The following is a 55153-nucleotide window of genomic DNA, read 5'->3' as shown; positions in this document are numbered from 1 at the left end:
TAGTTAAGCCCTTCTGCGCCGATGGTACTGCACTGGTTACGGTGTGGGAGAGTAGGTCGCCGCCGAACTTAATTTGGCCCTGCGGGTCGAGTTGCCACAAGCGACTCCCCGCAGGGCCTTTTCACGTTCTGCCGAAGTCACCCGGCGCTGCGGCGCCACTCCCTGGGGAGCACGCCGAACGCGGCCCGGAACCGGCGCGTGAAGTGCGTCGGATCCTTGAAGCCCCAGCGCCGCGCGACCCTGTTGATGGACAGGTGCTGGGAACTGGGGTGGGCCAGCTCCGCCTTCGCGTGGTCGAGCCTGCGAGCGATGATCCACTGCTCCAGGCGCAGGCCGGCGTTCGCGCAGACGCGGTGCAGGTGGCGAGGTGAGATGGCGAGTGCCGCGGCGATCGTGCCGGGCGAGAGGTCGGGATCGCGCAGGTGCTGCCGCACGTAGGCGCGGATCTGGACGATCAGGGTCTGCTCGACGATGTCACGGGTGCCGGCCACGTCGTCGACGGCCGTTGCGATGAGCGCACGGGCCAGTTCGATGCTCGCGGCACCCAGCATGCCGGCCGCCGGGCTGCCGCTGAGCAGGTCGGCGTTCCGGGTTATGTCCACGATGTGGCGGCTGAACAACCCGTACAGCGGGCTGGATCTCAGCAGCGGTCCTGCTTTCCTGATGAGATCGCCGGGCAGCGCCAGGTCGTCGGCCGTCGTGTTGAGCGACAGCGCGGCGCCATGGCCGCGCCATCCGAAGCCGAACGGCCGGCTGACGTCCACCACCAGAACTTCCCCAGGCTGCACCGTCTGGGAGAGCGCTCCCACCTGGTAATGGGCGACGCCGAGCTCGTGCACGCCGATCGCGATGTGCTCGCCCGACGCCGCACGAGCGGACTTCGTGGTGCCGATGTTGGCGAAGCCGTTCGAGTCCGCCCGCAGGATCGACGCGGTGCCGAGGGACCAGAGGTCCACCCGTGCCCGCACGGGCTCGTCGTCCACCAGCTCCACCCGTGACGTGCCGGACGCCTCGCGCATCGTGGTGATCAGCGCGTCTCGCCTGTCCCGCAACGGAAGCGTCGTCGTGTCGAGCAGAAGTGCCATGCCGTGTCCCCCTGGTGTGGCGGTGTGAGCCGACGGCACGGCGCTGTGAACCGATTCGGCACGCGTGCTGGATCTTAGATTCCACTCATGAGTTTCGTCACCGCCGCCGATGGGGCGCAGATCTTCTACAAGGACTGGGGCAGCGGGAAACCCGTGGTGTTCAGCCACGGCTGGCCGCTCAACTCCGACAGCTGGGAAGCGCAGATGCTCTTCCTGGCGAGCAACGGCTGCCGCGCGGTCGCACACGACCGGCGCGGCCACGGCAGGTCCACGCAGACCTGGCACGGCAACGAGATGGACACCTACGCCGACGACCTCGCGGCGTTGCTCGACGCGCTCGACCTGCGCGAGGTCACCCTGGTCGGGTTCTCCACCGGCGGCGGCGAGGTCGTCCGCTACGTCGGAAGGTACGGCACCGCAAGGGTTGCGAAGGTCGCGCTCGTCGCCGCGGTGCCGCCGTTCATGCTGCAGACCCCGGACAACCCAGGTGGTGTGCCGATCGAGGTGTTCGACGGTCTGCGCGCGGCTTCGCTCGCCGACCGGTCACAGCTCTACCGCGACCTCGCCGACGGGCCGTTCTTCGGCAACAACCGTCCTGGCGCGGCGGTCTCCCAGGGCACGCGGGACGCGTTCTGGCGGCAGAGCCTGCAAGCAGGGCACCGCAACGCCCTGGAGTCCATCGCCGCGTTCTCCGCCACCGACTTCCGCAAGGACCTCGAGGCGATCGACGTGCCGACGCTGATCATCCACGGCGACGACGACCAGGTCGTGCCGATCGACGTGGGCGGAAAGGCTTCCGCCGCACGGATTCCCGGCGCCGCGCTCACGGTCTATCCGGGCGCCCCGCACGGCATCACCGACACCCACAAGGAGCAGCTCGGCGTGGACCTGCTCGCCTTCGTCAACTCGGAAGAGGCGGCATCATGAAGACCATCGTCCTGGTCCACGGTTTCTGGGTGACGCCGCGCAGCTGGGAGCACTGGGTCGACCGCTACCAACGCGCCGGTTACCACGTCGTCGCGCCCGCCTACCCCGGCTTCGAGGTGGAGGTCGAGGCGCTCAACGCCGACCCGTCACCCATCGAGGACGTCACCGCGCCCGCGATCATCGAGCACCTCGAGTCCGTCATCAGACAGCTCGACGAACCGCCGATCATCATCGGCCACTCCGCGGGCGGTGCGTTCACCCAGGTGCTGCTGGACCACGGTTTCGGCGCGGCCGGCGTGGCGCTCAACTCGGCGCCGACCGAAGGCGTGCTCGTCACCCCGCTGTCCCAGATCCGCTCGACGTTGCCGGTGCTGAAGAACCCGGCCAACCGGCACAAGGCGGTCGGCCTGACCCCGGAGCAGTGGCGCTACGCGTTCACCAACACCTTCACCGAGGAGGAGTCGCTGGAGCTGTACCAGCGCTACCACGTCCCGGCGTCCGGCCGGATCCTGTGGGGCGGGGTGCTCGCCAACTTCATCCCCGGCCCGCAGGACATCCACGTCGACTACCACAACGACAAGCGCGCCCCGCTGCTGTTCGTGTCCGGCAGCGAGGACCACATCATGCCGCCGTCGGTGCAACGTTCGAACGCCAAGCACTACAAATCGAACACCGTCACCGAAATCCGGGAGTACGAGGGCATGGCCCACCTGCTGCCCGCGCAGGAGGGCTGGGAGCAGATCGCCGACGACGTCCTGGCCTGGGCCGTCGAACACGCCGGCTGGCAGGCCTCGACCAGCGCATGAAGGACGTCCGCCTCACCCACATCGGTGGACCCACGACGCTGATCGAGGTCCACGGATGGCGCTTGCTCACCGATCCGACGTTCGACGCCCCCGGCCGGAGGTACAACTTCGGCTGGGGCACGTCGTCGCGGAAGCTGACCGGCCCCGCGATCGCCGCCGCCGACCTGGGCCCGATCGACGCCGTGCTGCTCACCCACGACCACCATGCCGACAACCTCGACGACGCCGGCCGAGCCCTGCTCACCACGGTCGGCACCGTCGTCACCACTGTTCCCGGCGCCCGACGGCTTGGTGGACGTGGCCTCACCCCCTGGGCCACCACGCTTTTGAGCGCACCGGACCGGCCGTCGATCGAGATCACCGCGACGCCGTGCCGCCACGGTCCACCCCTGTCCCGCCCCATCACCGGCGACGTCATCGGCTTCGCCCTGCACTGGGACGGCCAGGACCACGGCGCGCTGTGGATCTCCGGCGACACCGTGCTGTACGACGGCGTCCGCGAGGTCGCTCAACGCCTCGAGGTCGACCTGGCCCTGCTGCACCTCGGCGGCGTCCGCTTCCCGATCACCGGCCCACTGCACTACACGATGACCGCCGCCGACGCCGTCGAGCTTTGTCGTTTGGTACGTCCGCGCACGGTCGTTCCCGTGCACTACGAAGGCTGGCAACACTTCCGCGAGGGCCGCGCCTTTGCCGAGTCGGCCTTCGCCGCCTCTGATGTCCGCGTTCGCTGGCTACCGCTCGGCATCGGAACAGATCTGGCCGACTGAGCGGGGATCTCGCTAGCGTCGATTCATGAGGATCTTCGCGTTGTTGTGCCTCTTCCTGTCCACCGCGGTGGTACCGGCTCACGCTTCTGGGATCCGCTGCACACCGCCGACCGTCACCACGTTCTTGTCCGCTCCTACCTGGTACGAAAACCTGGAGTTCGACCGCGGCACCATCTGGCTCTCCAACCTCACCGGCAACCGCATCGAGCAGTACAGCCTCACCGGCAAACTGCTGCAGACACATGAGCTCCGCGCTCCCGGCGCCATCCGCAAGTCCCGCGACGGCGTCCTGCACGTCAACTTCGGCAACGACGGCCCGGACACCCGCCCGTTGCCCTCCGGCGTGGTCCGCCTGACCCCGAAGCCTTCCGAGTGGATCGGCGGCGACACCCTGAGCTCCGCCAACGGCGCCGAGTTCGACGCCCGCGGCCATCTCTACGTCTCCGACCCCTTCACGGGCCTGTACGAGTTCGACCGCCGCGGCTCGCTCGTCCGCCACCTCGACATCGCCTACCCCAACGGCATCGTCACCATCGGCAACACCGTCTTCACCAACATCGTCATCGACCCGAAGTCCGCCATCGTCCGCATCACCGGCAACCGCCAGACCCGCATCGAACTGGGCGCCCCGGACAAGGGCCTCGACGACCTCGCCGTCGGGCCCGACGGCAAGCTCTACGTCACCACCTACACCAGCGGCGAGATCATCAAGGTCGACCCGTGGACCGGCGCCAACTGCGTCCTGATGTCCGGCCTCAAGAACCCGACGGCCGCCCGCTTCCTGCCTGGGACGCGCACGATGTTCGTCACCCAGGCGTCGGGTTCGGTCTTGAAGGTCCGCCTCTAGAACAACCTGTTCGCCAGGCCCGCAACCGCTTGCGCATCGCAGTCGCGCAGCAGTTCGCGCAGGTTCGCCGCGGCTTTCCGGTCGGAGTAGGCGAACCCGAGCTTGGCGATCGCCGCGCCCCACTGGACGTCGTCGTCGACCGCGTCGGCCAGGTCCTGCCACGCCCCGCGCAGCCGGTGCAGGTAGGCAGGCCACCGCGTGGCGATCTCGGCGACGGCGACCAGGCGCCCCGCCTGCACGACATCGTTCGTGGAGAGCACGCGCAGGTAGAGCTGCCAGACGTTCAGCAGTCGCTTCTCCTCGCGCACGGACTGCTCCGGCTGTGCCCTGAGCCGCCGCCTGAGATGTTCGCGCACCTCGGGATGCTGCTCGATCATGACCAAGGTGCTGTCGTCCGCCAGCAACCCGTCGAGCTCGCCGGGCTCGAAGATCGGGCGGTCGTCAGGAACTGGAGCGGGTTCGGGATCGTCCCGGTGCACGGGCCCGAGCTGGGCGAGCAGGATCTGGTCGACGTTGTCCTCGGTCGTGCGCGGCAGCCGGACCGGCAGCTGCACCAGTTTGCGCAGGAACGTCCATCCCGGACTCGGGTCGTCCGGGTGCGTCACGATCTTCGCGTCGGCGAGCTCCTTGTAGGCGTTGTCGACGTGCGCCGCGACGACGGCGGTGTCGAGGCCCAGCACGAACCTCGTGGCGGGGAAGTCGTCGGACAGGAACACGTTGATCGCCTCGAACACCTGAGCCGTGGTGCGCGGTGTGCACCGGTCGAGGTCGTCGATCAGCAGGATGACGCGATACCTGTGCGCCTCCAGGTCTTTCAGCAACGCCCTGATGTCGTGCTGCACCAGGTAGAGGTAGCCAGACCGGGCGTTGTAGTACGGGTCCCGGATCAACGGATCTGTTGTGGCGCCGGAGAAAGCGTTGCTCGTGACCGGCCCGGCGAACAGCTCGCCCGGCAGGAATGCCGACGCCTTGCCGAAGAGGTACCGCAGTCCGGTGTGCAGCACGCCGGCCACGGCCAGCCCGGCAGTGGCCCACCACGCCCAACCGACGTTGAGCTTGGTCAGCCCGGCGAGCAGCGAGAGCCCGAAACCGAGACCGGCGAACGACAACAGCGGCGAGAAGATCCGCTTCCACAGCTGGCGCTGGAGGTGTCGGCGATCGACCCGACCGGCGTTGCGGGCGAACCAGTAGCGATCACGGTTGTTCTGGTGCGGCATGATCGCCGCCTCGGCGGCCTCGGTCACGGCCTTCGCGAGCCCCGCCCACACCTGCTCGCTCGACTGGTGCCGCCACGGGTTGAACGACACCACCAGCGGCTTGATCATCGGATTGAACTTCGTCGGCTTCTGCTTCGGCGGTGGCATCCCCGCCAGGGGCCGATACAGCATCCAGTCCGCTTGTGACACGGTGAACCTGCGCCGCCGCCGGATCGTGGCGGGCGGGGTGTGCAACCGGTTCTTCACCAGTTCCAGCAGTGTGCTCTTGCCCGAACCCCAGGCACCTTCGACCGTGATCACGGTGGGCCCGTCGTCGTCATCCGGCCGCAGCACGTCCCTGAGCGCCTCCACCAGCGTGCCCCGGTCGAGCAGGTCTTCCTGCGCGACGCGGTCGTTGAACCCGCGGGTGGATACAGGACCGACCTGGGGAACGCGCGGCAGCGACGGATCCCAGACGTACAGCCTGCCCTCATCCCCTCCGGACGCGATGCGTGGCCGTCCGTCTGGTCCTCGGTAGCTGAGCAGGGCGGTGATGGGACTCTGCTGTCCGGCGACCCGCACTTGCAGGCCGCTGCGCACGTCCCACAGTTTGATGTTGCCGGCCTCGCTCGCTGTCATCAGCAGTGATTCGCAGAGACCCATCGCGGTGATATCGGTCTCGTGCGCGCGCAACACATTGCCGGTGGACAGGGCGATATCGCCGCCGACCACCTCGGCGGTGATGCCCCTCAGCGTCACTGGGGAAGTTCCGGCGAACCCAGGTCGGTACACCGTGTCTCCACGGACGCCGCCGCGCTCACCCGTGTAGGAGTGCACGACCACCGAGACGTCGCCACCGATGATCATCGTCCACGGGCCGTCCGGTGGATCCGGGTTCACTCTGAGTCCGGTGATGGGCCGGCCGAACTCGACGACGCGTTCGAGCCTCATGCGCATGGGCGTCGGATCCAGCGGTTCAGCGGAGCTCACGCCTGGGAAGGTACCGATTTTCGTTTCCGGGAGGTTTCTGTCTGGACTGGGTAGTGCGTAATTGGCGTAACAGGGGTGAAGATGTGGACCATGGAACGCCGCCGAGCCCGCACCTCAGGACTGCGCCGCAGCCGCACGGTCACCACGCCGAGGCTCGGCGAGCTGTTCAACGGCTATCTGGACCCCGCGCGGCCGCACGCGGGGGCGTACGACGAGATGTTCTCCACCGACAACGGTGTGCGATCGGCCTATCGCGCGTTGTACGAGTCGGTGGCTCCGTCGCAGGTCAACGAGCTGAACGCGCGGAGTGAAGCGCTCGGCAGGGCGTTTGTCGACCAAGGCATCACGTTCAGTCTCAGTGGGCAGGAGCGGCCGTTCCCGCTCGACCTCATCCCGCGCATCATCACGGCCAGTGAGTGGGCGAAGCTCGAACGCGGCATCGTGCAGCGGGTGCGGGCGATGGAGATGTTCCTGGCGGACATCTACGGGGATGCGCAGATCGTCCGGGATGGAGTGTTGCCGCGGCGTCTCATTACGAGCTGCGAGCACTTCCACCGGGAGGCGGCCGGCATCAACCCGCCGAACGGGGTGCGCATCCACGTCGCGGGCGTCGACCTCGTCCGGGACGAGCAGGGCACGTTCCGGGTGCTCGAGGACAATCTGCGGTGTCCGTCCGGGGTCAGTTACGTCATGGAGAACCGCCGGACGATGGCGCGGGTGTTCCCGGACCTGTTCGCGCGGCATCGTGTGCGCGCGGTGGGCGATTACGCGGTTCACCTACTACGAGCGCTCAGGAACGCCGCCGCGCCCAACGCGGCCGATCCGAACGTCGTGGTCCTCACCCCAGGCCTCGCGAACTCCGCGTACTTCGAGCACTCGCTGCTGGCGCGGCAGATGGGTGTGGAGCTGGTTGAGGGTCGGGACCTGTTCTGTCGTGACAACTTCGTGTACCTCAGGACGACTGAGGGGGAGCGGCAGGTCGACGTCATCTATCGGCGGATCGACGACGACTTCCTGGATCCGGTGCATTTCCGGCCGGACTCGGTGCTCGGCATCGCGGGGCTGCTGAACGCGGCGCGGGCGGGCAATGTCGTTGTGGCCAACGCGGTGGGGAACGGGGTGGCGGACGACAAGCTCGTCTACACGTACATGCCCGAGATCGTGCAGTACTACCTCGGCGAGAAGGCGTTGTTGCCCAACGTCGACACGTTCCGGTGCTGGTTGCAGGACGAGCGGGCGCACGTGCTGGACAAGCTCGACGAGTTGGTCGTGAAGCCCGTCGAGGGGTCTGGTGGGTACGGGATCGTGTTCGGGCCGGACGCGTCGGCCAAAGAGCTGAACTCGCTGCGGAAGCGGATCAAGAGCAACCCGCGCGGGTGGATCGCGCAGCCGGTCGTGCAGTTGAGCACCGTGCCCACGAAGGTCGGGGACAAGCTGGCGCCGCGGCACGTCGACCTGCGGCCGTTCGCGGTGAACGACGGGAACTTCATCTTCGTGCTGCCGGGTGGGCTGACGCGGGTGGCGTTGCCGGAGGGCAGTTTGATCGTCAACTCGTCGCAGGGCGGCGGGTCGAAGGACACGTGGGTGCTGGCGCCCAAGTCGTCCACTGTGGAGCGCGAACTGGCGGAGCCGGGGCTGGCCGGAACGTCCAAAATGGAGTCGGCGGCCGCGGAGCAGGGGCCGGAGCTGACCACGTCCCAGCAACAGCAGCAACAGCAGTAAGGAGGCGCGCGAAATGCTGGCACGCAACGCGGAGTCGCTGTACTGGATCGGCCGTTACGTCGAACGGGCGGACGACACGGCGCGCATCCTGGACGTTTCGGTCCATCAGCTGTTGGAGGACGCGACGGTTGATCCGGACGCCACGTCACGGCAGCTGTTGACCGTTCTGGGGATCAAGCCGCCGGTCGGGGCGGACCAGTTCGACGTGTGGTCGTTGACGGAACTGGTGGCGTACAACAAGGACAACCCCAGTTCGATCGTCAGCTCAGTCAACAGCGCACGCGAGAACACGCGTGGTGCGCGCGAGGTCGTGTCGACCGAAATGTGGGAGTGCCTCAACGCGATGTGGAATGCCGTCGCGGAACGGCAGACCTACGCGCGCGCGATGGGGCCGCACGCGTTCTTCAGCTTTGTTGAGGAACGCGCGGCGATGTTCGCTGGGCTGGCGGACTCCACGATGTCGCGGGACGACGGGTGGCGGTTCCTGGTGCTGGGGCGGTCGGTTGAGCGTGTCGACATGATCGTTCGGCTGCTGCTGGCGCGTGTGGGGGACCGGGCGTCGTCGCCTGGGTGGGTCACGGTGCTGCGGTCGGCCGGCGCGCACGACACGTATCTGCGGACCTATCGAGGTGCGCTGGATGCGTCGCGTGTGGTGCAGTTCTTGTTGCTGGACAGGCTGTTCCCGCGTTCGGTGTTCCATGCTTTGAGGCAAGCCGAGTCGTGTCTGGAGCAGCTGGAGAACCAGCCGTCGGTGCGGGTTGGAGCGCGGGCGGAGGCGCTGCGGTTGCTCGGCAAGGCGCGGAGTGAGCTGGAGTTTCTCCGGCCGCACGACTTGCTCGACGACCTGCCGAAACGTCTTGCGGCACTGCAGAAGACGGTTCGTGATGTTGGTGAGGCCGTGTCACAGCAGTACTTCCACGTGGCGCCGTGGGTCGCCTGGACGAACACCGAGGTGGGCTGACCTATGAGCTGGCGTGTACGTGTGGTGCACACGACGGGTTATGTGTATGAGGCGCCGGTTGTGCAGTCGTACAACGAGGCGCGGCTGACTCCGCGTGGTGACCGGCGGCAGAACGTCGTCGTCTCGCGCGTTGAGACCAATCCGGCTACGCGTGCCTATCGGTACACGGACTACTGGGGGACTGAGGTCACGTCGTTCGACCTGCATGCGCCGCACACGGAGCTGAAGGTGGTCGCGTCGTCGGTCGTCGAGACGAGCTCGGAGATCGAACCCATCACCACCGGTACGTGGGCGGACATGCGCGAGGAGAACCTCGTGGACCGCTACACGGAGTTCTTGGAGCCCACGCGCTACACGCCGCGCAACCGTGAGCTGCTGGCCAAGGCGCGTGAGCTGAAGAAGGGCCTCTCGCCGTCGGACGCCGTGCTGGCCGCCTCGCAGTGGGTGTGGGAGCAGCTCAAGTACCAGGCGGGCTCGACGGGCGTGCACAGTTCGGCCGTGGACGCCTGGCAGGAGAAGAAGGGCGTCTGCCAGGACTTCGCGCATCTGTCGTTGGTGTTGTTGCGCGGTATGGGGATTCCGGCGCGCTATGTGTCCGGTTACCTGCACACGAAGAAGGACGGTGCGCCGCGAGAGACGGTGCGCGGCGAGTCGCACGCGTGGATCGAGGCGTGGACCGGCGGGTGGTGGGGGTACGACCCGACCAACGCGATGCCGGTCGGGCCACGACACGTGTGGGTGGCACTGGGGCGTGACTACGCGGATGTGGCGCCGTTGAAGGGGATTTACTCGGGCGGGGCGGCGACTGCGCTGGAGGTGACGGTCGACATCACGCGCCTCGCCTGACGTTTTTCACCCGAACGAGCCGCTTCTTTGGAGCAGGGGCAAGGCCTAGCGTCGGGTCTATGACTGTGATCACAGCGACGGTGTGCAGCAGGGCTCTGGGCGACGAGCTGCGCCGCGTTCGGGAGGCCTGCACCGACCTCGGCGGTGCCCAGATGGCGATGAAACTCGGCTGGCACCCGAGCAAGGTGACCAACATCGAGAAAGGCAAGGCGCGCGCCAGCGAGATCGACCTGGTGCAGTACCTGACGATGTGTGACAAGGACATCGACTTCTTCGAGAACTTCCGGATGCGGTACAAGAACGCCTTCGAGGAGTACGTGGTGCAGGTCCCGGACAACCTGCGCACAGTCGCGATGGCCGAGTCGACGGCAAAGACGATCACCAGCTACACCACGCAGTCGGTGCCGGGCCTGGTGCAGACGCCGGAGTACGCCGACGCGTTCTTCCGGCTCGGCGGATTGATGACCGAAGAGCGAATCGCGGCGAACTTGCGATTCCGCATGGACCGCCAGGCGGTTTTGCGGCGACACGATCGGCCGACTTGCTTGTTCTACGTCCATGAGGTAGCGCTGACGCAGCGAGTCGGTGACGACCGGATCATGGAGGACCAGTACGCCCGGCTGTTGTTCGAAACGCACGACATTCGGATAGTGCCTCTGGACGTGGTGGTTCCCTCCTACGGCTGCGTGCTGTGGGAGTTCGAGAAGTCGATGCCGGTGGCCTACAGCGAAACCGATCTCGCGCAGGTGTTCGTGCAAGATCCGGGTGCCATCGCGCGGACCAGGCTCCTCTTCAACCACTTGGACGAGGTCGCGTTGGATGCGGAACAATCGCGGAGCAAGCTGGCGGAGTACGTCAGCCCACCGCGAGAGGAATTCGATGGCCGAGGACCGCGTCTGGCGTAAGAGCAGCCACAGCGGAGCTGCCGATGGCGCCGAATGCATCGAGGTTTCGTTCGCCCACGACGTGCTGGTTCGTGACTCCAAGAACGCCGACGCGGGCACGCTGGGCTTCAGCGCACCCGCGTGGCGTGCGTTCGTTCAGCGGTCGCCCAGGGCGTAGTCGAGCGGCGCAGCGGGCTGGGTGGCGGTGTCGGGCCACTCGGCGACCACCGTCTCGGCCCACTCCGCCCAGCGGATCACGGTTTCGGCCTGGTCCCACATGAACCTGAGCACCAGGGCGTTGACGTGCAGGCGGTCCGGGAACGGGCCGCCCGTCACGGCGAGGTCGGCCGCCAGTTCGGCGTGGTGCTCGCGCGTGGCCTCGGCGTCCGCGCGGATCGTCGCCAGCGTCTGCAGCAGGTCGTCCTTGGTGCCTTGTTCGGCGAAGAGGACCTTGACCAGTCCCTCGAACTCGACCAGCGGCAGGCTGCCGGGGGTCGCCAGCCACTCGCGCAGTGCGGTGCGGCCGGCGTCGGTGATCTCGTAGACGGTGCGCGGGCGGCGGCCGACGTCCTCGCGCGTGGCCGTGGCGAGGCCCAGTGAGACGAGCTTCTTGGGCTCCTCGTAGAGGTGGCTTTCGGCGCGCGGCCAGTAGTACCGGATGCTGCGCTTCATCTGTTTGGCCAGCTCGTACGTCGACCAGCGGCGCAGCGCGAGCAGGCCCAGGATCACGTAGGTAGTCGTCGTCATCTTCACTTGACGAATACTCCCAACTGGAGGAAATTTACTCCCGTTGGGAGTATAGGGGCCGCCGCCATGGATCCTGCAACTCGACATCTCGTGCGTGACGCACGGCCGGAAGAGACCGCCGCCGTCGCCGCGTTGCTGGCTGAGGCCTATGAGGCGTTCCGCCCGCGTTTTCCCGACTACGCCTGGCAGGCCTACGTCGGGGAGATCGCCGACGTGCAGAGCCGGTTGGCCGACTCGCAGCTGCTCGTGGCCGAGTGCGCGGGCCGGGTGGCCGGGACTGTTGCTCTTTACCCGGAGGCGACGAGGTCGTCCCTCGAACACTGGCCGCCGGGGTGGGCATCCATCCGAGCGCTCGCCGTGCGCGCCGAGGCCCGCGGGTCGGGTGTCGGCAGCGCCCTCGGGGCCGAGTGCGTGCGGCGGGCGCGGGAGCTCGGGGCGACGGCGATAGGGCTGCACACGGCGTCGTTCATGACGGCGGCGACCCGGATCTACCTGCGGCTAGGTTTTGAACGAAGGCCCGCCGACGACATCGAGGCCGGCGAGATGTTCACCGGCACCGCGCTGCCCGCCGAGTTCTCGTGGCAGGCGCAGGCGTACTGGCTCGACCTGACGAAGGAGTGATCAACGATGGACAAGTGCGTGCTCATCCGTTCCGGCGCAGGGGAGACCGGTACGACCGGGGTGACCTACGCGTCCGGGGTCTCGGCGGCCAGCGCCGGTGCCCGCGGGCTGTGCCTGGAGCTCGCGTCGTTGCCGCCGGGCGCGTTCGCCAAAGCCCACGTGCACACCGGGCACGAGTCGGCCGCCTACGTGCTCAGCGGCGAACTGACGTTGTTCTTCGGCGAACGGCTGGAGGAGCGGATTGTCGCGCGGGCGGGCGACTTCCTTTACATCCCAAGCGGTGTGCCGCACCTGCCCGCAAACGAAGGCACCGAGCCGGCCGTGGCGGTGCTTGCGCGCACGGACCCGCACGAGCAGGAGAGCACCGTCGCATTGCCTGAACTGGACGCACTCGTGGAGGTGACGAGATGAAGATCGAAGCGAAACTCGAGGAGATGGGCCTGCGTCTGCCCGAACCGCTGCAGCCACCTCCTGGCGTCGTGCTGCCGTTCGAATGGGTGCGGGTGCGCGGCAACCGGGCCTACATCTCCGGCCACGTCCCGCTCAACGACGACGGCACCCTGGCCGAGCCGCTGGGCAAGGTGGACACCGACGTGACGGCGGACCAGGGCTACGAGGCAGCCCGCCGCGTCGCCCTCGCCCACCTGGCCAGTCTCAAACGCGCGCTCGGTGACCTCGACCGCGTGACATCGTGGCTGCGCGTCTTCGCGATGGTCAACGTGGCGCCCGGTTTCAACCAGACGCCACGGGTCACCAACGGCTACTCCGACCTGATCCTGGAGCTGTACGGGCCGGAGATCGGCGCGCACGCCCGTTCGTCGATCGGCATGGCGATCCCGCTCAACGCGCCGGTCAACTGCGAGGCGGAGGTGGAGATCGATCAGCGCCAGCCGTGACGTTCGCGCAGGGCGTCCACGACCAGGCCGAAAGCTGCGGGTCCTAGCACGGCACCCTCACGCCGGATGTCGTCGTCCGAATCGAGGGCGAAGACCCGGTCGAGCCGCAAGAACGACGGCCGGCCGTCGCGGTCCCAGGCGCCCGCGCCCAGTTCGATGTAGTCGTCGCGCGGCTCCTTCGAGGAGAGCATCAACGCGATGAGCTCGCCGTTCGCGCGCCCGACGACCAGCAACGGCCGGTCCTTGCCGCGCGAGGCGTCCTCTTCGAAGGGCACCCACGCCCAGATGACCTCGCCGGGGTCCGCGTCGCCGTCCATCGAGGGCTCGTACTCGAGCTTCGCGGCGTCGGCGGCGTCGAAGATCTCGCGGACCGCACCGCGCGCGGGGCGGGGGTCCTCACCGTTCATCAGCACGAACGCACCCTAGTGGTGCAGGGCACACCGGACGCTATGGGACCATAAGGGGACACCCGTCCGATTTCCTGCTGAGGACCACCTTGACCACGTTCGCCGACACGACCTTCACGCCGCCGGAGCTCATCCGGAACTTCTGCATCATCGCGCACATCGACCACGGAAAGTCCACGCTGGCCGACCGGATGCTGCAGATCACGGGCGTGGTCGAGGCGCGAGCGATGCGCGCTCAGTACCTCGATCGCATGGATATCGAGCGCGAGCGCGGTATCACCATCAAGGCGCAGAACGTGCGTCTGCCGTGGCAGGTCGACGGGCAGGACCACGTCCTGCACATGATCGACACGCCCGGCCACGTGGACTTCACCTACGAGGTGTCCCGCGCGCTGGAGGCCTGTGAGGGCGCCGTGCTGCTGGTCGACGCCGCGCAGGGCATCGAGGCGCAGACGCTCGCGAACCTGTACCTGGCGATGGAGAACGACCTCACCATCATCCCGGTGCTGAACAAGATCGACCTGCCGGCCGCCGACCCGGACAAGTACGCCAAGGAGATCGCGCACATCACCGGCTGCGAGCCGGAGGAGGTGCTGCGCGTCTCGGCGAAGACCGGCTTCGGCGTCGGTGAACTGCTGGACGAGGTCGTGAAGAAGGTCCCCGCGCCCGTTGGTGAGGCGGACTCGCCCGCCCGCGCGATGATCTTCGACTCGGTCTACGACACCTACCGCGGTGTCGTCACGTACATCAGGGTCGTCGACGGCAAGATCACGCCGCGCGAGCGCATCAAGATGATGTCGACGGGCGCCACCCACGAGATCCTCGAGGTCGGCATCGTCTCGCCCGAGCCGAAGCCGTCGCGCGGCCTCGGCGTCGGCGAGGTGGGCTACCTGATCACCGGCGTGAAGGACGTGCGCCAGTCGAAGGTCGGCGACACCGTCACGTCCGAGAAGAAGGGCGCCGCCGAGCCGCTGGCCGGCTACCGCGAGCCGCGCCCGATGGTCTACTCGGGCCTGTACCCGGTCGACGGCTCCGACTACCCGGAGCTGCGCGAGGCGCTGGAGAAGCTGCAGCTCAACGACGCGGCGCTGACGTTCGAACCGGAGACGTCGGCCGCGCTGGGCTTCGGTTTCCGCTGCGGCTTCCTCGGCCTGCTGCACCTGGAGATCACCCGCGACCGCCTGGAGCGCGAGTACGGCCTCGACCTGATCTCCACGGCCCCCAACGTCGTCTACCGCGTGATCATGGAAGACGGCACCGAGCACGTCGTGACGAACCCGTCCGACTGGCCGGAGGGCAAGCGCGCCGAGGTGTACGAGCCCGTCACCAAGTGCACGATCATCGCGCCGTCCGACTACATCGGCGCGATCATGGAACTCTGCCAGGCCAAGCGCGGCCAGCTCGGCGGCATGGACTACCTGTCCGAGGACCGCGTCGAGCTGCGCTACACGATGCCGCTGGGCGAGATCATCTTCGACTTCTTCGACTCGCTGAAGTCGCGCACCCGCGGCTACGCGTCGCTCGACTACGAAGAGTCCGGCGAGGCCGAGGCGGAGCTGGTCAAGGTCGACATCCTGCTGCAGGGCGAGGCCGTCGACGCGTTCTCCGCGATCGTGCACAAGGACCACGCGTACGGGTACGGCACGCGCATGGCCACGAAGCTGCGCGAGCTGATCCCGCGGCAGCAGTTCGAGGTGCCGATCCAGGCGGCGATCGGGTCCCGCGTGATCGCGCGCGAGACGATCCGGGCGATCCGCAAGGACGTTCTTGCCAAGTGCTACGGCGGTGACATCACCCGCAAGCGCAAGCTGCTCGAGAAGCAGAAGGAAGGCAAGAAGCGGATGAAGATGGTGGGGCGCGTGGAGGTGCCGCAGGAGGCCTTCGTCGCCGCACTGTCCACTGAGGAGCCGAAGGGCAAGAAGTAGGCGCAGTGGCACGTCTTCACGTCGGCTGCGCCATGTGGAACCACAAGGCGTGGCTCGGGCGGTTCCTGCCGCAGTCGCTCCCTGCCGGGGAGCGACTGCGGGCTTACGCGGGCTGGTGCAACGCCGTCGAGGGCAACACCACGTTCTACGCGACACCCGCCCGGAAGACCGTCGAGACGTGGGCGCGGCAGACCGATCCCGGCTTCCGGTTCGTGGTCAAGCTGCCCAAGGTCGTCACGCACGAGCGTCGGCTGGCCGGCGTCGAGGTCGAGATGCGGGCGTTCCTGGACGCGATCGAACCCCTCGGTGAACGCGCGGTCCTGTGGACCCAGATGCCCGGCTCGTTCGGCCCGGCGGAGGTCGACGCCCTGGGTCGCTTCCTGCGCAGGCTGCCGGCCGGCCTCCGGCGTGCCGTGGAGGTGCGTCACCCGACGTTCTTCACCGACGCCGGCGCGACGTCGCTGCTGGAGAGGGCACTCGCCGACGCGGACGCCGAGTGGGTGCCGTTCGACACCGAGGTCTTCTTCCAGGGCCCGCCGACCAGCGAGGCCGAGCGGGAGGCCTGGGACCGCAAACCGCGGCTGCCACGGCGGACACGGGCGCTGACCGACCAGCCGATCGTCCGCTACCTGGGCCGGGACTCGGTCGAGGACACGGTCGAGGGGTGGCAGCCGTGGACCGAGGTGGTCGCCGACTGGCTGCGGGAGGGACGGTCGCCCACGGTGTTCGTGCACACCCCCGACAACGACGACGCGCCCGCGCTCGCCCGCCGGTTCCACGAGGACGTGCGAGCGCTCGTGCCCGGCCTCGACGCACTGCCCGAGCCCGAGCCGGTCGAGCCCGCGACGCTGTTCTGAGCGATCAGCGCTGTACCTCTCTCAGCGCAGGGCGTTCTCGACCAGCGCTACGGTCTCGCGCGGGTCGTCGACCTGGAGGACCAGGCGGGCGTAGCGCTCGTCGGCCAGTTCGATCACGACGGCCTTCGACTCGTCCTTGACGTCCCAGAAGATCTTCTCGCCGTCGAGGTGGAACGTGCCGGCCGTGATCACGCCGGGCAGGTGGGCACCCGGCGCGCGGATTCCCTTGGGGTCGGCGGCGATGCCGGGGTCCGCGGTCGCGCCGCGGACGTTGGCCAGCGGGATGGTCAGGCTGCTCTTGAAGGCCCAGAGCTTGTCGAGACCCTCGATCACGACGACGAGGTCGTTGCCGTCGATGTGGACCAGTGCCATGTCGGGTTTCCTTGTCAGTGAAGGGAATCGAGCCGTTGGGTCAGTGCGCTGCCGACGCCGTCGGGGTTGCCGCGCAGGACGATGCCCAGTGCGGCGGCCGTGAGGGCGGCGGCGAGGGCGGTGGACATGCCGAGCGCGTCGGCGATCGCCTGGTCGACCGCGGCCAACGCCGTTGCCACCTCGGCGGCCACCTCCTCGTCGGCCGGTGCCCGTTCGACCGCCGCGAGCAGCAGCAGGCCGAGGTCGGCCGACGTGATGAGCCGCAGCGCGGTCGCGGCATCCGGTGCCGTGGCGAGCGCTTCGGTCAGGGGGCGGACGTCGTCGGCGAGGTGGCGGCGCAAGGCGATCAGGTAGAGGCCGCGCTTGCTGCCGAACGTCTTGTACAGGCTGTTGCGGTGCACGCCGAGATGGGTGACGAGGTCGTCGACGGACACCCCGTCGTACGCGCGGCCACCGAACAGTCCCACGGCGGCGCGCACCACCTCGTCCTCGTCGAACGCCCGTTTTCTGCCCATGCCACGACGGTAGACGTTTGAGGAACGATCAGTCAAGAACGATCGTTCCTCAAACGAGACGCGCTATCGGCGGCGGCGCAAGAGCGCTAACATCGAGTCTCCGCCGCATTGTTAGCGCTAACATTGAATCCGTCCTCCGCTGGAGGGGCGCAATGAAGCTACGCAGGCGACGTGTGACGGCACTGCTGACCGTGATGGCGCTGGCCGTTGCGACAGCGGTCGCGATCGGCGCACCGAGAGCGGCCGTCGCGTGGGACAACGGAACGGCGAACACCCCACCGATGGGGTGGAACAGCTACGACGCGTTCAACTGGAGCGTCACCGAGGCGGACGTCAAAGCGAACGCCGACTACCTGAGGGTCAACCTCCGGCAGCACGGCTGGCAGTACGTCGTCATCGACTGGGCGTGGTACTACCCGGGCAGGCACAACAGCAGTCCCAACCAGGACGGGAACCTCAACCCCCGGCTGCGCATGGACGCCAACGGCCGGCTGCTGCCCGACACGACGCGGTTCCCGTCGGCGGTGGGGAACAACGGGTTCAAGCCGCTCGCCGACTACGTGCACGCGCAGGGCCTGAAGTTCGGCGTGCACCTGATGCGCGGCATCCCGCGGCAGGCCGTCGCCGACAACGTGCCGATCCTGGGCACGAGCTGCCGCGCCAACCAGATCAACAACAACACCACCGCGGCCTGGCTGAACCTCATGTGGGGCCTGAACATGAGCAACGCCTGCGCGCAGGCGTACCTCGACTCGATGTTCCAGCTGCTGGCGAGTTGGGGCGTGGACTACGTGAAGGTCGACGACATCGCCGCGCCCACGTACCGGCAGGCCGAGGTCGAGGGTTATCGGCTGGCCATCCAGCGCAGCGGACGGCCGATGGTGCTCAGCCTCTCGCCCGGCCCGACCCCGCTGTCCGCCGGCCCGCACGTGCAGGCCAACGCCCACATGTGGCGCATCGTCAACGACCTGTGGGACGACTGGCCCGGCGTCAACAACCTGTTCGACCAGTTGCGGAACTGGGCGACGTACCGCGCGCAGGGCGCCTACCCCGATCCCGACATGATCCCGATCGGCAGGCTGTCCAAGTTCGGCCCGAACGGCTCGCCCCGGTACTCGAACCTCACCCCGGACGAGCAACGCACCCTCATGACACTGTGGACGATCAACCGCTCGCCGTTGATGTGGGGCGGAAATCCGGTCGAGAACCGCGCTTCCGAGCTGGCGCTGATGACCAACGCCGCGGTGCTGGCCGTCGATCAGAACAGCGTGAACAACCGTCAGGTCGTCGGCGGTGCACGTCAGGTGTGGGCGGCCGACGTGCCCGGCAGCGGCGACAGGTACGTCGCATTGTTCAACCGCGACAACACGTCCGGGAACGTGTCGCTCACCCTCTCCGCGCTCGGCATGGGCTCGGCCACCGTCACCGACCTGTGGTCCGGCGCCGATCTCGGGACGGTCAGCGGAACGTTCACCCGCTCACTGCCCGCTCACGGCGCCGGGTTGTACCGGCTCTCGCCGCGGACCACCGCCACCGCGTACACGCTCACCGCCCAGCACAGCGGCAAACTGCTGGACGTCCTCAACCTGTCCACAGAGGACGGAGCCGACGTGGGGCAGTGGACGGCCAACGGGCAGAACAACCAGCGCTGGGTGTTCAACGACTCCGGCACCGTGGTCAACGTCAACAGCGGCAAGTGCCTGGACGTCCACGGAGGTGCCGTGGACGACGGTGTCCGGATCACCCAGTGGACCTGCCACACCGGCACCAACCAGCAGTGGCGGCTTCAGGACACCGGCGGCCGTCTGCAGCTGATCGCCCGGCACAGCAACAAATGTCTCACCATCCAGGGCGCGGGAACCGCGGACGGGGCACGGGCCGTGCAGATGACGTGCGGTACTGGCGCTGATCAACAGTGGCTGCGCCAGGCAGTCTGAGAGCTAGATCGCGGCCGCGAGTGCGGCGACCCGCGCGGTACGGGCACCGGTGCGCCAGCACAGCACCCAGCGCACCGGTGGTGAGCCTGGAGCGAAGGGCACCATCGCGAGGGTGGGGCGGGCGAAGTAGTCGGCGGCGTGCGCGGCCAACGGGCACACGCCCTCCCCAGCGGCGACCCGCGCCATGAGGTCCAACAGGGTTGCGGGGGTCGGCGGTTCGGGGTCGCGGCGATAGGGCGCGGCACGACGGCCGGCCCGGAACACCACCTCGCCGTCGAGGTCGTCGAGGGTCACCGCCGTGCGGGTGGCCAGCCGGTGCCCGCGTGCCACGGCCAGCACGACAGGTTCGGTGTGCAGGACCGGGCCTTCCTCGAACCCGGCTTCGTCGACGGGTGCGTTGGTGACGGCGACGTCGACGTCTCCGGAGCGCAGCAGGTCGAGCGGGTCGGTGAAGCCGGTCTCGCGGAAGACGATCTCGACGCCGGGGTTGTTCTGCCGGAACCGGGTGAACACCGGGGCGGCGAGCTCGGCGACCGCGGGTGCTTCCAGACCGACGGTGAGCACGCCGGTGATCCCGCGGCCGGCCGCGATGGCGGCGGCGACCCCGCGTTCGATGCGGTCGTGTCCCGCGCGGACGTCGGCGTAGAGGGCGGCGCCGACCGGAGTGAGCGCGACCCGTCGGCTGGTGCGCTCGAACAGGGCCACTCCGAACTGGCGCTCCAGCCGGGCGATCGTCTGGCTCACGCGCGCCTGCGACACCAGCAGCCGCTGTGCCGTGCGACCGAAATGCAGCTCCTCCGCGAGCGTCAGGAAGATCTCGATCTCGCGCCGTTCCATAACCTCCAGGTTATCAGTCGATGCTCGATGTGAGATTGTTTCCGCAGCTCAGCGTCGACAGGATCGAGTCATGACCGATTACCTCACCAAGACCGATCCCGGCTACGACACCGAGCGCCTCGGCTACAACCTCTCCGTCGAGCACCGGCCCGAGGTCGTCGTTCCGGCAGCCTCCGTCGACGACGTGATCGCCGCCGTCCGTCACGCCGCCGCCCACGGTCTGGGCGTTGCCGTTCAGGCCACCGGGCACGGCCCGTCCCGCAGCGCCGACGGTCAGGTCCTGATCACCACGTCGCGGCTCGACGGGATCACCGTCGACCCGGACGCTCGCACCGCCCGGATCGAGGCCGGGGTGCGCGGCGGAGCGCTGGTGCGGGCCGCCGCGGAACACGGGCTGGCGCCGCTCAGCGGGTCCTCACCCGAGGTCGGCGCGGTCTCCTACCACCTCGGCGGCGGGCTGGGGATCCTCGGCCGCGGCCTCGGCTGGGCCGTCGACCACGTGCGCGCCATCGAGATCGTCACCGCCGACGCGGCCGGCCACGTCGAGCTGCGCCGCGTCACCGCGACCCAGGACCCGGACCTGTTCTGGGCGTTGCGCGGCGGCGGCAAGGGCACGTTCGGCGTCGTCACCGCCATCGAGATCGACCTGCACCCGATCGCCCGGCTCTACGGCGGCGGCATGCACTTCGCCGCCGACACCGCCGAACGCGCCCTCGCCACCTGGGCGGAGTGGACCCGCACCGTCCCCGAGGCGATGAGCTCGTCGGTGCTGCTCATCCGGATGCCCGACATTCCCGCTCTGCCCGACAACCTGCGCGGCCAGTACGTGCTGCACCTGCGGTTCGCCCACACCGGCTCCGCGGACGAGGGGAAGCAGCTCGTCCACCCGTTCCGCGAGCTCGGACCGATCACCGACACCGTCGCCGAGATGCCCTACAGCGCCGTCGGCACGATCCACGCCGAGCCCACCACCCCGGTGAAGTTCCACGCCCGCAACACCATGCTCGAATCGCTGGACCCCGCCGCCGTCACGGAACTGCTGCGCCACGCCGGTCCCGCTGCCGACGCCCCGTACCTCGTCGAACTGCGTCACACCGGCGGCGCGCTGAACCGGCCCGGCGTGATCCCCAGCGCGCTCGCCCGCCGCGACGGCCAGTACGTCCTCTACGCCGGAGCCGCCGCGGAGCCCGCACAACTACCGGCGCTGCACACAGCGTTCGCCCGGCTGTTCACCGCGATGAACCCGTGGAGCACCGGCGGCGTCTGCGTGAACTTCCTGTCCGGGCCCGACATCACCGCCGCCGAGCTCGCCACCGGTTACCTGCCCGGCGACCTCGACCGGCTCACCGCCATCAAGCAGACCGTCGACCCGCGTGACATGTTCCGCACGCACCACGGCCGAGCTCAGCGCGTGACGCGGTAGGTGACGTGCGTGAAACCGTTGCCCTGCCGTGAATCCACCTGTTCCAGGTCGAGTGCCGGAACGCCGTCGAACAACCGCGTGCCGGCGCCGAGCGTCAGCGGCACGATGCGCAGCCGCAGCTCGTCGATCAGACCGGCCTTGAGGTACTGGTTGATGGTGGTCGCGCCGCCGTGGATGGAGATGTTGCCGTCGCCGGCCGCTTCACGGGCCAGCTTGAACGCGGCTTCGATGCCGTCGGTGATGAAGTGGAACGTCGTGCCGCCCTCCATCGGCTGCGGCTCGCGCGCGTGATGCGTGAGCACGAAAACCGGTGCGTGGTACGGCGGGTTGTCGCCCCACCAGCCGTTCCACTCGCGGTCCCACTCGCCGCGGATCGGGCCGAACATGTTGCGGCCCATGATGTACGCCTTGGTCTGCGCCAGCTTCTCCTGCTGGTACTGCTGTTCCGCCGGGTCCGAGTACCAGGCGTGCAGCTTGCTGCCCCAGCCGTCGCCGCCGTCGTCGCCGAACGGGCGGTCCTCGCTCTGGTTGAGCCCGGCGGAGTAGCCGTCGAGTGAGATCGTCAGGTCGCACGTCACCTTGGTCATGGGCTTCAGCGTGGACCGGTACAGGTATGACGTCCAATGCCAAAACCATGCGGGTTTCATCGATACTCTTGATGGGTGCTCAGTCTGGTGCACCTCAAGGTCCTGGCGGCGGTCGCGCGGCACGGTTCCGTGACCGAAGCGGCCAGGCAGCTGCACTACTCGCAGCCGTCGGTGAGTCATCACCTGTCGCGGCTGGAGGCGGCGACGGGCGTGCGGCTCGTGCAACGGGTCGGGCGCGGCATCCGGTTGACGCCGGAGGGCATGTTGCTCGCCGGACGTGCCGCGGAGATCGTGGGACGGGTCGACGCGGCGGCCAACGAGCTCGCCGCGCAGGTCGGGTTGCAGGCGGGACGCGTGCGGTTGGCCGCCAACGCTTCCGCGCTCGCGACGATCGTGCCCAGGGCGGCTGCGGCGTTGGCCTCGCAGCATCCGGGGCTGGAGTTGTCGCTGTACGAGGAACACCCCGTCGAGGCACTGCAGATGCTGCGGCACGGGGAGATCGACGTCGCGCTGGTGTTCCGGTTCCCCGGCACGCCGGTCGAGGACGGGCTGCGGCTCGTGCACCTCGGGGACGACACGATCAACCTGATCAGTCGTCGCACGGACGACCGCGTCGCGAACCACCGCGACTCCCCGTGGATCGGTGGGTGCGACCAGTGCCAGGGCGAGCTGGACGCGGTCACCGAGGGCTTCGTGCCGCGCATCGGCTCGCACAGCGACGACATGGTCGTGGTGCAGGCGCTGGTCGCGGCCGGTGTCGGCGTGGCGCTGCTGCCCGGTCTCGCGTTGCAGGCCCATCGCCGGCCGGACGTCTGCGCCACCGAGATTCCCGGCTTCCGGCGGCAGATCCACGCCGCCACCTACGGAGATCCGCCCGATCCGCCCGCGGTCGCTGCCGTGCTGGCCGCTCTCGTTGCCGCTTTGGCAACGTAGGTTGCTGATCCGGCACGACTGCGCGCATCTTGGAGACATGACGACTGCGCAGGAGTTCTGGGAAGCCTTCTACTCGGAGCGGGACCAGGTGTGGTCCGGCAAGCCGAACCCGTTGCTGGTGCGGGAAGCCGAGCGGTTGACGCCCGGGAGCGCTTTGGACATCGGGTGCGCCGAGGGCGGCGACGCCGTGTGGCTGGCCAAGCGCGGCTGGCGCGTGCTGGGCGTGGACGTGTCGCAGGTGGCGCTGGACCGCGCGTTGAAGCACGCCTACGACGAGGGCGTCGAGTTCGCGGTGGAGCGGCACGACCTCAAGGAGACGTTCCCCGAAGGGCTGTACGACCTGGTCAGCGCGCAGTTCCTGCACTCGCCCGTCGAGGAGGACGGGGAGCGGAACAGCATCCTCCGCAGAGCTGCGGACGCGGTGGCGCCGGGCGGCTACTTGATCATCGGTGGCCACGCGGGCGCGCCGTCGTGGTCCGAGCACCAGGACTACTACTTCCCGACGACCAAGGACGTGCTCGACCACCTCAAGCTGGCCGACAACTGGATCGTCGTCACCGACGAGGTGGTGGAGCGGCCGCTGGTAGGGCCGGATGGCCAGCAGGAGTCCCGAAAGGACAACGTTCTGACCGTCAAACGCCTCTGGTGATGGAACAACTGTTGCAATCGCGGTTGGTCCGAGCGGACCGTGTTCGGCGTGGCCAATCCGCTGCTGATGCGCGAAGTCGAGCGACTCAGACCCGGCAGCGCACTCGATCTCGGGTGTGCTGAGGGTGGTGACGGCGTCTGGCTGGCCGGGCGCGGGTGGTGGGTGACCGTTGTCGAGCGGCTGGATCTGCCGGAGAAGTTCCCCGACGGTGAGTTCGACCTGATCAGTGCCCGGTTCCTGCACTCGCCGGCCGACCGGGGCCTGGCGAGCTGCCGCGTGCTCCGGCGGGCCACGGAGTCCGTTGCCCCAGGCGGTTACCTGGTGATCATCGACCACGCCGAGACCCCGTCGTGGTCGGAATACCTGGACTGCGACTTCCCGACGACGAAGAACGTCCTCGACCGCCTCAAGCTCCTCGACAACTGGATCATCATCACCAACGAGGTGGTCCGCTGGGAGGAGACCGGTGCGTGCGGGTTCGTGGAGACGTGCGCGGACAACGTGCTGACGTTGAAGCGCCTCTTCTAGAAACGCAAAAGGCCACCCTCGGCACCATTGCCGGGGTGGCCCACACGTGAACCGATCAGGCGGAACGCAGGAGGCGGTCCATCGCCTGGCGGTTGATGATCGAACGGAGCTCGGTCGTCTCCTCGGCGCTGTGGCGGGAGAGGATGGCGTCCAGCTCGATCCGGTCGCTCTCGGAGGTGTAGCTGGCCAACTGCCGCTCCAGGCTCTGACGCTTCAAACGAGCCGCGCGGCGGGAGGCCAGGCTCGAGCGCAGGGACTTCACGGACAGGTCGTGGCGGGTCATCTTGTCCTTCCAATCTTGGTTACGTTTCGATAATACACCCTGTTCAGATGACCTGTACCGATGAAGAAGGTTAGTTAGCTCACGAACTGATCGAGCAACCTCAGCGCGGTGGCGTACTTGATCTCCAGCCGAGCCCGTGTCGCGTCGTCCAGGCGAGCCATCCGGGCGGGGGAGAGGTTGTCGGCGATGTCCGCGCGCTTCACGGTCACCGCCAACGGGTTCGCGGCGACCCGGCGCAGGTAGTCCTCCTGCGGCTCGCCGGGCAGGTGGGACAGCGCGACGACGGCGTCGACAACGTTCGACGGACACCCACGGGCCGTTAGATCCGCTGCTGTCACAGGGGTGTCCTCGATGACGTCGTGCAGTACGGCGGCCATCTGCGCGTGTTCACCCTCGACCGACTTCATCACCCGCAGCGGGTGCCCGATGTAGGGACGGCCGGATTTGTCGACCTGGCCGTCGTGGGCGGAGGTGGCGATCGCGATGGCATCGGAGAGGGTGAACACGCGCTTCAAGTTAGTGGCGTGACCGACCATTCCGTCAGCCGTTCTCGCCGACGGCCCGCCGCAGCCGTTCACCCAGCAACGCGATCCGTTCCACGGGTTCGTTGCTGAACACGAACCGGATGTGCCGATCGGCGACCTCGCCGCCCCAGCCGCGGATCGGCGTCGCCGCCACCTGCTCCTTCAGCAACCGTTCGGACAGGTCGGCGCAGTCGATGCCCATGGCCGCGGTGTCGAGCAGCAACGACCATCCGCCCGCCGCGCTGACCACGGGCAATCCGCTGAGCTGACGCACGGTCTCGTCGCGCCTGCGCTCCCACTCCGCGTTCGCGGCCGCTTGGCCGGAGTCGGGTTCGTCGAGCGCGACACGGACGCCGATCTGTGCGAAGCCACTCGCCACCAGGCCGTTGTAGATGTGCACGCGGGAGACGTCGTTGACGAGGTCGCCGGGTGACACCACCCAGCCGACCCGCCAGCCGATCATGCGTTTCTCCAAGGCTGACCCGACCGTGACAGTGCGGTCCCGCATGCCGGGAAGGGCGGCGGGGTGCCGGAGCGGACGGCCGTCGAACAGGACACTCTCGAAGTCGGCCCAGTAGAGCAGCCACAGGTCGTGCGAGCGGCAGAGTGCCGCGATCGCGTCCCACTCCTCGTCGCTCGCGACCCAGCCGCTCGGGAACGACGGGTTGTTGACGAAGACGACCCTGGTGCGATCGCCGACCGCCGCGCGAAGGAGATCGAGGTCGAGCCGCCACTCGCCGTTCACGACGCGCAGCGGGGCCAACCGGGGAACGGCGCCGACGAGGCGGACTCTGTTGAGCATGCCCGCGTACGTCGGATCGGTGAGGACGACCTCGTCGCCCGGATCTGTCAGGCAGAAGAGCGCATCGAGCAAGGCATCGCCCTCACCCGAGGTGATGACGATCTCTCGCCTGCCGTCGTAGCGCGGCCCGCCCCGACGCTCGATGAAGGCGGCCACGGCATCCTTGAGGTCGTCGCGGCCGGTGAACGGCAGCCAGCTGTTGGCGTCGTCCTCACCGATCGCCGCCCTCGTCGCGTCGAGCGCGGCAGCGGGCGGCGGGATGTCGGTGTCGAGGTTCTCGAGACGCAGCACGTCGGGGTCGTCACCGGCAGCGGCGGCCACGCGATCGATGTTGAACCCTGGAATGTTTTCCAGCCGGCGAACACTCATGGCGTCCTCCTACCCGCACGGACACCGATTGTGCGCCGTATCGCGAACGTCGGCTCGGTGCATCTTTGTCAGGTCGGCACGGCCACACCCCAAATACATCCGATGACCAGCGCAACGCTTGACCAGGCACAGTGGTCTAGTCCATTTTTAGTCCAACTCACAGCATGGCCGCCGCATGATGTGTGGAGGTGGACCATGTCCAAGACCAGACGAGCAGCGATAGCGCTGCTGGCCGCGCTGTTCGCCTGCGCCGGTCTGGTGTTGGTGATCAACGGCAGCGCCGTCGCCGCGAACCTCGCGGCCAACAGCGGCTTCGAGGCCGGCAACCTCAGCGGCTGGACCTGCACTGAGGGCACCAGCGCCACCACGAGCACCAAGCGCACCGGCAGCTACGCCCTGCAGGGCGCGCCGGCCGGGCAGAGCAACGCGCGTTGCCAGCAAACCGTGACGGTGCAACCGAACACGGCGTACAAGCTGAGCGCGTGGGTGCAGGGCAGCTACGTCTACCTCGGTGTCACCGGCGGTGTGGAGAAGCAGACCTGGACGCCGGGCACGAACGGTTTCCAGCAGCTCAGCATCGACTTCACCAGCGGCAGCGCCACCAGCGTCACGATCTACGTGCACGGCTGGTACGGCCAGCCCGCCTACTACGCCGACGACTTCAACCTCGACGGCCCCGGCACGCCGCCGACGACGACGAGCACGACCACCACAACTACTACGACCACGACGACCACCACAACTACTACGACCACGACGACCACCACTGGAAACCCGCCGAACACCGGTCTGCCCAAGCACGTCCTGACGGGCTACTGGCAGAACTTCTACAACGGTGCGCGCGCTCTGCGGCTTGCTGACGTCCCCACCACCTACGACATCGTGGCGGTGGCGTTCGCCGACGCGACTGCAACGCCCGGCGCGGTCGCGTTCAACCTGGACTCCGGCCTGAGCAGCCAGCTCGGCGGGTACACCGACGCGCAGTTCCGCGCCGACATCAGGACCCTGCAGAACCGCGGCCAGAAGGTGATCATCTCCGTCGGCGGTGAGCTCGGCACGATCCGCGTCGACAACCCCACCGCGGCGACCAACTTCGCCAACAGCATCAAGTCGTTGATCTCCACCTACGGCTTCAACGGCGTCGACATCGACCTCGAGAACGGCGTCAACGCCACCTACATGGCCCAGGCGCTGCGCAGCATCCACGCCGGTGGCGGCACCGTGATCACGATGGCGCCGCAGACGATCGACATGCAGAACACGGGCGCCGAGTACTTCAAGCTGGCGTTGTCGATCAAGGACATCCTCACCATCGTCAACATGCAGTACTACAACTCCGGCACGATGCTCGGCTGCGACCAGCAGGTCTACGGCCAGGGCACGGTCAACTTCCTGACCGCGCTCGCGTGCATCCAGCTGCAGAACGGCCTGCGTCCGGACCAGGTCGGCCTCGGCCTGCCCGCGTCACCGTCCGGAGCCGGCGGCGGCTACCAGTCGCCGAGCAACGTCAACAACGCGCTCAGCTGCCTCGCCCGCGGCACCAACTGCGGGACGTTCAAGCCGAGCACGACCTGGCCGTCGATCCGCGGCGCCATGACGTGGTCGATCAACTGGGACGCGTCGAACAACTGGCAGTTCGCCAACACGGTCGCCCCTCATCTGGACTCCCTGCCCTAGATGATGGAACCACCCGGCGGCATGGGGAGGCCGAACAGCCTCTCCACCGTCGGGTCGGCCTCCACAGTGGACACCCCGCCCGCCACGAGCAGCGGCACCGGTGCCGCCGGACCGGGCACCCTGCTGACCACGGATTCCAGGTGCCGCAACGCCACCGCGCGCTCGGAGGCGGGCCCGGTCCAGCGGAGCTCGTTCCGCGCGACGACGACTTTGCCGCGCAGCAACGAGTCCGCGTCGATGTGGCGCTGCAACGACACCGCGGCGCACCCACCGGCGACGACCACCAGCACCGACTGGTCCCAGCGCCCGGTCGCCTTGAGATGGCGCACGAGCTTGCCCACCTGTTCGTCCGCGGTGCGCACGGCCAGCGAGCGGACGAATCCCAGTGGTGGGTCGCAGTCGCCGAACTTCGCGAACACCAGGCCGGGATCGGTTTCGTCGATCAGGGTGTGCAGGGCGTGCGACGTGAACGCGTCCGCCGGGCGTGCCGGGTCGGGCAGGACCACCTGGAAACCCAGTTCCAGCACCGACGTCATGAGGTCGGGCACGGTCACCGGCGGACAGCGGGTTCCCTCGTCGAGCAGGGTCAGGAGGTTGGGGGTCAGCGCCTCGCTGACCTCCGCAGACCGCAATCCGTCGAGGACCACGACATAAACACGACGCTTCACCCCGACACCTTGGCCTACCAGCGTGGCCGGAAAGTGAACGACACAGTTCAGGCAGTGTTCGTCCGAATGCCGTTGCGTCATCAAGGACACAGCTGCTTCACCGGGCATCCACCGGCCGGTCCAACTAGGTTGTGCTCATGTTCCACACGCTCGCCGTGCCCGTGATCGCCGCGCCCATGGCAGGCGGCGCGTCCACCCCCGAACTGGTCGCCGCCGTGAGCGAGGCAGGCGGGTTCGGGTTCCTCGCGGCCGGCTACATCACCGTCGAGCAGCTCGCGGAGAAGATCACCCAGACGAGCCAGCTCACCGGCAAGCCGTTCGGGGTCAACCTGTTCGTGCCGGGCACGCGGCCGACCGCCGACATCTCGTCCTACGTGGACCGCGTCACGGCGTGCGCGCAGAAGCTCGGGGCGGTGCCCGGCGACCCGCGCTGGGACGACGACAACTACGCGGCCAAGCTCGAGCTGGTGCTGGCGTTGCGGGTGCCGGTGGTGTCGTTCACGTTCGGGCTGCCCGACGCGGACGACGTGCAGCGGCTGAAGGCGACCGGGACCACGATCGTCGTGACGGTCACCACACCGAGTGAGGCTCGGCAGGCGCAGCAGATCGGTGCGGACGTGCTGTGCGTGCAGGGTGCCGACGCCGGCGCCCACCGCGGCACGTTCACCGACGACGGAATTTCGCCCGGCGGCGGCGAGCTGTACGGGACGCTGGCGGCGTTGACGCTCGTGCGCAGCGCCGTCGACCTGCCGGTGATCGCGACCGGCGGGCTGATGAACGGGGCGGACGTGGCCGCGGTGCTGGCGGCGGGGGCGGTCGCGGCTCAGCTCGGCACCGCGTTCCTCGGTTGCCCGGAGGCCGGAACCGCTGCGGCGCACCGGGAAGCGCTCGCGGAAGGTGCGCGCAGGACGGCGTTGACGCGGGCGTTCAGCGGACGGCCCGCCCGTGGGCTGGTGAACCGGTTCCTGATCGAGAACAGCCCGCACGCGCCCGCCGCGTACCCGAACGTGCACCACCTCACCAAGCCGGTGCGCGCGACCGGTGAGCTGGAGGTCATGTCGCTCTGGGCGGGCACCACGTACGCGCTGGCGACCGCGGAACCGGCCGCCGACGTCGTGCGAAGGCTCCACGACGAGCTCACCGATGTGGTCAATTCCTTGGCGGAGCGCTTCAAGCGCAGCTAAGAAGGAGGGTGTGACCTCGCTCTCCGATGAGACGTTCCAGGCGATGATGGACTGGACGCCGATTTTCGCCACGGTCGTCGGCGTACCCGGCTGGGACGACCGGCTCGAAGACCTCAGCGTCGACGGCCAGCAGGCCCTGCGCGCACGGCTCGAAAACATCCTGAGCCGCGTCGACGAGAGCGACGAGGAGCCGGTCGCGAAAGACGTGATCCGGCACCAGGCGACCTCGATCATCACCAGCATCGACGCCAGGCTCGTCGAGCACAGCGTGTCCCGCGGGTTGAACGCGCCGGTCGCGGCTCTGCTCAGGATGGCTTCGCAGACCGACTTCTCCCAGCGGCTGCACCTCATCCCGCACTTCCTCGACCAGGCGGCGGAACGGCTGCTCAACACCGACCGCAGGCCGTTGCGCCGGCACGCGCAGGGCGGGGCGGCCCACGTCGAACGGTTCCTCTCCTCGCCGAGGCAGGAGTGGGAGGGCGACGCGGACCTGCGCCCGTCGTTCGCCCGGTTCCGCGAGGTCCTGCTCGGCCTGCCGGGACGCGACGACGAGCAGGCCGGCCTCTGCTGGTTGCCCGAGGGCGAGGAGAACTACCGCAAGCTGGTCCGCGACTACACGACGGCGTCCTACACCCCGGCCGAGCTGCACCAGCTGGGGCTCGACCTGATCGCCGGGTTGCGCGAGGAGTACGCCGAGATCGGCTCGCGGGTGTGGGGCACGACCGACGTGCCGGAGATCTTCCGGCGGTTGCGCACGGATCTGTTGTGGGCCAACGAGGACGACATGCTCGTCAGCGCCGTGGAGGCCGTTGGGCGGGCCGAGGCCGTGGCACCTCAGTGGTTCGGCCGGCTGCCGAAAGCGCGCTGCGAGGTCCGGTTCGTGCCGGAGGTCGACCGCGAGAGCGCCGCGTTCGCGTACTACGTCGACGCCGCGCTCGACGGCTCCCGTCCCGGCACGTACTTCGTGAACCCGTTGAACGCCACCGGACGCAGCCGCACGGTGTCCGAGGTGACGGCGTTCCACGAGGCGACGCCCGGCCACCACTTCCAGCTCTCCATCGCCGCCGAGACCGAGCTGTCGAACCTGCGCAAGTTCGCGTTCATCGACTCCTACCTCGAAGGCTGGGGCCTCTACACCGAGCGCTTGGCCGACGAGATGGGTCTGTACTCGTCCGACGAGGCACGGCTCGGCATGCTCGGCCTCGACGCGATGCGCGCCGGTCGGCTCGTGGTCGACACCGGCCTGCACGCGTTCGGGTGGTCGCGGCAGCAGGCCGTCGACTACCTGCGCGAGAACACCGTGATGGACGACACCGAGATCAACGGCGAGGTCGACCGGTACATCGAGACGCCGGGCCAGGCGCTCGCGTACATGGTGGGGCGCTTGGAGATCCAGCGGGTGCGCCGCGAGGCCGAGGCGAAGATGGGCGCGCGGTTCGACATCAAGGCGTTCCACGACCTGGTGCTGGAGAACGGCGCGGTGCCGTTGTCCACGCTGGGTGATCTGGTCACCGACTGGGCGGGGAGGCCCTGATGTCGCTCGCAGACGAGATGTTCGCCGCGGCCATGGACTGGTCGCCGTTCCTGCCCTCGATGTACGGCCTGCCCGGCTGGGACGACAAGCTCGAGGACCTCAGCGTCGAGGGCGAACAGGCGTTGCGGGCCCGGATCGCGGACATCCTGCGCCGGGCCGAGACGAGCGACGAGGACCCGGTCACGCTCGCCGTGCTCAGGCACCAGGGTGAGTCGATCGTGGCGCGGATCGACGCCAGGCTGGTCGAGCACACCGTCGCGACCGGGATGAGCGCGCCGGTGAACGCGTTGCTGCAGATGGCGGCGCAGCTGGACGTGTCGCAGCGGCAGGACAAGATCGCGCGGCACGTCGACCAGGCCGCCCAGCGAGTGCGCGACTCCGACCGCAGGCCGTTGCTGCGGCACCTGCGGGCCGGTGCGACGCGGATGGAGCGGTTCCTCGCCTCGCCGGTGCAGGAGTGGGAAGGGACGGCGTCGCCGGAGATCCGCGCGGCCATCGCCCGGTACCGCGAGGTGCTGATGTCCGTCGACGGCCGTCCGGACGACCAGCCGGGCATCTGCTGGCTGCCCGAGGGCGAGCAGAACTACGCCAACCTCGTCCGCAACTACACGACCACCTCGTACACCCCGGCCGCGCTGCACCGGCTCGGGCTGGACCTGATCGCCGGGTTGCGCGAGGAGTACGCGGAGATCGGCTCGCGGGTGTGGGGCACCAGCGACGTGCTGGAGATCTTCCACCGGTTGCGCAGAGAACTGTTGTGGGACAACGAGGACCAGATGGTCGAGCACGCGGTGGACGCGATCGCGCGGGCCGAAGCCGTTGCGCCGCAGTGGTTCGGGCGCATGCCGAAGGTCGGCTGCCAGGTGCTGCTGGTCGGTGAGGCGGAACGGCCGACGGCGCCGATCGCGTACTACCAGCCGGCACCGCTGGACGGCAGCCGTCCCGGCACGTACTGGCTGAACCCGTTGGGCGCCACCGAACGCAGCCGCACGCTGTCGGAGGTGACGGCGTTCCACGAGGCCGTGCCGGGCCACCACTACCAGCTCTCGATCGCCGCCGAGACCGAGCAGTCGAACCTGCGCCGGTTCGCGTTCATCGAGGCGTACCTGGAGGGCTGGGGCCTCTACACCGAGCGCCTGGCCGACGAGATGGGGCTGTACTCGTCGGAGGAGCAACGCCTCGGCATGCTCGGGCTGGACGCGATGCGCGCCGGCCGGCTGGTGGTCGACACGGGCATCCACGCGTTCGGCTGGACCCGGCAGCAGGCTGTGGACTTCCTGCGCGAGAACACGGTGATGACCGAGCCCGAGATCAACTCCGAGGTCGACCGGTACATCGAGGTGCCGGGCCAGGCGCTCGCGTACATGGTGGGGCGCCTGGAGATCCAGCGCATCCGCGGCGAAGCGGCCGCCCGGCTGGGCGACCGCTTCGACGTCAGGGCGTTCCACGACCTCGTGATCGGGCTCGGACCGGTGCCGCTGTCCGTGCTCGACCAGGAGGTCACCGCTCGGACTGCTGCTTCTCCATGACGGAGTGGCGCTTCGAGTAGGCGAAGTAGATCACCAGGCCGATCAGGAACCAGACCGCGAACCGCAGCCAGGTCTCCGGCGTGAGGAACGTGATCAGCCAGATCGAGAACACCACACCGATGATCGGGACGACCGGCATGCCCGGCGTCCTGAACGTGCGCGGCAGGTCGGGCTGCTTGTAGCGCAACACGATCACGGCGATGCACACGACGACGAACGCCAGCAGGATGCCGATGTTGGTGAGCTCGGCGGCCTCCGCGATCGGCAGGAACCCGGCGATGACGGCCGAGGCGACGCCCAGCACCCACGTGATGCGCGACGGCACGTGCTTCACCGGGTGCGTCTTCGCGAACCACTGGGGCAGCAGGCCGTCGCGGCTCATCGAGAAGCCGACGCGGGCCGCGCCCAGCAGGAACGTGAAGAGCACCGTCGTGATGCCGAGGATCGCGCCGACGCTGATGATGATGCCCAGCCAGTGGAAACCGATGTCGGCGAACGCCGTGGCGAACGCGCTCTCCGAGTCGACGTCCTTGTAGTTGACCATGCCGGTGAGCACGAGGCAGGCCAGCACGTAAAGGACCATCGAGATCGCCAGCGAGTAGATGATCGCCTTGGGCATGTGCCGCTGGGAGTCCTTCGACTCCTCGGCCGCCGTGCTCATCGCGTCGTAGCCGAACACCGCGAAGAAGACCGTTGCGGCGCCGGTGAAAGCGCCGCTCAGCCCGAACGGGAAGAACGGGTTGTAGTTGTCCGTGTTGATGTGGAAGACGCCGACGACGATCACCAGCAGCACGACGGCGATCTTCAGGTACACCAACGTGGTCTCGAACCGCGCCGCGTTCTTCATGCCGAGGTTCAGCACGTACGCGATCAGCAGGCACAGGACCACGGCGAACAGGTTGACCTTGTAACTTCCCGGTTCTACGCCCGCGCCTTCGGTACCCGGCGCACCCAGCATCCATTGGGGGAGCTGGATGTTCAGCAGGCTCAGCAGTTCGGTGAAGTAGCCCGAGATGCCGATCGCGACCACCGCCACGATCGCGGTGTACTCCAGCAGCAGGTCCCAGCCGATGAACCAGCCGACGACCTCGCCCAGCACGGCGTACCCGTAGGTGTAGGCGCTGCCCGCCTTGGGGATCAGGCCGGCGAACTCCGCGTACGAGAACGCCGCCGCCGCGCTCGCGACACCCGCCACCAGGAACGAGATCAGCACGGCCGGGCCCGCCGTCTTGTTCGCGACGGCGCCGGCGAGCGAGAAGATGCCCGCGCCGATGATGCCGCCGATGCCGATCGCGGTCAGCTGCCACAGGCCCAGCGTTCTGGTGAGCCCGTCGCCCTTGTCCTCCGCGATCTGGTCGATGGGCTTGCGCCTGAAGACGCCCTGCATAGTCATGCCGTCATCTCCCTTGATGGTGGGTCCGGCTGAACCTATGCGTGTCAAATGTGACGCGCTTTGTCCGAACCCACCAATCAGGGAGCCGATTTTTGGCCGATCGTTCTGTTTACGGCTATCGCACGAAGACGATCTTGCCGGCCGTCTCGCCGTCGAGCATGGACCTGAGGCCCTGCTCGGCGTCCTCGAACTTGAGCTCGGCGCCGATCTGCGGCTTGAGGTCGTTGAGCGCGCAGAACTGGATGAGATCGCCCAGTTCCTCGCGGGTGCCCATGGTCGAGCCGACCACGCGCAGCTGCAGGAAGAACAACCGCTGCAGCTCGGCCGCCGTCGCGTCACCGGACGTCGCGCCGGAGATCACCACGATGCCGCCGGGCTTGAGCGCCTTCATCGAGTGCGACCAGGTGGCCTTGCCGACGGTCTCGAACACCGCGTCGACCCGTTCGGGCAGCCTGGCGCCGGACTCGAAGGTCTCGTGGGCACCGAGGGTGGTGGCCAGCGCGCGCTTCTCCTCGGTGCGGCCGGTGACCCAGACGCGGAACCCGGCGGCGCGGCCGAGCTGGATGAGCGCGGTCGACACACCGCCGGACGCGCCCTGCACGAGCATCGTCTGGCCGGGGCGCAGACCGGACTTCACGAACAGCATCCGGTACGCCGTCAGCCACGCCGTGCCCATGCAGGCCGCCTCGGCGAACGACAGGCCGGCCGGCTTGGGCAGCGCGTTGCGGGCCGGCACCGTGACGTAGTCGGCGAACGTGCCCTGGTGCTTCTCGGTGAGCAGCGTGCGCTTCGGGTCGAGCGTCTCCTCACCGGACCAGTTCGGGTCGCCGATGACGGAGTGCAGCACCACCTCGGTGCCGTCGTCGAGGGTGCCGGCGCCGTCGCAGCCCAGGATCATCGGGAACTGCTCCGGCTTGATGCCGACGCCGCGCAACGTCCACAGGTCGTGCATGTTGAGGCTGGCCGCCTTGACCGCGACGCGCACCCACCCGCTCGGGACCTCGGGCTCGGGGCGCTCGCCGACGCGAAGCGAGGCCAGCGGGTTCTCAGGACTGGGTTCTGCTGCGTAAACGGCGAACATGGTTCGCAACATACCTATCTCGGGCCTGGGCAAATGCCGTGACACCGGTCACGAGACTAGGGTGGACCGGGTGGATTGGCTTTGGCAGTGGTGGGACGGCGTCGAGTTGTGGCTCGTGCAGCTGCCCGTCGCCGTGCAGTTCCCGGTCGTGATGGTCGTCGTGCTGCCGCTCTGCCTGGGCGTGGCGCGGCTGATCGACCGCGTCGCGGACTGGGGTGCGAAGAACCCGGCGTCGCTGGTCGAGGCGGCGCCGGAGCCCGAGCCCGAACCGGAGAAGGTCGCCGCGTGAGTCCTGGTCGCCGCCTGACCGTCGCATTGGTCGGGCTCATCGCTCTGGTCGTGGTCGGCTGGTTCGTCAAGGACAACGTCTCGAACCCCGAGCGGCCGCCCGCTGACCTGCCCGCCTCGGCCTCCCAGCTCGCCGTGCCCGGCGGCTCGTCCGGTCTGGACGTCAAGGCGCTGTCCTCGTTGCCCGCCGAGGCCGGCGCGACCTGGAAGCTGATCGAGGCGAACGGCCCGTTCCCGTACCCGCGCAACGACGGCGTGACGTTCCAGAACCGGGAGAAGCGGCTGCCGCAGCAGAAGTCCGGGTACTACAAGGAGTACACCGTGCCGACGCCGGGCAGTCCCGACCGCGGCGCGCGCCGGCTCGTGACCGGGTCCGAGAAGGAAGTGTTCTACACCGGCGACCACTATTCGACGTTCGTCGTCGTGGACGTGCGCAAATGAAACGGCACATTCTCGTTTCGGAGAAGTCCGCTGCGATCGCGGCCATTGCCGAGGCGTTGTCGTTTCCGTCCTGGTTCGGGCAGAACCTCGACGCGTTGTACGACAGCCTGACCGATCTGTCCTGGCTGCCCGCCGGTGAGTACGTGCTGGTCGTCCCAAATGACCTGGATGCTTCCGTGCTGGAAGTGCTTCGTGACGCTGTGAAGCGGAACGCTGAATCAGGTGATCACGAACTGCGGGTCGTTCGCACAGAACGGTGACCCGCGCTGCGGAATTTCTGTCCAGAGTGGACAGTGCGATTCCATGGGAACGCATTTCCGTCGCACGGCATTTCTGCTCGTGCTTGCCGCGGCCGTCGCTGCCTGCGACTCGGCCGCGGATCTGGGTCAGATGTCCGCCGCCTCCGTGAGCGAGGTCTCCGCCGGCACCGGGGACCCCGGCTGCACGCAGGAGGAGCCGTTCACGCCGTTCGACACGATCGACGGCGACAACCCGATCGTCATGCAGAACGGCCGGGTGATCGAGCTGCGCGCGTCGAACAAGTCCAAGTGCGCGTGGGGCCGCATCTCGTCCGGCGCGCCCGGCGAGGAGGTCTGGACTGACCGGAAGGACCCCGCGGCCAACGAGCACGAGGGGCCCCTCGGTCACACGCGCATCGACTCGGGCACCGCGAAGTACACCGAGGCGTTCAAGAACGACGGCAAGGTGATGCGTGCCTGCGGTTCGTCACAGGGCGTCGTCGAGTGCACCGGCTGGTTCTAGTTCTCTTCTGGCACCCAGGAGGGCCTGCGCTTCTCCTTGAACGCCGCGATGCCCTCCTGGCCCTCCGGTCCGCCGAAGTGCTGTGCCGACAGCTCGAGCATGTCCGCGAAGACCTCGCCGAGGTTCGTGGACCGCTCCTGCTGCAGCATCTCCTTGGTGGCGGCGAGGGCCTTGGGCGCGCCGAGCGCGAGCATGTCGGTGTAGCGGCGGACCTCGGCGTCGACACCGTCGACCGGCACGGCGGAGTTGAGCAGGCCGATCTCCACCGCGCGCCGGGAGTCGAACGCCTCGCCGGTGAGGAACAGTTCGTGGGCCTGGCGGGGGACCAGCCGCGGCAGCACGGTCACCGAGATGACGGCCGGTACGACACCGATCCGGACCTCGCTGAACGCGAACGTGGCCTCGTTGGCCGCGATGGCGATGTCGCACGCCGCGATGATGCCGACGCCGCCCGCGCGGGCCGGGCCCTTGAGCGCGGCCACGACCGGTTTTGGACTGGTCCAGAGCTGCTCGAGGATCGCCGGGAACTCGTTGACGCCCTGGTCTCCCGCGCTCGCGCCGGCGGCCTCCTTGAGGTCCATGCCGGAACAGAACACGGAGCCCGTGTGGGTCAGCACGACCACACGCACCTGGTCGTCTTTTGCGGCCTGGCTCAGGTGGTCCCTGAGCTCGCGGCGCAGCTGTGCCGACAGGGCGTTGCGGTTGTGCGGAGAGTCCAGCGTGATCGTCGCGATGCCACGCTGCACCTCGTAGTGGACCAGCTCGTCTGCCATGTCGCTGACCTTAACGCTCGCGGTAGTTGACAGCATGCTGTCAATTATGACAGTCTACTGTCATGACAACGCAGACGGTGTACCTCGCTCTGGTCGACGGGCTTTCGGACTGGGAGTACGGCCACGCGGCCGCCCAGATCAACATCCAGGCGTTCCAGCAGCAGCCGGGTCGCTACGAGATCAAGACCGCGGCCTCGTCCGCGGAGCCGGTGCGGACTGCTGGTGGTGTGCGGATGCTGCCGGACGTGACGGTCGAGGACGTGTCTTTGGACGACGCCGCGATGCTGCTGCTGATCGGCAGCGACTCGTGGGAGGCGGGACAGAACGCGGCTCTGGGCAAGCTCGCGCGGCGGTTCCGGGAGGCGGGCAAGCCGGTGGCGGCGATCTGCGGCGCGACGATCGGGCTGGCGCGCGAAGGGTTGCTGGACGACGTCAAGCACACGTCGAACTTCCCCGGCGAGCTCGGTTCCTACGGTGGTTCGGAGCTGTACCAGGACGCGCGGGCCGTGCGGGACCAGGGCGTGATCACGGCGGGCGGTGCGAGCGCGTTGGAGTGGACCCGCGAGGTGCTGCTCGAACTGGAGGCCTACCGGTCGCAGACCGTCGACGCCTGGTACGAGTTGTACCGCGACGACAGCATGGCGGCGTTCGAGAGGCTGATGGCGAGTGTCCAGGACTGAAGCGGGTGACGTCCTCACCGACGTCGTGATGCGTACTTTTCGGCTCTACGGGGCTTTTCTGGACGCGGCCGAGGTGATGACCAAGCCTGTCGGCCTGACCGCGGCGTGGTGGCAGGTGCTGGGCGCGGTGCTGCGCGAGCCGTTGTCGGTCTCCGGCACCGCGCGGGAGATGGGGCTGGCTCGTCAGTCGGTGCAGCGGATCGCGGACCTGTTGGTGGACAAGGGTTTGGCGGAGTACCTGCCGAACCCCGCCCATCAACGCGCGAAGCTCGTGCGGCCCACGGCCGAGGGCTTTGCCGCCATCGCGCGGTTGCGGGAGGCGCAGCACGAGTTCGCGAACCGCGTCAGTGCGCAGGTCCCGTTGGAGGACCTGCGCACGACGCTCGCCACGATGACCAAACTGATCGCGGCTATCTCCTGATGCCCGGCAGGGGTTGGGGCATCAGGGTTTTCAGCCGATCGTGGTGGTCGTCAGGACGGGGTTGGGGTCCGGGTAGCCCTTCGCGGCCGCGTTGACCGGGAACCCGATGACCGTGACCACGGCGGTGAAGGTGAGGCCGGGCGCGTCGTAGCTGGTGCCGCCCAGCTTCGTGGTGATCGTGCCGGTGCCGCCGGCCTGCAGGTTGATCGTGACGGTCGGCAGCTCGAAGTCCGCACCACCCTTGATCGGACCGGGCACGCTCAGCACAACGTCGTTGCCCTGCAAGGCAACCGTCGGCGTGCCACCCAGCCCGGCACCGCCCGACAGCGACGCGGACTGGAACTTCGAGTTGCCCGGCACCGGCAGCTTGAGCGCCAGCCCCTTGATCTCCCGCACCTGCCGGCCACCGGCCTCGGCGGGGATCTTGTTGGGCGCGGGGTCGATGGTGACCTTGACGGCGCCGTTGGGGGCGACACTCGCGGGTGCCGATGCGTCGACGCCCTGGTCGAGCGTGAAGTCCGACGACTGCCCGGCGGCGCTCGCCCGGAGCTTGTAGGTGACGGTCTGCGGTGCGGCTGACGCGTGGGTGGTGGCTGAGAACATCAGCATCGGTACCAGTAGCAGGATTCCGGCTAGCTTCATGACCTCTCCCCGATGAGTGGACGAGGGACATTTCCAGCACGCGGCGCAATCACCTGACTACTCATGAGTAGGTTTCACGTCAACAGTTCACACTTCACATCGCCCGAACGGCGCTGTGTGTTCGATCTTGTGGCGGTGGTCGGAAGTGGACCTTCGCTGGGCTTTGCGGGGCAACAGCGGTTGGGCTCAAATGTGCTATGCTGAGTTCATCGCCTCCGCCACTAGGTGGAGGAAGTGAGCCCAGGTGCGCTTCCGGACGGTTGCTGCCTGGGCTTCGCGCTTTTCAGGGCTCGATGCGCGTCACCAGGGGATTGACCCGCCGTACCCAGTCGCCGCCGGCGCCGATGCACCAGGCGACCGCGTCGCTCACCCAGAGCGCGGGTTCCGCGGACGACTGGATGTGCTCGTAGACGATGCCCGCGTCACGGGCTTTCGTGCGCGCGAGGACCACACGGTCGCGGCCGTTGCCCGCATGATCACGGGAGTCGAGAACGAGCCGGCTGACTCCCCGGTCGATCGCCTCGGTCACCAGTCGTTCCAGCAGAACGGCTCGCGCGGAATCGCCCTTCTCACTGCTGGCAACCACGATGACTTCGAAGGTTCGATCAACGAGGCGCGACACGATGAACTTGCGGCGGCTGTCCTTCTCGGACTTGAAGTGCACTCGCCGCTCGCCGGGCAGGAGGAGACTCCGCATCAGCGACCGGGTCGAGTGCAGTGCGGCGGGAGCGACGAGCGTCGCGGCCAGCAGGTGACCACCGCGTTCGGTCTCGTCGACGAACATATGCATCCAAACAGGATCGCAGGCGACACCGACAGTTCTCGTTCAGGTGATCAGGCGGCGAGCTGGCTCAGCGCCGCGACCAGATGCCCTGGGCGATCGCGCCGATCGCGTTCAGCACGAACCCGGCGACGAACAGCCCAAAACCGAGCTTCACGTCCGGACTCAGCTCCAGGGACAGCCCCTCCATCGGCGGGAAGCCCGCGCTGCCGCTGATCGGCGGCGCCGTGTCCAGCACGCCCAGCACGCTGAGGAAGATGACGGCCATGCCCGCCACCGCGAGGAGCGAGCCGAGGGACACGAACGCCTTGACCCAGCCCGGAGCCCCGGACAGGCCGGCCCGCCCGTGTCGCCCGCTCCGGCGCCGTGGGATCGCGGAGTCGTGGAACACATCATCAGCGTCGTCGGCGGTGCCGTCGTGGGACAGACCATGGGCTGGGAAGAGATCATGCGCGTCGTTGGGCGTGCCGTCGTAGAAGCCGTCCCGCGGGCTGAAACTGTCGTGGTGCGACGAGTTGTCGCTGCGCGGGTAGTCGTCGGACACGTCGCCCCCCAAGTGCTGATTTGGGAGTTAGTACCACGCTGAAGGGTCTGGACGGGGCGAATCGGTCAGGCAGCCACCGTTTGGCGTGCCAACGCCTCGTCGTATCGGTCCAGCACGAGCTGTGCGACCTCGACGTCGTCACCCAACGGCCGTGCCACCACAGCATCTCCGGCCAGCGCGGCGACCTTGTCCGGCAACAACCCCGGCGCGAGGAACCAGAACGCCACCGCGATCTTCGTGGCTCCCCTCATCCGCAACCGCTCGATCGCCTCGGGCACGGTGGGCGACGCGATCGACGCGAACGCCGCCTCGACCCCGGCCCACCCGGACTCGCGAGCCCAGCGCCGGGCCACCTTCGCGACGGCCTCGTTCGCCGGCGCGTGCGAGGACCCGGCACCGGCCAGCACCACGCCCAGCGACCGGTCATCGAAGTCGATCCCCGCCTCGGAAAGCCGCCGCAGAGCCGCCGACTCCAGTCGTGGATCCGGCCCCAGGACGTCGCTGACCACGGCAGGCACGCGTGACTCGGCAACGGCGGCCGGTACGTCGACCCGTGCGTGATAAGCCTTGCCCAGCAACAAAGGCACGACAACTGAGGGGCCGCGCAGCACATCGCTCAACCTGGGCGCGCACAGGTCGAGGAAGCAGCCGCGAACGTCGAGCTCAGGACGCAACGACCGCACCACGTCCAACAGAGCATGGATCGAAGCCGCCGAACGAGGATCACGGCTGCCATGTGCGACAGCGACAAGCGGGATCACAGCGCCCCCGTCAAGCCACGGGCCCGGAGCACAGCGCGCTCCAACGGCCGGAACAGCATCAGCTCGATCCCGATACCCACCAACAGGATCAGGAAGATCGCCGCGATCACCATGTTGATGTCGTTCAACGACGAGCCGTTGTGCAGGTACTGACCGAGCCCGACACCCAGCTGAGGCGAGGTCGCGATGATCTCCGCGGCCATCAGCGAGCGCCACGAGAACGCCCAGCCCTGCTTCAGACCGGCCAAGTACCCCGGCAAAGCAGCAGGCAACAGGATGTGCCGCGCGGAAGCCAGCCGCCCGGCCCCCAACGCCCGGCCAACGCGCGGTAGCAAAGGCGGAATCTGGTCGATCCCGGCCACCAGACCGTTGGCGATCGACGGCACGGACCCCATCAGCACCACGAAGTAGATCGTGGACGGCGTCACGCCGAACCACAGGATCGCCGCCGGCACCCAGGCCACCGAAGGCAGCGACTGCAGACCGGTCAGCAGCGACCCGATCGCCGCGCGCACCACGCGGACCTTGGCGATCAACAGGCCCAGCGGGGTCGCGATCAGCACAGCGGCGATGAACCCGAACACCGCGCGGTGCAACGAGGTCCACAGGATGCCGAAGGCCTCGCCGGTGGAGATCGAACGCACGAGCTCGTTCCACACGTTGACCGGGGCGGGCAGCTGGAACTCCGGCAGGATCGCCGAGGCCCACAGCGCCTGCCACACGCCCAGGAGCAGTGCGAACGCGATGATCGGTGGCACACCGGTCTTCAGGAAACGGCGCCACAAAGGCGGCTTGTGCGCCTCGACGGGCACGTCCAGTGCGTCGAGGCCGGCGCCGACCTTGTCGATCGTGTCAGACGGCGTGCCCACTGATGACCTCTCGCAGGTGGGTGTTGATCTCGTCGAGAACAGTGTTGGAGGAGTCCGTGACGTCCCACTCACGCACGACGCGGCCCGGACGCGAGGACAGCAGCACAACGCGCTGACCGAGGCGCACGGCCTCGCGGACGTCGTGCGTCACGAAGATGATCGCGGTGTTCGTGGTCTCCCACACGCGCAGAAGCTCGCTCTGCAGGACGTCACGCGTGATGGCGTCCAACGCGGCGAACGGCTCGTCCATCAGCAGCAAAGCAGGAGAACCGTCAGCCGACACGGTGGTGGACGCCAGCGCACGCGCCAGGGCCACGCGCTGGCGCATGCCACCGGACAGCTCGTGCGGACGCTTATCCGCGACGTCGCCAAGCCGCACCAGTTCGAGCAGCTCCAGCGCGCGACGCTTGCGGGCCAGGCGGCCGACGCCGGCGAAGCGCAGCGCCAGTTCGACGTTGCGGGCGGCGGTGAGCCACGGCATCAAAGCAGGCTCCTGGAACATCACGGCCGGGCGCGACGTGTTGAGCTGCAACGAGCCCGACGTCGCGCCGTCCAGGCCGGCGACGATGTTCAGCAGCGTGCTCTTGCCGCAGCCCGACGCGCCGAGAAGGCACACGAACTCACCGGGCTTGACCTTCAGGTCGACCCCGTCGAGCGCCACCACGGCCGAGTTGCCGTGGCCGAACACCTTGCGAACGCCGGCCAGTTCGACAGCGGTATCCACAGTGGACAGAACAGTGGTCTCGAGCGTGGCGGTCATGGTCGTGTGCCTTCCCCTCAACGTCTCGTGAACTACTTCTTGTCCAGGCCCGCTGCTTGGACCTGCGGCTTGCCCTGCGCCTGCAGGACCTTGTTCAGCAGCGTGAAGTCGGCGTACCCGGCGACGTTCGCGGCCTCCTTGGCCACGCCGGCGGTCACGGCGTCCTTCGCGAGCTGCGGGAAGGTCTTGGCCTGCGCGTCGGTCGTGAGCTCGATGTTGTCCCACGCGGCGTCGAGGACCTTGTCACCGAGCTTCTTGGAGGTGAGCTTCTCCAGCGCCGCGTTCACGGTCTTCTTCGCGTCGTCCTTGTTCGCCTTGGCCCAGTCGATCGCCGCGACGTGACCCTTCAGCACTGCCTCGACCGTCTCCGGGTGCTCCTGCAGGAACTTCGTCCGCACGATGATCACGGTGGTCGGGAACTGCCCGCCCTCCCAGAGGGTCTTCTCGTCGATCAGCACCTTGCCGCCCGCCTCGGCGACGATCCGCGCCGACCACGGCTGCGGCGACCAGGTAGCAGCGATCTCGCCCTTCTTGAACAGGTCGAGCGACGCGGCGTTCTCCACGTTCGTCACGGTGACCTGACCGGTGAGGCCCTTCTCCGCCAGGTACTTCTTCAGCGAGACGTCCTGGGTGTTGCCGAGCTGCGGCGTCGCGATCGTCTTGCCCTTGAGGTCCTCGATCGAGTTGATCTCGGGCTTGGTGACGAGCTGCGCGCCACCCGACGTCGCGCCCGCGATCAGCCGGACCGCCTCACCCTTCGACTTCGAGTACGCGTTGATCGCCGGGCCCGAGCCGATGTAGGCGATGTCGAGGGACTCGCCGAGCAGCGCGTTGACCTCGTCAGGGCCGGCGTTGAACGTCTGCGTCGTCAGTTTGGTGGAGCCGAGCTCCTTCTTGAAGAGCTCCTTCTCCACACCGATCAACGCGGCGGCGTGCGTGACGTTCGGGAAGTAGCCGACGCGAACCTCGGCCGCTGCGCCCTTCGACTGGGCGGCGGGAGTGTCGCTGGACCCGGCGCGGCTGCAACCGGAAAGTGCTGTCAGGGCGATGAGTGCGACGGCAACGGCGGGCTTGAGGTTCACGACTGGTTGGCCTTTCAGGGACCGGGGGAGACGAGGGCGTGGGTGTCGGGGGCAGCGGCGCTACCCCCGGTACAGCTCTCCACGCCGTCCTCAAGCAGCGGCAGCGGAGCCCCGACCAGACCGGCGGCGAGCGTGGAGCCGTCGCTCACGTCGATCACCAGGAAGGACCCGGTGCGCCGGCTGAAGCTGTAGTCGTCCAGCGGAACGGGCTCTGCCAGGCGCAGAGCCACTCGGCCGATCTCGTTCAGCTCCAACGAAGCCGGGCTGTCCACACTGGACAGCTTCTGCTCGTCGAAGCGGTCGCGCAGCTCGGTGACCATCGCCTGCACGGTGCGCGTGCCGTGCTTGACGAGAACTCGGGCGCCGGGCCGCAGCGACTTCTCCGCGAGCCAGCACAGCGTGGCCTCGAAGTCGTCCGTGACGGTCGGCGCGTTGCCCGCGGAGGCGATCAGGTCGCCGCGCGAGATGTCGATGTCGTCGGCCAGCAGCAGTGTTACCGACTGGCCCGCAGCGGCTTCGGCCAGTTCGCCGTCCGCTGTGTCGATCTTCGTGACGGTCGTGCGGCGACCCGACGGCAGCACGACGATCTCGTCGCCCGGCTTGACCGTGCCCGCGGCCACCAGACCGGCGTAGCCGCGGTAGTCGAGGTGCTCGGCGGTGCGCGGGCGGATCACGTACTGCACCGGGAAGCGGAACGGCGCGTCGTGCGGGTCGGGCTCGACCGGCACGTTCTCCAGGTGCTCCAACAGGGTCGGGCCCTCGTACCACGGCGTGTTCGCGGACTTCTCCACGACGTTGTCGCCGGCCAGCGCGGACACCGGGATCTCGACCACGGCGTCCTCGGTGTAGCCGAGAGCGGTCGCGTGCGCCGTGAACTCCTTCGCGATGCGGGAGAACGTCACCTCGTCGTAGTTCACGAGGTCGATCTTGTTGACCGCCAGCACAAGGCGCGGAACACCGAGGAGCGCGAGAACCGCGGCGTGGCGGCGAGTCTGCTCGATGACGCCCTTGCGCGCGTCGACCAGCAGGACCGCGAGCTGCGCCGTGGACGCGCCGGTCACCGTGTTGCGGGTGTACTGGACGTGGCCGGGGGTGTCCGCGAGCACGAACGATCGCTTGGGCGTCGCGAAGTACCGGTACGCCACGTCGATCGTGATGCCCTGCTCGCGCTCCGACCGCAGGCCGTCGACGAGCAGCGACAGGTCCGGCGTCGCGAGACCGCGGTCGGCGCTCGCGCGGTGCACGGCGTCGAGCGTGTCGGCGAGCACGGACTTGGTGTCGTAGAGCAGCCTGCCGACGAGCGTGGACTTGCCGTCGTCCACGCTGCCTGCGGTGGCCAACCTCAACAGGTCGCTCATTTAGAAGTAACCCTCCCGCTTGCGGTCTTCCATGGCGGCCTCGGACAGCCGGTCGTCGGCACGCGTGGCGCCGCGCTCGGTCAGTCGGGACGCGGCGACCTCGGCGATCACCGCGTGGATGTCGGCGGCGTCGGACTCGACGGCGCCGGTGCAGGAGCCGTCGCCGACCGTGCGGTAGCGAACCGTCTTGCGCTGCAACGTTTCGCCCTCACGCGCGGTCCCCCACGGGCCCTCGGCGAGCCACATGCCGTCGCGCAGGAACACCTCGCGCTCGTGCGAGTAGTAGATGTCCGGCAGCTCGATGCCCTCGCGCTCGATGTAGTTCCACACGTCGAGCTCGGTCCAGTTGGACAACGGGAACACGCGGACGTGCTCACCGGGGCGGTGCCGGCCGTTGTAGAGGTTCCACAGCTCGGGCCGCTGGCGCTTCGGGTCCCACTGGCCGAACGCCGTGCGCAGGCTGAAGATCCGCTCCTTGGCGCGAGCGCGCTCCTCGTCCCGGCGTCCGCCGCCGAAGACCGCGTCGAACTTGTGCTGCGTGATGGAGTCCAGCAGCGGCACGGTCTGCAACGGGTTGCGCGTGCCGTCCGGGCGCTCTTCGAGGCGGCCGTCGTCGATCCAGTCCTGGACCTTCGCGACCTCCAGGCGCAGACCGTGCTGCGCGACAACGCGGTCGCGGAACTCGATGACCTCGTCGAAGTTGTGCCCGGTGTCGACGTGCAGCAGCGGGAACGGCACCGGCGCCGGGTAGAACGCCTTGATCGCGAGGTGCAGCAGCAGCGTCGAGTCCTTGCCGCCGGAGAAGAGGATCACCGGCCGGTCGAACTCGCCCGCGACCTCGCGGAAGATGTGGATCGCCTCCGATTCGAGGCGTCCCAAGGTGTCCAGAGCGAGTGTCATCCGTGCAACCCACATTCCGTCTTCGACTGGCCGGCCCACCGGCCGCTGCGGGCGTCCTGCCCCGGCAACGGCTTCGACGTGCACGGCAGGCAGCCGATGGAGGGATATCCCTCCTGCACCAGCAAGTTCTCCAGGATGCCCTTCTCCTGGATGTAGGCGTTGAACTCGTCGTCGCTCCACGGCGCGATCGGGTTGATCTTCACCAGGCCGTTGCGCTCGTCCCACTGCACGATCGGCGTGTTCGCGCGGGTCGGCGCGTCGACGCGGCGCACACCGGTGACCCACGCGTCGTACTTCGCGAGCTCACGGCGCAGCGGGACGACCTTGCGCAGGTTGCAGCACTTGGCCGGATCCGACTGGTACAGCAGGCCGAACTCGCGTTCCTGGTCTTCGACCGACTGCTCGGCCTCGGCGTTCACGATGCGGACGTCCGGGTAGACGACCCCGACCGCGTCCCGCACGCCGATGGTCTCCGGGAAGTGGTAGCCGGTCTGCAGGAACAGCACGTCGAAGTCCGGCTTCACCTTCGCGGCGAGGTCGATCAGCACGGCGTCCTGCATGTTGGAGGCGACGATGTAGCTGTCGCCGAACGTCCGCGCCGTCCACTCCAGGGCCTCGATCGCGGTGGCGTCCTTTAGCTCCTGCGCGGCTGCTTCCGCGACGATCTTGAGGTCTTCCTTGAGATCGCTCACTTCTTCACCTCCTGCGGCAGGTTGAGCCCGACGAACTGGACCTTGAAGACGCGCCGGCACCCGGTGCACAGCCACGCGTAGCTGGGTTCCTCCTGCGGCCGGAGGTCCTCGTCGCCGCAGTAGGGGCAGTAGAAGGGCGTCGCGCGTTCGCTCACTTCAGCGCACCCTCTTCCGCGCGGGCGACCCACTGGGCGAAGCGCTCGTCGTCCTCGCGCTGCGCGACGAAGTTCCGCACGACCCGCTCGACGTACTCGGGCAGCTCGTTCGCGGTGACCTTGTGGCCGCGCAGCTTGCGGCCGAACCCGGCGTCGAGGCCGAGACCGCCGCCGAGGTGCACCTGGAAGCCCTCGACCTGGTTGCCCTGGTCGTCCGTGACGATCTGGCCCTTGAGTCCGATGTCCGCGGTCTGGATGCGGGCGCAGGAGTTGGGGCAGCCGTTGATGTGCACGGTGATCGGCTCGGTGACGCCGTCGACGATGTCCTTGAGGTTGGCCTCGAGCTGCACGACGAGGTCGTTGGCGCGGGCCTTGGTCTCGACGATCGCGAGCTTGCAGAACTCGATGCCGGTGCAGGCCATGATGCCCCGGCGCCACGGTGACGGGTCGACCTGCAGACCCAGCTTGGCGAGGTCGCTCTTGAGCGTCCCGACCTCGTTCTCCGGCACGTCCAGCACGATGATCTTCTGCTGCGGCGTGAACCGGACGCGCTGGGAGCCCGCCCGTTCGGCGATCTTCGCGACCTCGACCAGGATCGAGCCGGAGACGCGGCCCGCGACCGGCGCGGCACCGACGTAGAACAGGCCGTCCTTCTGCTTGTTCACACCGATGTGGTCGAGCTGCTGCTTCAGCGTTTCGGGCGCGGGGCCGTCGATCATCTTGCGCTTGAGGTACTCGTCCTCAACGACCTGGCGGAACTTCTCCGGGCCCCAGTCGGCGACGAGGAACTTGATGCGCGCGCGGTGCCGCAGCCGGCGGTAGCCGTAGTCGCGGAAGACGCTGATGACGGCTTCCCACACGTCGGGCACCTCGTCGAGCGGCACCCACGCGCCGAGACGCTTGCCCAGCATGGGGTTCGTGGACAGGCCGCCGCCGACCCAGAGGTCGAAGCCCGGCCCGTGCTCGGGGTGGTTCACGCCGACGAACGCGATGTCGTGGATCTCGTGCGCGACGTCCTGCAGGCCGGAGATGGCGGTCTTGAACTTGCGCGGCAGGTTCGAGAACCGCGGGTCGCCGATGTAGCGCTCGAGGATGGTGTCGATCGCCGGCTGGCCGTTGATGATCTCGTCCTCGGAAATGCCCGCGACCGGCGAGCCGAGGATGACGCGCGGGCTGTCACCGCACGCCTCCATCGTGGTGAGGCCGACCGCTTCCAGCTTCTGCCAGATCGTGGGCACGTCCTCGACCCGGATCCAGTGGTACTGGATGTTCTGCCGGTCGGTGATGTCGGCGGTGTCACGCGCGTAGGTCTGCGAGATCTCGCCGAGCACCTTGAGCTGCTGCGTCGAAAGCGCACCACCGTCGCTGCGGACGCGCATCATGAAGAACTCGTCGTCCAGCTCCTCCGGCTCGAGCGTGGCCGTGCGGCCGCCGTCGATACCGGGCTTGCGCTGGGTGTAGAGGCCGTACCACCGGAACCGCCCGCGCAGGTCGGCCGGGTCGATGGAGTCGAACCCCCGATGGGCGTAGATGTTCTCGATGCGGGCGCGGACGTTGAGCGGGTTGTCGTCCTTCTTGCTCCGCTCGTTGGGGTTCAGCGGCTCTCGGTAGCCGAGCGCCCACTGCCCCTCGCCGCGACGCTGCTTGGCGCGCGGTGACGTCTGCGGCGGGACCATCGCCATCCTCCGGGGTTTCGAGGCGCTTCATGCGCATGCGAGCCCAGAGGTGCTTGTGGTGGGGGCCTCGTCAGCGCACCAAGCGCCGACGGGAACAAATCAGCGCGCGGTTATGCCGAACGACGGCACATCGCGCTGGAGACACGACGGAAGTCGACGTGGCGGCGGGCCACGAGGCGGACTCCAGTCGAATGCATGTCCTCAGTGTGCCTGCCGTCCAGAGCATGGTCCACCGCCAACCGCATGCTGGGATTTCGCTGGGGAAGTTGACATCCTTCGCCGGTTTCGCAGAGTGATAGTTCTGTCACCGACAGAGATGTCCCCTGGCTGGGCACCGCCGTTCGGGCGGCGTGGGGGACACTGAGCGTCATGCCCTCCGCTTTGCCCGAAGGCGAGCCCGCGCCCGCCGACGGTTCGCTCCCCGATTCCGCTGTCGCCGCTGTCGGCACGCGTCCGTTCGGCATCTACGTGCACGTGCCGTTCTGCGCGACCCGCTGCGGCTACTGCGACTTCAACACCTACACGCCCGGCGAGCTCGGTTCGTCCGCGTCGCCGGAGTCGTGGCTGGAGGGGCTGCGGCGTGAGCTGGATCTCGCCGCCTCCGTGCTCGGGTCGCCGGTACCCGCCTCGACCGTCTTCGTGGGCGGCGGCACTCCGTCGTTGCTGGGCGCTTCGGGCCTGACTGATGTATTGGATGCGATATATCAGTCGTTCGGCCTGGCTCCGGACGCCGAGGTGACTACTGAATCCAATCCGGAGTCGACGTCTCCGGAGTTCTTCGAGGGCATACGGTCGGCTGGATACACGCGCGTGTCGCTCGGTATGCAGTCGGCTGCACGCCACGTGCTGGCCGTGCTGGACCGCAAGCACACGCCCGGCCGTGCCCTGGACGCTGCGCGGGAGGCCCGCGCGGCCGGCTTCGACCACGTGAACCTGGACCTGATCTACGGGACGCCGGGGGAGCGGCCGTCCGATCTTTCGGCGTCGCTGGACACCGTGCTGGAGGCCGGCGTCGACCACGTGTCCGCGTACGCGTTGATCGTGGAGGACGGCACCGGGCTGGCCCGGCGCATCCGTCGGGGCGACCTGCCGATGCCGGACGACGACGTGCTCGCGTCGTCCTACGAGATGGTCGACTCGGTGCTGTCCGGCGCGGGTTTCTCCTGGTACGAGGTCTCCAACTGGGCCACCTCTGCTGCTGCCCAGTGTCAGCACAACGTCCTGTACTGGAAGGGCGCTGACTGGTGGGGCTTCGGGCCCGGTGCGCACAGCCACATCGGCGGGGTCCGCTTCTGGAACGTGAAGCACCCGGCGCGCTACTCGTCTCTTTTGTCCGAGGGCAAGTCGCCTGCTGCCGGGCGTGAGGTGCTGTCGGCCGAGGACCGGCGCGTGGAGCGGGTGCTGCTGGAGCTGCGCCTGGCCGAGGGGCTGCCGACTGATGTATTGGACATCGCCGGTCGTGAGGAGGCGAAGCAGGCGATCGCGGACGGGCTGCTCGAACCGCTCGACGACCGCTGCGTGCTGACGGACCGCGGCCGGTTGCTGGCGGACGCGGTGGTCAGGCGCTTGTTGCCTTAGCGCGCGCGGATGTCGTGCTGGCTGCGGACCTCGATGAGCGTGCGGCCGTTCTTCTCGTACGTCACGGTGGCCCACCACAGCCCGTCCGCACGCCTCGCCGACTCCCAGATCAACGTACCGCGCCACCACTCGTCGTCGCTCATGACGAGGCACGGCTTCTCCGGCGCCGACTGCTTGCCGTGCCGCTCCAGCCACGCGGGCGCGCAGCAGTAGTCGCACGGCTGCAGCTGGCCGGGGCTGACGTCCGACCAGCTGACCGAGACGACCTCGTGCGTGTCCTTGCCGATGAGCCGCAGCCGGTTCTCGCCCTTGTGCAGCCACTCGCAGCGGGGGTCGCTGTGGAACGTGCGGCCGCCCTTCGTCCGCCAGCCCTGCTCGTCCACCACACCCCCTGCGTCCGTCCTGGTGGTTTGGACCCTAGCGACCGCCACCGACAAAAACAGGGCCGTTCGTGTTCCGCGCTGGTCAGGGGCGCGGCACGGGCACGTTGCCGTAAACGTCCCAACCCTCGGAGATCCGCTTGTAGTAGGTGTCAGCCCGCCCGGCGTCGCTCACCCAGTCGAACTCGCCCTTGCCGGGCGGCGCGGGATACGTCCGAACCGCGTCGGCCATCACCTTCGACTCGTCGAGGCCCTCCCAGATCGTGCGGGCCAGCTCTGTCGACGGCGTCCGCAGGTAGAGCCGGTACCCGAAGTAGGCCTTGGCGATCGAGCGGTGCAACTTGGCGGAGATCACCGTGCGCTCGAAGTACGCCTTCAGCTGCGCGTAGTCCGCGGGCTTCAGGAACCTCCGCACCGCCTCGATGTCGGCCAAGGATTTCGTGGCCAGCCGAACGCCGTGGTTCTTCTCGGTGACGACGTCGTCCAAATAGGACCGAACCATGAGGTTGCCCGGCGTCACCCAGCCGCGGTCCAGCACATAAGGCGTCTCGTTGCGCAGGATCGGGTCGAGCTTGCAGTGGGGCGGCGCGAGCGTGTTCACGACGTCGATCCAGTAGTGGTAGCGCTTGTTGACGCCGTGCTTCACGTGCGCGACAGGTGGGTCGATCCACTTGCCCGACACGCTGCGGTGGTAGCCGGGGCAGTACGGGTCGTAGTTCAGGCGGGAGTGGTCGCCGCTGTTGTTGCCGAGCGTGTAGAGGACCGACTCGACGATCTCCTGCGAGCGCGCCAACGCCTGGGCGACGCGGGGTGCGGCGAGCGGGCCGTAGCGCAGACGGGCGAACTCCCGGTAGATCTGGGCGTTGGTCAACGACGGCGCGCGGTGCAGGGCCCACAGGTTGACCTCGGTCGGGGTGCCGACGATGTGCGAGTCCTGGAAGCGGTCGGTGCGGGCCACGTAGCCGATGACGTTGGGCAGCTTGCGGTAGTGGCGCAGGCGATCGGCGTGGTCGGCCACGAACGCGCCGGCCATCTTGCCCTGGCCGTTGTACTCGCCGGTGGCGTCGTACTCGATCAGCACCGGGCGTTTGATGCGCGGCACGGTGACGTCGATCGGGTGGGTGAGGAAGAAGTCGTGCGGCTGGGCCTTCGCCATCACCCGGATGCCCTGGTTCTGCACGAGATCGACCGCGCGGAGGACGTTGTTCATCTCCTCCGGGAAGTACGCGAAGGTGCGGACGTACAGCAGCTTCTTCCGTTCGTCCGTGACGGACGCGACCTGGTCGACGAGGTAGGCGAGCTTCTCCTCCGCGGTCTTCAGGCGCGTGGAGTGCTGGCGTTCCACGCGGGCGCCGGTCTCGATGAAGGTCAGGATCACCGAGTCGACGTTGGGCAGCAGGTCGAGCATGGCGCGGTAGTCGGCCTTGAACCACTCCCAGAACGCCGGGTTGTCCAGGTCGATCGTGCCGCCGGGGCCGGTGCGGAACTGTTCTGGGTAGTAGGCGAGCGAGTAGAGGGCGTGGTCCCAGACGGCGACCTCCTTGATGCCCGCCGCGTGGGCCTGGTCGGTGAGTTTGACGGCGCGTTGTCTGCGGGACTCGGATTCCTTGAGCTGGCGCAGGTGGTGGATCACGTCGTGCGACAGTTGCAGGTGGTTGATCTGGTACTCGTGCGCGGCCGCGATCGTGCGTTCGTTGCCGGCATCGTTGTTGGACAACAACGTCCAGCCGCGGATCTCGTCGGGACTGGCAGAGGCGACTCCTGCTGGCGACAGCAAAGCCATCGTCAGCAGGGCAGCTGGGAACTTCTTCATGACTGTGTTTTTCAAGATCGGGGCACCTTGATGTTGGAGTAGCGGTCCCAGCCTTCGGAGATCCGCTTGTGGTAGAGGTCGGCCTGGTTGGCGTCGACCACCCAGTTCCACTCCCCGGTCGGCGGCGCCGGGTATGCCCTCACTCGGGCGGCAACGGCTTGCGCCTCGTCCAGACCGTCCCAAATGGAGCGTGCGAGCTCGGTGGACGGTTGCTGGACGTAGATCCGGTAGCCGAAGTACGCCTTGGCGACTGCCCTGTGCAGCTTGGCGGTCAGCACGGTCCGTTCGAAATAGGACTTCAGTTGCGAATAGTCGTTGAGACGCAGCAACTTTCGGACATGCTCGATGTCGCGCAACGACGCTTCGGCCAACCGAACGCCGTGGTTCTTCTCGATGTTCAGGTAGTCGAGGTACTCCTGCGTCATGAGGTTGCCGGGCGTCACCCAGCCGCGGTCGAGCACGTAGCCGGCCTCGCGGCGCAGGATGCCGTCGGACTTGCAGTGCGGTGGCGCCAGGTGGTTCGCGACGTCGATCCAGTAGTGGAACTTCCTGTTCACGCCGTGCCGCACGAACGTCTCAGGTGGGTCGACCCACTTGCCGGACACGCTGCGGTGGTAGCTGGAGCAGTACGGGTCGTAGTCCAGCCGCGAGTGGTTCGCGCTGTTGCTGCCCAACGTGTAGAGCGTCGAGGTGACGATCTCCGGTGACCGCGCCAGCGCCCGTGCCACCAGAGGTGCCGCGAGCAGGCCGTACTTGCGGGCCGCGAACTCCAGGTAGATCTGCGAGTTCGAGGCGCCCTCGCTGGCCCGTTTCAGCGCGAACAGGTTGATCTCGGTCGGCGTGTTGACGATCCGCGACTCGTCGTAGCGGTCGGTGCGGGCGACGTAGCCGATCACGTTGGGAAGCTTGCGGTAGTGCCGCAACCGATCGGCGTGCTCGGCGACGAACGCGTTCGCGATCTTGCCCTGGCCGTTGTACTCGCCGGTGGTGTCGTACTCGATCAGCATGGGCCGCTTGATGCGTGGCACGGTGACGTCGATCGGGTGGGTGAGGAAGAAGTCGTGCGGCTGGGCCTTGGCCATCACGCGGATGCGCTTGTTCTGCACGCGGTCGATCGCGCCGATCGTGCGTTCCATCTCGGCGGGGTAGTAGCCGAACGTGCGCAGGTACAGCAGCATGCCGCGCTCGTCGATCACCGAGGCGACCTGGTCGACGAGATAGGCGAGCTTCTCCTCCGCGGTCTTGAGCTTCGCGGAGTGCTGGTTCTCGACGCGGGCGCCGGTCTCGATGAACGTCAGGATGATCGAGTCGACCTTCGGCACCAGGTCCAGCATCGCGCGATAGTCGGCCTTGAACCACTCCCAGAACGCCGGGTTGTCCAGGTCGATCGTGCCGTTCGGGCCCGTGCGGAACTCGGCCGGGTAGTAGTTGAGGTTGTAGAGCGCGTGGTCCCAGGCGGCGACCTCCTTGACGCCCGACGCGTGGGCGAGGTCGGTGAGCCGGTTCACCTGGGCCTGCCGGCGCGGGTCGCGAACCTCCTGCAGGTCGTGGACGACGTCGTGGGACAGCTGCAGGTGGTTGACCCGGTACTGCCTGGCGGCCGCGATCACCTCGTCGGCGCCGGCGTCGCTGTCGGAGAGGATCGTCCAGCCGCGGATCGAGTCGTGCGCCGCCGCCACGCCAGGTGGCGAGAGCAGCATCACCGCCAGGAGCAGACACCAGACCTTGCGCATGCGCGCACCCCTCACTGTGACCGGGGCGACGGCGCCTCTACCCAACGGTTGGCTGAGTCGTCAGTCAAGGGAACCGGCGAGTTCTGCGGTGTTTACATCCGCCGGAGCTCAGAGCGGGCACCAGGCAGAAAACTTGCTGGGTAAACTCGGGAGTAAGTGGACACGGAGGTGAACAGCGGTGAACGCCGATGAGCGTCGGTTCGAGGTGCTGCGCGCCATCGTCGCCGACTACGTGTCCAACCAGGAGCCCGTCGGGTCGAAAGCCCTGGTCGAGCGGCACAACCTGGGTGTGTCCAGCGCGACCGTGCGCAACGACATGGCCGCGCTGGAGGACGAGGGCTACATCGCCCAGCCGCACACCAGCGCCGGCCGCGTGCCGACGGACAAGGGCTACCGGCTCTTCGTCGACAAGCTGAGCGAGATCAAGCCGCTCTCGCAGGCCGAGAAGCGGGCCATCCGCAGCTTCCTCGACGGGGCGCTCGACCTCGACGACGTGATGCGCCGCAGCGTCCGGTTGCTCGCGCAGCTCACCAGGCAGGTCGCGGTGATCCAGGTGCCGACCCTGTCCCGTGCGGCCGTGCGGCACCTGGAGGTGCTGCCGATCACGCCGTCGCGGCTGATGCTGGTGCTGATCACCGACACCGGCCGCGTCGACCAGCGCATCGTCGAGCTGGGCGACGTGATCAGCGAGGAGGACACGGCCCAGCTGCGCGGCGTGCTGAACACGGCCATGGCCGGGCAGCGGCTGGCCG

61 protein-coding genes and 1 rRNA gene (1 of these 62 only partly in view) are annotated in these 55153 nt (G+C 68.1%); 32 read left to right on the top strand and 30 right to left on the bottom strand.

The window, feature by feature from the left end:
- Positions 1-68, top strand: a 5S ribosomal RNA gene (gene rrf, locus DI276_RS53590); the annotation flags it as partial.
- Positions 69-137: 69 nt separating this feature from the next.
- Here the strand turns inward: rrf and DI276_RS14345 are convergent.
- Positions 138-1085 (bottom strand): helix-turn-helix domain-containing protein, encoded by a 948-nt coding sequence (locus DI276_RS14345; RefSeq protein ID WP_112263778.1) that lies wholly within the window; start codon positions 1083-1085, stop codon positions 138-140.
- Positions 1086-1172: 87 nt separating this feature from the next.
- Between DI276_RS14345 and DI276_RS14340 the strand changes: the two genes are divergently transcribed.
- From DI276_RS14340 to DI276_RS14325, 4 genes are read left to right on the top strand one after another with little or no spacing between them, the layout of a single operon-like run.
- On the top strand, positions 1173-2012 hold the full coding sequence (locus tag DI276_RS14340; protein ID WP_112263777.1) for an alpha/beta fold hydrolase: 840 nt from the start codon (positions 1173-1175) through the stop codon (positions 2010-2012).
- Entirely contained in the window at positions 2009-2818 is an 810-nt protein-coding gene (locus DI276_RS14335) for an alpha/beta hydrolase (protein WP_112263776.1), read from the top strand. Before DI276_RS14340 ends, DI276_RS14335 begins: the two co-directional genes overlap by 4 nt.
- Positions 2815-3588, top strand: a complete 774-nt coding sequence (locus DI276_RS14330) for an MBL fold metallo-hydrolase (RefSeq protein WP_112263775.1) — start codon at positions 2815-2817, stop codon at positions 3586-3588. Before DI276_RS14335 ends, DI276_RS14330 begins: the two co-directional genes overlap by 4 nt.
- Positions 3589-3613: 25 nt before the next feature.
- Positions 3614-4435: an SMP-30/gluconolactonase/LRE family protein gene (locus DI276_RS14325; RefSeq protein ID WP_112263774.1), complete on the top strand. Its 822-nt coding sequence runs from the start codon at positions 3614-3616 to the stop codon at positions 4433-4435.
- Here the strand turns inward: DI276_RS14325 and DI276_RS14320 are convergent.
- Positions 4432-6621 (bottom strand): KAP family P-loop NTPase fold protein, encoded by a 2190-nt coding sequence (locus DI276_RS14320; RefSeq protein WP_112263773.1) that lies wholly within the window; start codon positions 6619-6621, stop codon positions 4432-4434. The two genes, DI276_RS14325 and DI276_RS14320, sit on opposite strands and share 4 nt — an antisense overlap.
- Positions 6622-6711: 90 nt before the next feature.
- On the opposite strand from DI276_RS14320, the gene DI276_RS14315 reads away from it, so the two are divergent.
- The 5 genes from DI276_RS14315 to DI276_RS14295 are packed head-to-tail and all read left to right on the top strand — an operon-like array spanning position 6712 to position 11212.
- Complete coding sequence (locus DI276_RS14315; RefSeq protein WP_232836646.1) at positions 6712-8343, top strand: circularly permuted type 2 ATP-grasp protein; 1632 nt, start codon at positions 6712-6714, stop codon at positions 8341-8343.
- Positions 8344-8356: 13 nt separating this feature from the next.
- A complete protein-coding gene (locus tag DI276_RS14310; protein WP_112263772.1) occupies positions 8357-9304 on the top strand; it encodes an alpha-E domain-containing protein in 948 nt (315 codons plus the stop codon).
- A gap of 3 nt (positions 9305-9307) precedes the next feature.
- The gene (locus DI276_RS14305; protein ID WP_112263771.1) at positions 9308-10150 is read left to right on the top strand and encodes a transglutaminase family protein; all 843 of its coding nucleotides are present in this window, start codon (positions 9308-9310) and stop codon (positions 10148-10150) included.
- Positions 10151-10209: 59 nt separating this feature from the next.
- Positions 10210-11055 carry a helix-turn-helix domain-containing protein gene (locus DI276_RS14300; protein ID WP_112263770.1) on the top strand — a complete coding sequence of 282 codons (846 nt, stop codon included), beginning with the start codon at positions 10210-10212 and terminating at the stop codon, positions 11053-11055.
- The gene (locus DI276_RS14295; protein WP_112263769.1) at positions 11030-11212 is read left to right on the top strand and encodes a DUF397 domain-containing protein; all 183 of its coding nucleotides are present in this window, start codon (positions 11030-11032) and stop codon (positions 11210-11212) included. Before DI276_RS14300 ends, DI276_RS14295 begins: the two co-directional genes overlap by 26 nt.
- Here the strand turns inward: DI276_RS14295 and DI276_RS14290 are convergent.
- Positions 11191-11781, bottom strand: coding sequence for a PadR family transcriptional regulator (locus DI276_RS14290; RefSeq protein ID WP_232836657.1), 591 nt, complete (start codon positions 11779-11781; stop codon positions 11191-11193). The two genes, DI276_RS14295 and DI276_RS14290, sit on opposite strands and share 22 nt — an antisense overlap.
- A 66-nt stretch (positions 11782-11847) precedes the next feature.
- On the opposite strand from DI276_RS14290, the gene DI276_RS14285 reads away from it, so the two are divergent.
- The 3 genes from DI276_RS14285 to DI276_RS14275 are packed head-to-tail and all read left to right on the top strand — an operon-like array spanning position 11848 to position 13298.
- Positions 11848-12402 (top strand): GNAT family N-acetyltransferase, encoded by a 555-nt coding sequence (locus DI276_RS14285; protein ID WP_112263842.1) that lies wholly within the window; start codon positions 11848-11850, stop codon positions 12400-12402.
- Positions 12403-12408: 6 nt separating this feature from the next.
- Positions 12409-12813 (top strand): cupin domain-containing protein, encoded by a 405-nt coding sequence (locus DI276_RS14280; RefSeq protein ID WP_112263768.1) that lies wholly within the window; start codon positions 12409-12411, stop codon positions 12811-12813.
- Positions 12810-13298: a RidA family protein gene (locus DI276_RS14275; RefSeq protein WP_112263767.1), complete on the top strand. Its 489-nt coding sequence runs from the start codon at positions 12810-12812 to the stop codon at positions 13296-13298. Before DI276_RS14280 ends, DI276_RS14275 begins: the two co-directional genes overlap by 4 nt.
- On the opposite strand, the gene DI276_RS14270 is transcribed toward DI276_RS14275, so the two are convergent.
- Positions 13283-13705 (bottom strand): type II toxin-antitoxin system PemK/MazF family toxin, encoded by a 423-nt coding sequence (locus DI276_RS14270; RefSeq protein ID WP_112263841.1) that lies wholly within the window; start codon positions 13703-13705, stop codon positions 13283-13285. The genes DI276_RS14275 and DI276_RS14270 overlap by 16 nt on opposite strands.
- A gap of 89 nt (positions 13706-13794) precedes the next feature.
- Between DI276_RS14270 and lepA the strand changes: the two genes are divergently transcribed.
- Both lepA and DI276_RS14260 read left to right on the top strand, forming a co-directional pair.
- On the top strand, positions 13795-15630 hold the full coding sequence (gene lepA, locus DI276_RS14265) for a translation elongation factor 4 (RefSeq protein ID WP_112263766.1): 1836 nt from the start codon (positions 13795-13797) through the stop codon (positions 15628-15630).
- 32 nt (positions 15631-15662) lie between these two features.
- A complete protein-coding gene (locus tag DI276_RS14260; protein WP_112263765.1) occupies positions 15663-16487 on the top strand; it encodes a DUF72 domain-containing protein in 825 nt (274 codons plus the stop codon).
- A 21-nt stretch (positions 16488-16508) separates the two neighbouring features.
- On the opposite strand, the gene DI276_RS14255 is transcribed toward DI276_RS14260, so the two are convergent.
- A complete protein-coding gene (locus tag DI276_RS14255; RefSeq protein WP_112263764.1) occupies positions 16509-16859 on the bottom strand; it encodes a hypothetical protein in 351 nt (116 codons plus the stop codon).
- 14 nt (positions 16860-16873) lie between these two features.
- Positions 16874-17374: a TetR/AcrR family transcriptional regulator gene (locus tag DI276_RS14250; protein WP_198680626.1), complete on the bottom strand. Its 501-nt coding sequence runs from the start codon at positions 17372-17374 to the stop codon at positions 16874-16876.
- 152 nt (positions 17375-17526) lie between these two features.
- Here DI276_RS14250 and DI276_RS14245 point away from each other — a divergent pair, with 152 nt between their 5' ends.
- Complete coding sequence (locus DI276_RS14245; RefSeq protein ID WP_112263762.1) at positions 17527-19311, top strand: alpha-galactosidase; 1785 nt, start codon at positions 17527-17529, stop codon at positions 19309-19311.
- A gap of 3 nt (positions 19312-19314) precedes the next feature.
- Here DI276_RS14245 and DI276_RS14240 read toward each other — a convergent pair whose 3' ends face one another.
- Positions 19315-20148: a LysR family transcriptional regulator gene (locus DI276_RS14240; protein ID WP_112263761.1), complete on the bottom strand. Its 834-nt coding sequence runs from the start codon at positions 20146-20148 to the stop codon at positions 19315-19317.
- A 70-nt stretch (positions 20149-20218) separates the two neighbouring features.
- Between DI276_RS14240 and DI276_RS14235 the strand changes: the two genes are divergently transcribed.
- Positions 20219-21571 carry an FAD-binding oxidoreductase gene (locus tag DI276_RS14235; RefSeq protein WP_112263760.1) on the top strand — a complete coding sequence of 451 codons (1353 nt, stop codon included), beginning with the start codon at positions 20219-20221 and terminating at the stop codon, positions 21569-21571.
- Here the strand turns inward: DI276_RS14235 and DI276_RS14230 are convergent.
- Positions 21553-22158: a dihydrofolate reductase family protein gene (locus tag DI276_RS14230; RefSeq protein WP_112263759.1), complete on the bottom strand. Its 606-nt coding sequence runs from the start codon at positions 22156-22158 to the stop codon at positions 21553-21555. The two genes, DI276_RS14235 and DI276_RS14230, sit on opposite strands and share 19 nt — an antisense overlap.
- 75 nt (positions 22159-22233) lie before the next feature.
- Here DI276_RS14230 and DI276_RS14225 point away from each other — a divergent pair, with 75 nt between their 5' ends.
- Genes DI276_RS14225 through DI276_RS14215 form a run of 3 tightly spaced genes read left to right on the top strand, consistent with a single transcriptional unit; the run spans position 22234 to position 24268 of the window.
- On the top strand, positions 22234-23091 hold the full coding sequence (locus DI276_RS14225; RefSeq protein ID WP_112263758.1) for a LysR family transcriptional regulator: 858 nt from the start codon (positions 22234-22236) through the stop codon (positions 23089-23091).
- Between the two features lie 37 nt (positions 23092-23128).
- On the top strand, positions 23129-23740 hold the full coding sequence (locus tag DI276_RS14220; RefSeq protein WP_112263757.1) for a class I SAM-dependent methyltransferase: 612 nt from the start codon (positions 23129-23131) through the stop codon (positions 23738-23740).
- Between the two features lie 48 nt (positions 23741-23788).
- Positions 23789-24268, top strand: a complete 480-nt coding sequence (locus tag DI276_RS14215) for a class I SAM-dependent methyltransferase (RefSeq protein WP_232836645.1) — start codon at positions 23789-23791, stop codon at positions 24266-24268.
- A 55-nt stretch (positions 24269-24323) separates the two neighbouring features.
- On the opposite strand, the gene DI276_RS14210 is transcribed toward DI276_RS14215, so the two are convergent.
- From DI276_RS14210 to DI276_RS14200, 3 genes are all read right to left on the bottom strand, one after another.
- Positions 24324-24551 carry a hypothetical protein gene (locus DI276_RS14210; RefSeq protein WP_112263756.1) on the bottom strand — a complete coding sequence of 76 codons (228 nt, stop codon included), beginning with the start codon at positions 24549-24551 and terminating at the stop codon, positions 24324-24326.
- A 74-nt stretch (positions 24552-24625) separates the two neighbouring features.
- The gene (locus tag DI276_RS14205) at positions 24626-25057 is read right to left on the bottom strand and encodes an HD domain-containing protein (RefSeq protein ID WP_232836644.1); all 432 of its coding nucleotides are present in this window, start codon (positions 25055-25057) and stop codon (positions 24626-24628) included.
- A gap of 34 nt (positions 25058-25091) precedes the next feature.
- Positions 25092-26246 (bottom strand): pyridoxal phosphate-dependent aminotransferase, encoded by a 1155-nt coding sequence (locus tag DI276_RS14200; RefSeq protein WP_112263755.1) that lies wholly within the window; start codon positions 26244-26246, stop codon positions 25092-25094.
- Between the two features lie 195 nt (positions 26247-26441).
- On the opposite strand from DI276_RS14200, the gene DI276_RS14195 reads away from it, so the two are divergent.
- Positions 26442-27923 carry a chitinase gene (locus DI276_RS14195; protein ID WP_112263754.1) on the top strand — a complete coding sequence of 494 codons (1482 nt, stop codon included), beginning with the start codon at positions 26442-26444 and terminating at the stop codon, positions 27921-27923.
- On the opposite strand, the gene DI276_RS14190 is transcribed toward DI276_RS14195, so the two are convergent.
- Complete coding sequence (locus DI276_RS14190; RefSeq protein WP_157984703.1) at positions 27920-28591, bottom strand: hypothetical protein; 672 nt, start codon at positions 28589-28591, stop codon at positions 27920-27922. The genes DI276_RS14195 and DI276_RS14190 overlap by 4 nt on opposite strands.
- A gap of 137 nt (positions 28592-28728) precedes the next feature.
- Between DI276_RS14190 and DI276_RS14185 the strand changes: the two genes are divergently transcribed.
- Genes DI276_RS14185 through DI276_RS14175 form a run of 3 tightly spaced genes read left to right on the top strand, consistent with a single transcriptional unit; the run spans position 28729 to position 32838 of the window.
- Positions 28729-29775, top strand: a complete 1047-nt coding sequence (locus DI276_RS14185; protein ID WP_112263752.1) for a nitronate monooxygenase — start codon at positions 28729-28731, stop codon at positions 29773-29775.
- 10 nt (positions 29776-29785) lie between these two features.
- Positions 29786-31309 (top strand): DUF885 domain-containing protein, encoded by a 1524-nt coding sequence (locus DI276_RS14180; protein ID WP_332874643.1) that lies wholly within the window; start codon positions 29786-29788, stop codon positions 31307-31309.
- Positions 31309-32838 (top strand): DUF885 domain-containing protein, encoded by a 1530-nt coding sequence (locus DI276_RS14175; protein WP_112263750.1) that lies wholly within the window; start codon positions 31309-31311, stop codon positions 32836-32838. Before DI276_RS14180 ends, DI276_RS14175 begins: the two co-directional genes overlap by 1 nt.
- Here DI276_RS14175 and DI276_RS14170 read toward each other — a convergent pair.
- The gene (locus tag DI276_RS14170) at positions 32810-34231 is read right to left on the bottom strand and encodes an amino acid permease (RefSeq protein WP_112263749.1); all 1422 of its coding nucleotides are present in this window, start codon (positions 34229-34231) and stop codon (positions 32810-32812) included. The genes DI276_RS14175 and DI276_RS14170 overlap by 29 nt on opposite strands.
- Before the next feature lie 115 nt (positions 34232-34346).
- Positions 34347-35312, bottom strand: coding sequence for a quinone oxidoreductase family protein (locus DI276_RS14165; RefSeq protein ID WP_112263838.1), 966 nt, complete (start codon positions 35310-35312; stop codon positions 34347-34349).
- Positions 35313-35382: 70 nt separating this feature from the next.
- On the opposite strand from DI276_RS14165, the gene DI276_RS14160 reads away from it, so the two are divergent.
- Genes DI276_RS14160 through DI276_RS14145 form a run of 4 tightly spaced genes read left to right on the top strand, consistent with a single transcriptional unit; the run spans position 35383 to position 36803 of the window.
- The gene (locus DI276_RS14160; RefSeq protein WP_112263837.1) at positions 35383-35601 is read left to right on the top strand and encodes a hypothetical protein; all 219 of its coding nucleotides are present in this window, start codon (positions 35383-35385) and stop codon (positions 35599-35601) included.
- Positions 35598-36041: a ribonuclease domain-containing protein gene (locus tag DI276_RS14155; protein WP_112263748.1), complete on the top strand. Its 444-nt coding sequence runs from the start codon at positions 35598-35600 to the stop codon at positions 36039-36041. The genes DI276_RS14160 and DI276_RS14155 overlap by 4 nt, the downstream gene beginning before the upstream one ends.
- Positions 36038-36301, top strand: coding sequence for a barstar family protein (locus DI276_RS14150; RefSeq protein ID WP_112263747.1), 264 nt, complete (start codon positions 36038-36040; stop codon positions 36299-36301). Before DI276_RS14155 ends, DI276_RS14150 begins: the two co-directional genes overlap by 4 nt.
- A gap of 43 nt (positions 36302-36344) precedes the next feature.
- Complete coding sequence (locus DI276_RS14145; RefSeq protein WP_112263746.1) at positions 36345-36803, top strand: hypothetical protein; 459 nt, start codon at positions 36345-36347, stop codon at positions 36801-36803.
- Here DI276_RS14145 and DI276_RS14140 read toward each other — a convergent pair.
- Positions 36800-37576, bottom strand: coding sequence for an enoyl-CoA hydratase-related protein (locus DI276_RS14140; RefSeq protein ID WP_112263745.1), 777 nt, complete (start codon positions 37574-37576; stop codon positions 36800-36802). The genes DI276_RS14145 and DI276_RS14140 overlap by 4 nt on opposite strands.
- Before the next feature lie 62 nt (positions 37577-37638).
- Between DI276_RS14140 and DI276_RS14135 the strand changes: the two genes are divergently transcribed.
- Both DI276_RS14135 and DI276_RS14130 read left to right on the top strand, forming a co-directional pair.
- Positions 37639-38256: a DJ-1/PfpI family protein gene (locus tag DI276_RS14135; RefSeq protein ID WP_112263744.1), complete on the top strand. Its 618-nt coding sequence runs from the start codon at positions 37639-37641 to the stop codon at positions 38254-38256.
- On the top strand, positions 38243-38677 hold the full coding sequence (locus DI276_RS14130; RefSeq protein WP_232836643.1) for a MarR family winged helix-turn-helix transcriptional regulator: 435 nt from the start codon (positions 38243-38245) through the stop codon (positions 38675-38677). The genes DI276_RS14135 and DI276_RS14130 overlap by 14 nt, the downstream gene beginning before the upstream one ends.
- A 30-nt stretch (positions 38678-38707) precedes the next feature.
- Here DI276_RS14130 and DI276_RS14125 read toward each other — a convergent pair whose 3' ends face one another.
- The 12 genes from DI276_RS14125 to DI276_RS14070 all read right to left on the bottom strand — a co-directional run bounded on the left by DI276_RS14125 (position 38708) and on the right by DI276_RS14070 (position 48897).
- Positions 38708-39319: a cyclase gene (locus tag DI276_RS14125; RefSeq protein ID WP_112263743.1), complete on the bottom strand. Its 612-nt coding sequence runs from the start codon at positions 39317-39319 to the stop codon at positions 38708-38710.
- A 283-nt stretch (positions 39320-39602) separates the two neighbouring features.
- The gene (locus DI276_RS14120; protein WP_157984702.1) at positions 39603-40109 is read right to left on the bottom strand and encodes a hypothetical protein; all 507 of its coding nucleotides are present in this window, start codon (positions 40107-40109) and stop codon (positions 39603-39605) included.
- A 61-nt stretch (positions 40110-40170) separates the two neighbouring features.
- Positions 40171-40644 carry a hypothetical protein gene (locus DI276_RS14115; protein ID WP_112263741.1) on the bottom strand — a complete coding sequence of 158 codons (474 nt, stop codon included), beginning with the start codon at positions 40642-40644 and terminating at the stop codon, positions 40171-40173.
- A gap of 65 nt (positions 40645-40709) precedes the next feature.
- Positions 40710-41405 (bottom strand): sirohydrochlorin chelatase, encoded by a 696-nt coding sequence (locus DI276_RS14110; RefSeq protein WP_112263740.1) that lies wholly within the window; start codon positions 41403-41405, stop codon positions 40710-40712.
- Entirely contained in the window at positions 41402-42274 is an 873-nt protein-coding gene (locus DI276_RS14105) for an ABC transporter permease (protein WP_112263739.1), read from the bottom strand. Before DI276_RS14105 ends, DI276_RS14110 begins: the two co-directional genes overlap by 4 nt.
- Entirely contained in the window at positions 42258-43034 is a 777-nt protein-coding gene (locus tag DI276_RS14100) for an ABC transporter ATP-binding protein (protein ID WP_112263738.1), read from the bottom strand. The genes DI276_RS14105 and DI276_RS14100 overlap by 17 nt, the downstream gene beginning before the upstream one ends.
- A gap of 32 nt (positions 43035-43066) precedes the next feature.
- Entirely contained in the window at positions 43067-44116 is a 1050-nt protein-coding gene (locus tag DI276_RS14095) for an ABC transporter substrate-binding protein (protein WP_112263737.1), read from the bottom strand.
- A 14-nt stretch (positions 44117-44130) separates the two neighbouring features.
- Entirely contained in the window at positions 44131-45474 is a 1344-nt protein-coding gene (locus DI276_RS14090) for a sulfate adenylyltransferase subunit 1 (RefSeq protein WP_112263736.1), read from the bottom strand.
- Positions 45475-46374, bottom strand: coding sequence for a sulfate adenylyltransferase subunit CysD (cysD, locus tag DI276_RS14085; protein ID WP_198680625.1), 900 nt, complete (start codon positions 46372-46374; stop codon positions 45475-45477).
- The gene (locus DI276_RS14080; RefSeq protein ID WP_112263734.1) at positions 46371-47066 is read right to left on the bottom strand and encodes a phosphoadenylyl-sulfate reductase; all 696 of its coding nucleotides are present in this window, start codon (positions 47064-47066) and stop codon (positions 46371-46373) included. The genes cysD and DI276_RS14080 overlap by 4 nt, the downstream gene beginning before the upstream one ends.
- On the bottom strand, positions 47063-47221 hold the full coding sequence (locus DI276_RS14075; RefSeq protein WP_112229091.1) for an Insertion element protein: 159 nt from the start codon (positions 47219-47221) through the stop codon (positions 47063-47065). Before DI276_RS14075 ends, DI276_RS14080 begins: the two co-directional genes overlap by 4 nt.
- On the bottom strand, positions 47218-48897 hold the full coding sequence (locus DI276_RS14070) for a nitrite/sulfite reductase (RefSeq protein WP_269814258.1): 1680 nt from the start codon (positions 48895-48897) through the stop codon (positions 47218-47220). The genes DI276_RS14075 and DI276_RS14070 overlap by 4 nt, the downstream gene beginning before the upstream one ends.
- 369 nt (positions 48898-49266) lie before the next feature.
- On the opposite strand from DI276_RS14070, the gene hemW reads away from it, so the two are divergent.
- Positions 49267-50475: a radical SAM family heme chaperone HemW gene (hemW, locus tag DI276_RS14065; RefSeq protein ID WP_112263732.1), complete on the top strand. Its 1209-nt coding sequence runs from the start codon at positions 49267-49269 to the stop codon at positions 50473-50475.
- Here hemW and DI276_RS14060 read toward each other — a convergent pair.
- From DI276_RS14060 to DI276_RS14050, 3 genes are all read right to left on the bottom strand, one after another.
- Complete coding sequence (locus DI276_RS14060; protein WP_157984701.1) at positions 50472-50858, bottom strand: hypothetical protein; 387 nt, start codon at positions 50856-50858, stop codon at positions 50472-50474. The genes hemW and DI276_RS14060 overlap by 4 nt on opposite strands.
- An 82-nt stretch (positions 50859-50940) precedes the next feature.
- Positions 50941-52683, bottom strand: coding sequence for a hypothetical protein (locus tag DI276_RS14055; protein WP_198680624.1), 1743 nt, complete (start codon positions 52681-52683; stop codon positions 50941-50943).
- Positions 52680-54401 (bottom strand): hypothetical protein, encoded by a 1722-nt coding sequence (locus DI276_RS14050; protein WP_198680623.1) that lies wholly within the window; start codon positions 54399-54401, stop codon positions 52680-52682. Before DI276_RS14050 ends, DI276_RS14055 begins: the two co-directional genes overlap by 4 nt.
- A gap of 178 nt (positions 54402-54579) precedes the next feature.
- Here DI276_RS14050 and hrcA point away from each other — a divergent pair, with 178 nt between their 5' ends.
- Positions 54580-55153: the 5' portion of a heat-inducible transcriptional repressor HrcA gene (gene hrcA / locus DI276_RS14045; protein ID WP_112263730.1), read on the top strand. Its footprint extends 449 nt past the window's final position; only the first 574 of its 1023 coding nucleotides appear in the window; it begins with the start codon at positions 54580-54582; its stop codon lies beyond the right edge, outside the window.

The organism is Lentzea terrae (genome assembly GCF_003265345.1).
GTDB lineage: Bacteria > Actinomycetota > Actinomycetes > Mycobacteriales > Pseudonocardiaceae > Lentzea > Lentzea terrae.
Note: the sequence above shows the minus strand (reverse complement) of the source record. Positions and strands in the feature narration are given on the sequence as shown.

What these genes read in the sequence shown, in the direction of transcription:
- DI276_RS14345 (WP_112263778.1), bottom strand. Translation starts at nt 1,085, where the DNA reads ATGGCACTTCTGCTCGACACGACGACGCTTCCGTTGCGGGACAGGCGA.
- DI276_RS14340 (WP_112263777.1), top strand. Translation starts at nt 1,173, where the DNA reads ATGAGTTTCGTCACCGCCGCCGATGGGGCGCAGATCTTCTACAAGGAC.
- DI276_RS14335 (WP_112263776.1), top strand. Translation starts at nt 2,009, where the DNA reads ATGAAGACCATCGTCCTGGTCCACGGTTTCTGGGTGACGCCGCGCAGC.
- DI276_RS14330 (WP_112263775.1), top strand. Translation starts at nt 2,815, where the DNA reads ATGAAGGACGTCCGCCTCACCCACATCGGTGGACCCACGACGCTGATC.
- DI276_RS14325 (WP_112263774.1), top strand. Translation starts at nt 3,614, where the DNA reads ATGAGGATCTTCGCGTTGTTGTGCCTCTTCCTGTCCACCGCGGTGGTA.
- DI276_RS14315 (WP_232836646.1), top strand. Translation starts at nt 6,712, where the DNA reads ATGGAACGCCGCCGAGCCCGCACCTCAGGACTGCGCCGCAGCCGCACG.
- DI276_RS14310 (WP_112263772.1), top strand. Translation starts at nt 8,357, where the DNA reads ATGCTGGCACGCAACGCGGAGTCGCTGTACTGGATCGGCCGTTACGTC.
- DI276_RS14305 (WP_112263771.1), top strand. Translation starts at nt 9,308, where the DNA reads ATGAGCTGGCGTGTACGTGTGGTGCACACGACGGGTTATGTGTATGAG.
- DI276_RS14300 (WP_112263770.1), top strand. Translation starts at nt 10,210, where the DNA reads ATGACTGTGATCACAGCGACGGTGTGCAGCAGGGCTCTGGGCGACGAG.
- DI276_RS14295 (WP_112263769.1), top strand. Translation starts at nt 11,030, where the DNA reads ATGGCCGAGGACCGCGTCTGGCGTAAGAGCAGCCACAGCGGAGCTGCC.
- DI276_RS14290 (WP_232836657.1), bottom strand. Translation starts at nt 11,781, where the DNA reads ATGACGACGACTACCTACGTGATCCTGGGCCTGCTCGCGCTGCGCCGC.
- DI276_RS14285 (WP_112263842.1), top strand. Translation starts at nt 11,848, where the DNA reads ATGGATCCTGCAACTCGACATCTCGTGCGTGACGCACGGCCGGAAGAG.
- DI276_RS14280 (WP_112263768.1), top strand. Translation starts at nt 12,409, where the DNA reads ATGGACAAGTGCGTGCTCATCCGTTCCGGCGCAGGGGAGACCGGTACG.
- DI276_RS14275 (WP_112263767.1), top strand. Translation starts at nt 12,810, where the DNA reads ATGAAGATCGAAGCGAAACTCGAGGAGATGGGCCTGCGTCTGCCCGAA.
- DI276_RS14270 (WP_112263841.1), bottom strand. Translation starts at nt 13,705, where the DNA reads ATGAACGGTGAGGACCCCCGCCCCGCGCGCGGTGCGGTCCGCGAGATC.
- DI276_RS14260 (WP_112263765.1), top strand. Translation starts at nt 15,663, where the DNA reads ATGTGGAACCACAAGGCGTGGCTCGGGCGGTTCCTGCCGCAGTCGCTC.
- DI276_RS14255 (WP_112263764.1), bottom strand. Translation starts at nt 16,859, where the DNA reads ATGGCACTGGTCCACATCGACGGCAACGACCTCGTCGTCGTGATCGAG.
- DI276_RS14250 (WP_198680626.1), bottom strand. Translation starts at nt 17,374, where the DNA reads ATGGGCAGAAAACGGGCGTTCGACGAGGACGAGGTGGTGCGCGCCGCC.
- DI276_RS14245 (WP_112263762.1), top strand. Translation starts at nt 17,527, where the DNA reads ATGAAGCTACGCAGGCGACGTGTGACGGCACTGCTGACCGTGATGGCG.
- DI276_RS14240 (WP_112263761.1), bottom strand. Translation starts at nt 20,148, where the DNA reads ATGGAACGGCGCGAGATCGAGATCTTCCTGACGCTCGCGGAGGAGCTG.
- DI276_RS14235 (WP_112263760.1), top strand. Translation starts at nt 20,219, where the DNA reads ATGACCGATTACCTCACCAAGACCGATCCCGGCTACGACACCGAGCGC.
- DI276_RS14230 (WP_112263759.1), bottom strand. Translation starts at nt 22,158, where the DNA reads ATGACCAAGGTGACGTGCGACCTGACGATCTCACTCGACGGCTACTCC.
- DI276_RS14220 (WP_112263757.1), top strand. Translation starts at nt 23,129, where the DNA reads ATGACGACTGCGCAGGAGTTCTGGGAAGCCTTCTACTCGGAGCGGGAC.
- DI276_RS14210 (WP_112263756.1), bottom strand. Translation starts at nt 24,551, where the DNA reads ATGACCCGCCACGACCTGTCCGTGAAGTCCCTGCGCTCGAGCCTGGCC.
- DI276_RS14200 (WP_112263755.1), bottom strand. Translation starts at nt 26,246, where the DNA reads ATGAGTGTTCGCCGGCTGGAAAACATTCCAGGGTTCAACATCGATCGC.
- DI276_RS14195 (WP_112263754.1), top strand. Translation starts at nt 26,442, where the DNA reads ATGTCCAAGACCAGACGAGCAGCGATAGCGCTGCTGGCCGCGCTGTTC.
- DI276_RS14185 (WP_112263752.1), top strand. Translation starts at nt 28,729, where the DNA reads ATGTTCCACACGCTCGCCGTGCCCGTGATCGCCGCGCCCATGGCAGGC.
- DI276_RS14175 (WP_112263750.1), top strand. Translation starts at nt 31,309, where the DNA reads ATGTCGCTCGCAGACGAGATGTTCGCCGCGGCCATGGACTGGTCGCCG.
- DI276_RS14170 (WP_112263749.1), bottom strand. Translation starts at nt 34,231, where the DNA reads ATGACTATGCAGGGCGTCTTCAGGCGCAAGCCCATCGACCAGATCGCG.
- DI276_RS14165 (WP_112263838.1), bottom strand. Translation starts at nt 35,312, where the DNA reads ATGTTCGCCGTTTACGCAGCAGAACCCAGTCCTGAGAACCCGCTGGCC.
- DI276_RS14150 (WP_112263747.1), top strand. Translation starts at nt 36,038, where the DNA reads ATGAAACGGCACATTCTCGTTTCGGAGAAGTCCGCTGCGATCGCGGCC.
- DI276_RS14145 (WP_112263746.1), top strand. Translation starts at nt 36,345, where the DNA reads ATGGGAACGCATTTCCGTCGCACGGCATTTCTGCTCGTGCTTGCCGCG.
- DI276_RS14140 (WP_112263745.1), bottom strand. Translation starts at nt 37,576, where the DNA reads ATGGCAGACGAGCTGGTCCACTACGAGGTGCAGCGTGGCATCGCGACG.
- DI276_RS14135 (WP_112263744.1), top strand. Translation starts at nt 37,639, where the DNA reads ATGACAACGCAGACGGTGTACCTCGCTCTGGTCGACGGGCTTTCGGAC.
- DI276_RS14125 (WP_112263743.1), bottom strand. Translation starts at nt 39,319, where the DNA reads ATGAAGCTAGCCGGAATCCTGCTACTGGTACCGATGCTGATGTTCTCA.
- DI276_RS14120 (WP_157984702.1), bottom strand. Translation starts at nt 40,109, where the DNA reads ATGCATATGTTCGTCGACGAGACCGAACGCGGTGGTCACCTGCTGGCC.
- DI276_RS14100 (WP_112263738.1), bottom strand. Translation starts at nt 43,034, where the DNA reads ATGACCGCCACGCTCGAGACCACTGTTCTGTCCACTGTGGATACCGCT.
- DI276_RS14090 (WP_112263736.1), bottom strand. Translation starts at nt 45,474, where the DNA reads ATGAGCGACCTGTTGAGGTTGGCCACCGCAGGCAGCGTGGACGACGGC.
- cysD (WP_198680625.1), bottom strand. Translation starts at nt 46,374, where the DNA reads ATGACACTCGCTCTGGACACCTTGGGACGCCTCGAATCGGAGGCGATC.
- DI276_RS14070 (WP_269814258.1), bottom strand. Translation starts at nt 48,897, where the DNA reads ATGGTCCCGCCGCAGACGTCACCGCGCGCCAAGCAGCGTCGCGGCGAG.
- hemW (WP_112263732.1), top strand. Translation starts at nt 49,267, where the DNA reads ATGCCCTCCGCTTTGCCCGAAGGCGAGCCCGCGCCCGCCGACGGTTCG.
- DI276_RS14050 (WP_198680623.1), bottom strand. Translation starts at nt 54,401, where the DNA reads ATGCGCAAGGTCTGGTGTCTGCTCCTGGCGGTGATGCTGCTCTCGCCA.